The 56,020-nt window shown below is 64.6% G+C and carries 53 protein-coding genes and 1 pseudogene (2 of these 54 running past the window's edge); 22 read left to right on the top strand and 32 right to left on the bottom strand.

The annotated features are described in order from the left end of the window. Both DCG74_RS20705 and DCG74_RS20700 read right to left on the bottom strand, forming a co-directional pair. Window positions 1–607, bottom strand: partial view of a UPF0280 family protein gene (locus tag DCG74_RS20705; protein WP_172786247.1) — the 5' portion only. It extends 290 nt beyond the left edge of the window; the window shows 607 of its 897 coding nt (coding positions 1–607); its start codon is at window positions 605–607; its stop codon lies off the left edge, out of view. Beyond that, a complete protein-coding gene (locus DCG74_RS20700; protein WP_172786500.1) occupies window positions 604–2,061 on the bottom strand; it encodes a 6-hydroxynicotinate reductase in 1,458 nt (485 codons plus the stop codon). Before DCG74_RS20700 ends, DCG74_RS20705 begins: the two co-directional genes overlap by 4 nt. A gap of 277 nt (window positions 2,062–2,338) precedes the next feature. On the opposite strand from DCG74_RS20700, the gene DCG74_RS20695 reads away from it, so the two are divergent. Together DCG74_RS20695 and DCG74_RS20690 are read left to right on the top strand one after the other, a co-directional pair. Next, window positions 2,339–2,821, top strand: a complete 483-nt coding sequence (locus tag DCG74_RS20695; RefSeq protein ID WP_172786246.1) for a (2Fe-2S)-binding protein — start codon at window positions 2,339–2,341, stop codon at window positions 2,819–2,821. Beyond that, complete coding sequence (locus tag DCG74_RS20690) at window positions 2,821–6,348, top strand: molybdopterin cofactor-binding domain-containing protein (RefSeq protein WP_172786245.1); 3,528 nt, start codon at window positions 2,821–2,823, stop codon at window positions 6,346–6,348. Before DCG74_RS20695 ends, DCG74_RS20690 begins: the two co-directional genes overlap by 1 nt. Here DCG74_RS20690 and DCG74_RS20685 read toward each other — a convergent pair. Then, entirely contained in the window at window positions 6,345–7,313 is a 969-nt protein-coding gene (locus DCG74_RS20685; RefSeq protein ID WP_172786244.1) for a catechol 2,3-dioxygenase, read from the bottom strand. The two genes, DCG74_RS20690 and DCG74_RS20685, sit on opposite strands and share 4 nt — an antisense overlap. Before the next feature lie 369 nt (window positions 7,314–7,682). Continuing rightward, window positions 7,683–7,907 carry a hypothetical protein gene (locus tag DCG74_RS20680; RefSeq protein ID WP_246708868.1) on the bottom strand — a complete coding sequence of 75 codons (225 nt, stop codon included), beginning with the start codon at window positions 7,905–7,907 and terminating at the stop codon, window positions 7,683–7,685. Between DCG74_RS20680 and DCG74_RS20675 the strand changes: the two genes are divergently transcribed. The 3 genes from DCG74_RS20675 (at window position 7,900) to DCG74_RS20665 (ending at window position 10,795) form a co-directional block, all read left to right on the top strand. Beyond that, window positions 7,900–9,492 carry an ATP-binding protein gene (locus DCG74_RS20675; RefSeq protein WP_246708867.1) on the top strand — a complete coding sequence of 531 codons (1,593 nt, stop codon included), beginning with the start codon at window positions 7,900–7,902 and terminating at the stop codon, window positions 9,490–9,492. The genes DCG74_RS20680 and DCG74_RS20675 overlap by 8 nt on opposite strands. A 216-nt stretch (window positions 9,493–9,708) precedes the next feature. Beyond that, window positions 9,709–10,290 (top strand): peroxidase-related enzyme, encoded by a 582-nt coding sequence (locus DCG74_RS20670; protein WP_172786242.1) that lies wholly within the window; start codon window positions 9,709–9,711, stop codon window positions 10,288–10,290. A 10-nt stretch (window positions 10,291–10,300) separates the two neighbouring features. After that, the gene (locus DCG74_RS20665; protein WP_172786241.1) at window positions 10,301–10,795 is read left to right on the top strand and encodes an MgtC/SapB family protein; all 495 of its coding nucleotides are present in this window, start codon (window positions 10,301–10,303) and stop codon (window positions 10,793–10,795) included. A gap of 23 nt (window positions 10,796–10,818) precedes the next feature. On the opposite strand, the gene DCG74_RS20660 is transcribed toward DCG74_RS20665, so the two are convergent. The 6 genes from DCG74_RS20660 to DCG74_RS20635 form a co-directional block, all read right to left on the bottom strand. Next, window positions 10,819–11,043 (bottom strand): hypothetical protein, encoded by a 225-nt coding sequence (locus tag DCG74_RS20660; RefSeq protein ID WP_172786238.1) that lies wholly within the window; start codon window positions 11,041–11,043, stop codon window positions 10,819–10,821. Window positions 11,044–11,047: 4 nt separating this feature from the next. Next, window positions 11,048–12,190: a PepSY domain-containing protein gene (locus DCG74_RS20655; RefSeq protein WP_172786240.1), complete on the bottom strand. Its 1,143-nt coding sequence runs from the start codon at window positions 12,188–12,190 to the stop codon at window positions 11,048–11,050. A gap of 8 nt (window positions 12,191–12,198) precedes the next feature. Then, window positions 12,199–14,190, bottom strand: coding sequence for a TonB-dependent siderophore receptor (locus DCG74_RS20650; protein ID WP_373569490.1), 1,992 nt, complete (start codon window positions 14,188–14,190; stop codon window positions 12,199–12,201). A gap of 524 nt (window positions 14,191–14,714) precedes the next feature. Then, window positions 14,715–17,267 carry an HAD-IC family P-type ATPase gene (locus tag DCG74_RS20645; protein ID WP_172788115.1) on the bottom strand — a complete coding sequence of 851 codons (2,553 nt, stop codon included), beginning with the start codon at window positions 17,265–17,267 and terminating at the stop codon, window positions 14,715–14,717. Further along, a complete protein-coding gene (locus tag DCG74_RS20640; RefSeq protein WP_172788114.1) occupies window positions 17,264–17,431 on the bottom strand; it encodes a hypothetical protein in 168 nt (55 codons plus the stop codon). Before DCG74_RS20640 ends, DCG74_RS20645 begins: the two co-directional genes overlap by 4 nt. Before the next feature lie 215 nt (window positions 17,432–17,646). Beyond that, a complete protein-coding gene (locus DCG74_RS20635) occupies window positions 17,647–17,790 on the bottom strand; it encodes a hypothetical protein (RefSeq protein ID WP_172788113.1) in 144 nt (47 codons plus the stop codon). Window positions 17,791–18,053: 263 nt separating this feature from the next. Here DCG74_RS20635 and DCG74_RS20630 point away from each other — a divergent pair, with 263 nt between their 5' ends. Further along, window positions 18,054–18,209 carry a hypothetical protein gene (locus DCG74_RS20630; RefSeq protein WP_165637160.1) on the top strand — a complete coding sequence of 52 codons (156 nt, stop codon included), beginning with the start codon at window positions 18,054–18,056 and terminating at the stop codon, window positions 18,207–18,209. A gap of 10 nt (window positions 18,210–18,219) precedes the next feature. Here the strand turns inward: DCG74_RS20630 and DCG74_RS20625 are convergent, their stop codons facing one another. Next, window positions 18,220–18,849 (bottom strand): ParB-like protein, encoded by a 630-nt coding sequence (locus DCG74_RS20625; protein ID WP_172788112.1) that lies wholly within the window; start codon window positions 18,847–18,849, stop codon window positions 18,220–18,222. Between the two features lie 318 nt (window positions 18,850–19,167). Between DCG74_RS20625 and DCG74_RS20620 the strand changes: the two genes are divergently transcribed. The 6 genes from DCG74_RS20620 to DCG74_RS20595 all read left to right on the top strand — a co-directional run bounded on the left by DCG74_RS20620 (window position 19,168) and on the right by DCG74_RS20595 (window position 23,951). Continuing rightward, window positions 19,168–19,509, top strand: a complete 342-nt coding sequence (locus DCG74_RS20620; protein WP_172788111.1) for a hypothetical protein — start codon at window positions 19,168–19,170, stop codon at window positions 19,507–19,509. 234 nt (window positions 19,510–19,743) lie between these two features. Then, window positions 19,744–20,031, top strand: coding sequence for an acyl carrier protein (locus DCG74_RS20615; RefSeq protein ID WP_007592476.1), 288 nt, complete (start codon window positions 19,744–19,746; stop codon window positions 20,029–20,031). 10 nt (window positions 20,032–20,041) lie between these two features. Then, the gene (locus DCG74_RS20610) at window positions 20,042–20,512 is read left to right on the top strand and encodes a 3-hydroxyacyl-ACP dehydratase FabZ family protein (protein WP_172788110.1); all 471 of its coding nucleotides are present in this window, start codon (window positions 20,042–20,044) and stop codon (window positions 20,510–20,512) included. Continuing rightward, a complete protein-coding gene (locus DCG74_RS20605; protein ID WP_172788109.1) occupies window positions 20,509–21,711 on the top strand; it encodes a beta-ketoacyl-ACP synthase in 1,203 nt (400 codons plus the stop codon). Before DCG74_RS20610 ends, DCG74_RS20605 begins: the two co-directional genes overlap by 4 nt. 21 nt (window positions 21,712–21,732) lie before the next feature. After that, window positions 21,733–23,010, top strand: coding sequence for a beta-ketoacyl-ACP synthase (locus DCG74_RS20600; protein ID WP_172788108.1), 1,278 nt, complete (start codon window positions 21,733–21,735; stop codon window positions 23,008–23,010). Between the two features lie 8 nt (window positions 23,011–23,018). Then, on the top strand, window positions 23,019–23,951 hold the full coding sequence (locus DCG74_RS20595) for a lipid A biosynthesis lauroyl acyltransferase (protein ID WP_172788107.1): 933 nt from the start codon (window positions 23,019–23,021) through the stop codon (window positions 23,949–23,951). A 9-nt stretch (window positions 23,952–23,960) separates the two neighbouring features. Here the strand turns inward: DCG74_RS20595 and DCG74_RS20590 are convergent, their stop codons facing one another. The 9 genes from DCG74_RS20590 to DCG74_RS20550 all read right to left on the bottom strand — a co-directional run bounded on the left by DCG74_RS20590 (window position 23,961) and on the right by DCG74_RS20550 (window position 33,310). Beyond that, window positions 23,961–24,359 carry a DUF5615 family PIN-like protein gene (locus DCG74_RS20590; RefSeq protein WP_172788123.1) on the bottom strand — a complete coding sequence of 133 codons (399 nt, stop codon included), beginning with the start codon at window positions 24,357–24,359 and terminating at the stop codon, window positions 23,961–23,963. After that, entirely contained in the window at window positions 24,319–24,549 is a 231-nt protein-coding gene (locus tag DCG74_RS20585) for a DUF433 domain-containing protein (protein ID WP_172788106.1), read from the bottom strand. Before DCG74_RS20585 ends, DCG74_RS20590 begins: the two co-directional genes overlap by 41 nt. Before the next feature lie 80 nt (window positions 24,550–24,629). After that, window positions 24,630–25,736 carry a polyamine ABC transporter substrate-binding protein gene (locus DCG74_RS20580; RefSeq protein WP_172788105.1) on the bottom strand — a complete coding sequence of 369 codons (1,107 nt, stop codon included), beginning with the start codon at window positions 25,734–25,736 and terminating at the stop codon, window positions 24,630–24,632. A 6-nt stretch (window positions 25,737–25,742) separates the two neighbouring features. After that, complete coding sequence (locus DCG74_RS20575; protein ID WP_172788104.1) at window positions 25,743–26,924, bottom strand: aminotransferase; 1,182 nt, start codon at window positions 26,922–26,924, stop codon at window positions 25,743–25,745. Between the two features lie 7 nt (window positions 26,925–26,931). Beyond that, on the bottom strand, window positions 26,932–27,258 hold the full coding sequence (locus DCG74_RS20570) for a rhodanese-like domain-containing protein (protein ID WP_172788103.1): 327 nt from the start codon (window positions 27,256–27,258) through the stop codon (window positions 26,932–26,934). Between the two features lie 285 nt (window positions 27,259–27,543). Further along, window positions 27,544–29,472, bottom strand: a complete 1,929-nt coding sequence (locus tag DCG74_RS20565) for a potassium transporter Kup (protein ID WP_172788102.1) — start codon at window positions 29,470–29,472, stop codon at window positions 27,544–27,546. Window positions 29,473–29,612: 140 nt separating this feature from the next. After that, window positions 29,613–31,511: a potassium transporter Kup gene (locus DCG74_RS20560; protein WP_172788101.1), complete on the bottom strand. Its 1,899-nt coding sequence runs from the start codon at window positions 31,509–31,511 to the stop codon at window positions 29,613–29,615. A 172-nt stretch (window positions 31,512–31,683) separates the two neighbouring features. After that, window positions 31,684–32,514 carry a flagellar motor protein MotB gene (locus DCG74_RS20555; protein WP_172788100.1) on the bottom strand — a complete coding sequence of 277 codons (831 nt, stop codon included), beginning with the start codon at window positions 32,512–32,514 and terminating at the stop codon, window positions 31,684–31,686. 22 nt (window positions 32,515–32,536) lie between these two features. Next, window positions 32,537–33,310: a motility protein A gene (locus DCG74_RS20550; RefSeq protein ID WP_172788099.1), complete on the bottom strand. Its 774-nt coding sequence runs from the start codon at window positions 33,308–33,310 to the stop codon at window positions 32,537–32,539. A 292-nt stretch (window positions 33,311–33,602) separates the two neighbouring features. On the opposite strand from DCG74_RS20550, the gene DCG74_RS20545 reads away from it, so the two are divergent. After that, window positions 33,603–33,896 (top strand): hypothetical protein, encoded by a 294-nt coding sequence (locus tag DCG74_RS20545; RefSeq protein ID WP_172788098.1) that lies wholly within the window; start codon window positions 33,603–33,605, stop codon window positions 33,894–33,896. A 16-nt stretch (window positions 33,897–33,912) separates the two neighbouring features. On the opposite strand, the gene DCG74_RS20540 is transcribed toward DCG74_RS20545, so the two are convergent. From DCG74_RS20540 to DCG74_RS20525, 4 genes are all read right to left on the bottom strand, one after another. Then, entirely contained in the window at window positions 33,913–34,632 is a 720-nt protein-coding gene (locus tag DCG74_RS20540; RefSeq protein WP_172788097.1) for an RraA family protein, read from the bottom strand. Window positions 34,633–34,845: 213 nt separating this feature from the next. Continuing rightward, window positions 34,846–35,724, bottom strand: a complete 879-nt coding sequence (locus tag DCG74_RS20535) for a phosphatidylcholine/phosphatidylserine synthase (RefSeq protein ID WP_172788096.1) — start codon at window positions 35,722–35,724, stop codon at window positions 34,846–34,848. Between the two features lie 86 nt (window positions 35,725–35,810). Further along, window positions 35,811–36,533 (bottom strand): phosphatidylserine decarboxylase, encoded by a 723-nt coding sequence (locus tag DCG74_RS20530; RefSeq protein WP_257187591.1) that lies wholly within the window; start codon window positions 36,531–36,533, stop codon window positions 35,811–35,813. A 54-nt stretch (window positions 36,534–36,587) separates the two neighbouring features. Further along, complete coding sequence (locus DCG74_RS20525; protein WP_172788094.1) at window positions 36,588–38,546, bottom strand: ABC transporter ATP-binding protein/permease; 1,959 nt, start codon at window positions 38,544–38,546, stop codon at window positions 36,588–36,590. A 201-nt stretch (window positions 38,547–38,747) separates the two neighbouring features. On the opposite strand from DCG74_RS20525, the gene DCG74_RS20520 reads away from it, so the two are divergent. Further along, a complete protein-coding gene (locus DCG74_RS20520; RefSeq protein WP_172788093.1) occupies window positions 38,748–39,353 on the top strand; it encodes a TIGR00730 family Rossman fold protein in 606 nt (201 codons plus the stop codon). Window positions 39,354–39,356: 3 nt separating this feature from the next. On the opposite strand, the gene DCG74_RS20515 is transcribed toward DCG74_RS20520, so the two are convergent. From DCG74_RS20515 to cysS, 4 genes and pseudogenes are all read right to left on the bottom strand, one after another. Further along, window positions 39,357–39,734 carry a VOC family protein gene (locus tag DCG74_RS20515; protein WP_172788092.1) on the bottom strand — a complete coding sequence of 126 codons (378 nt, stop codon included), beginning with the start codon at window positions 39,732–39,734 and terminating at the stop codon, window positions 39,357–39,359. A 161-nt stretch (window positions 39,735–39,895) separates the two neighbouring features. Next, entirely contained in the window at window positions 39,896–41,494 is a 1,599-nt protein-coding gene (gene cimA, locus DCG74_RS20510) for a citramalate synthase (protein WP_172788091.1), read from the bottom strand. Further along, the gene (locus tag DCG74_RS20505) at window positions 41,491–41,982 is read right to left on the bottom strand and encodes a GNAT family N-acetyltransferase (RefSeq protein ID WP_172788090.1); all 492 of its coding nucleotides are present in this window, start codon (window positions 41,980–41,982) and stop codon (window positions 41,491–41,493) included. Before DCG74_RS20505 ends, cimA begins: the two co-directional genes overlap by 4 nt. 565 nt (window positions 41,983–42,547) lie before the next feature. Then, window positions 42,548–43,729 (bottom strand): annotated as a pseudogene (gene cysS, locus DCG74_RS20500) (cysteine--tRNA ligase); the annotation flags it as partial. 290 nt (window positions 43,730–44,019) lie between these two features. Between cysS and DCG74_RS20495 the strand changes: the two are divergent. Both DCG74_RS20495 and DCG74_RS20490 read left to right on the top strand, forming a co-directional pair. Next, window positions 44,020–44,313 (top strand): hypothetical protein, encoded by a 294-nt coding sequence (locus DCG74_RS20495; RefSeq protein ID WP_172788088.1) that lies wholly within the window; start codon window positions 44,020–44,022, stop codon window positions 44,311–44,313. Window positions 44,314–44,467: 154 nt separating this feature from the next. Further along, on the top strand, window positions 44,468–45,643 hold the full coding sequence (locus DCG74_RS20490) for a DUF2865 domain-containing protein (protein WP_172788087.1): 1,176 nt from the start codon (window positions 44,468–44,470) through the stop codon (window positions 45,641–45,643). 52 nt (window positions 45,644–45,695) lie between these two features. On the opposite strand, the gene DCG74_RS20485 is transcribed toward DCG74_RS20490, so the two are convergent. After that, on the bottom strand, window positions 45,696–46,601 hold the full coding sequence (locus tag DCG74_RS20485; protein ID WP_172788086.1) for a DUF2189 domain-containing protein: 906 nt from the start codon (window positions 46,599–46,601) through the stop codon (window positions 45,696–45,698). 522 nt (window positions 46,602–47,123) lie between these two features. Between DCG74_RS20485 and DCG74_RS20480 the strand changes: the two genes are divergently transcribed. From DCG74_RS20480 to DCG74_RS20460, 5 genes are all read left to right on the top strand, one after another. Continuing rightward, a complete protein-coding gene (locus DCG74_RS20480; RefSeq protein ID WP_172788085.1) occupies window positions 47,124–47,957 on the top strand; it encodes a cytochrome c oxidase subunit II in 834 nt (277 codons plus the stop codon). Between the two features lie 76 nt (window positions 47,958–48,033). Next, complete coding sequence (locus DCG74_RS20475) at window positions 48,034–49,812, top strand: cbb3-type cytochrome c oxidase subunit I (protein WP_172788084.1); 1,779 nt, start codon at window positions 48,034–48,036, stop codon at window positions 49,810–49,812. Beyond that, window positions 49,809–50,513 carry a cytochrome c oxidase subunit 3 gene (locus DCG74_RS20470; RefSeq protein WP_172788083.1) on the top strand — a complete coding sequence of 235 codons (705 nt, stop codon included), beginning with the start codon at window positions 49,809–49,811 and terminating at the stop codon, window positions 50,511–50,513. Before DCG74_RS20475 ends, DCG74_RS20470 begins: the two co-directional genes overlap by 4 nt. A 14-nt stretch (window positions 50,514–50,527) precedes the next feature. Then, a complete protein-coding gene (locus DCG74_RS20465) occupies window positions 50,528–51,250 on the top strand; it encodes a heme-copper oxidase subunit III family protein (RefSeq protein ID WP_172788082.1) in 723 nt (240 codons plus the stop codon). A gap of 9 nt (window positions 51,251–51,259) precedes the next feature. Next, window positions 51,260–51,652: a cytochrome C oxidase subunit IV family protein gene (locus DCG74_RS20460; protein WP_172788081.1), complete on the top strand. Its 393-nt coding sequence runs from the start codon at window positions 51,260–51,262 to the stop codon at window positions 51,650–51,652. Between the two features lie 25 nt (window positions 51,653–51,677). Here DCG74_RS20460 and DCG74_RS20455 read toward each other — a convergent pair whose 3' ends face one another. From DCG74_RS20455 to DCG74_RS20445, 3 genes are read right to left on the bottom strand one after another with little or no spacing between them, the layout of a single operon-like run. After that, window positions 51,678–53,435 carry an NAD+ synthase gene (locus DCG74_RS20455; RefSeq protein ID WP_172788080.1) on the bottom strand — a complete coding sequence of 586 codons (1,758 nt, stop codon included), beginning with the start codon at window positions 53,433–53,435 and terminating at the stop codon, window positions 51,678–51,680. Window positions 53,436–53,457: 22 nt separating this feature from the next. Then, window positions 53,458–53,811, bottom strand: a complete 354-nt coding sequence (locus DCG74_RS20450; protein ID WP_027571653.1) for a diacylglycerol kinase — start codon at window positions 53,809–53,811, stop codon at window positions 53,458–53,460. Between the two features lie 4 nt (window positions 53,812–53,815). Further along, window positions 53,816–55,204 (bottom strand): class II 3-deoxy-7-phosphoheptulonate synthase, encoded by a 1,389-nt coding sequence (locus tag DCG74_RS20445; protein ID WP_172788079.1) that lies wholly within the window; start codon window positions 55,202–55,204, stop codon window positions 53,816–53,818. Between the two features lie 180 nt (window positions 55,205–55,384). Here DCG74_RS20445 and DCG74_RS20440 point away from each other — a divergent pair, with 180 nt between their 5' ends. Then, on the top strand, window positions 55,385–56,020 hold the 5' portion of the coding sequence (locus DCG74_RS20440; protein WP_172788078.1) for an alpha/beta fold hydrolase. 261 nt of this gene lie beyond the right edge of the window; 636 of the gene's 897 nt are visible here — the first part of the coding sequence; its start codon is at window positions 55,385–55,387; the stop codon falls past the right edge of the window.

Raw genomic sequence — 56,020 nt, 5'->3', positions numbered from 1 at the left:
CATTGGCGATCACGGTCGCGGCCGCATCGGCTTGCGAAGCGGTCTCCGCCAGCACTGTCACGGCGTCGGCGATCCCGAGCGAAAAGCTGCGGCCGTGCCGGCCGCTGGTCGCAACGCCCCGCACCGGATCGTCCGCATCGATCCGCATCGTCCGCATGACGCCGTCGCGGTCGGGGCGATCCATCAGCCCGACCGAAAATTGCTCGCCCTTGCCGAGATGCAGCGCGATGTCGCCGCCATTGTTGACGTAAGCCCGATCGAGCGTCGCAGCGCGCAGCATCGCAGCCAGAATTTCCTCCGCGACGCTACCGGCCACGGCCGCCATCGGCGTGATGAAGCAATCGGCGGCATAGGGCACCACCGCGGCATGCATGCGGCGCGCGACGACGCCCTTTAGCGACGTCCGCCTCCCGGCGGCGGACCGCAATTCGGGCAGCTCCGCGCAAAGCTCGTCGAGCAATCCGGTAAACCGCAGCGCCGCAGCCTCATAGGCCGCTCGCACCGCATCCGCACGTCCCCTCGCCTCGACGATCAGATCGATCGGTCCATCCTGCAAATGCAGCCGCCGGCCATCAGACAGCAATGCGATTTGCGGGCGCCTGGTCATGTGCGGGGCCCTGGAATCGGGTTCTGCCAGGGCAACTGGCGGACATCGTCGCCGTTCTGCACCTCGGAGAGCGGTTTCACATAATCCATGTGCCCGCCGAGCGCGGCATAGTCGGACAGCTTCATCGTGAACTCGATCGGCGCGACCAGGGCCGGTGTCGGCACGTAGCCGAACGCGCCTGACGGCATCTGCGTCACATCGACCATGTAGGTGATGCCGCCGCCGGGCCAGACATAGACCGGCGCACCGCCGCTGGTGACACGCGTCAGCGCGTCCTTGACCGAGCGCGTCAGCCGCACCGGGTTGTCGGTGACGCCGGCGCGCAGCGAGCCGCCCGCGCCTGCCATGAACAGCACCGTGCACAGCGCGGGCTCGCAGTTTTCCTGGATCCGCTCGACCGAGAACTTCAAGTCGGCCGGCATCTCGGTCTCGACCGGCTTCAGGGCCTCGTCGAGTACGTAATAGGACGAATGCTCGCCGGTGGTGGAGACCATCAGCATGGTCAAACCGGGCTTTGCTTCCTTGGCATCGAACGGGCCCAGGATCGACAAGGGATCGGAGATGTTGGTGCCGCCCCAGCCCGTGCCGGGATCGGCCACCTGGAAATAGCGGCCGGGCGTCGAGCGGCGGCCCTTCATCTTGATGCCGGTGTCGGCGATGTCGAGCAGCTTGCCGGCCTGGTGCTCCGAGAGCACGCCGGTGATGTGGTCGTCGACCACGACGACCTCGTCCACCTTGCCGTGCCATTGCTTGGCGAACATGCCGATCGTCGCCGAGCCGCAGCCGACGCGCATGCGCTCTTCCTTCACGCCGTTGACGATCGGCGGCTGGCCGGCCTGCACCACCACGGTGGCGCCGCCGTCGATGGTCAGCTCCACCGCCTTGCAATTGGCGAGGTCCATCAGCGTGTCGCAGGTGACCCGGCCCTCCTTCTTGGAGCCGCCGGTGAGATGATGCACGCCGCCGAGCGACAGCATCTGCGAGCCGTATTCGCTGGTGGTGACATGGCCGACCGCCTCGCCCTGCGCGCGCACGGTTGCAGTCTCCGGGCCGAGATAGCGGTCGGTGTCGATCTTCACCTTGATGCCGCAATAGGAGAAGATGCCCTCCGTGACGACGGTCACCATGTCGACGCCGTCGACCTCTGCCGAAACGATGAACGGCGCCGGCTTGTAGTCGGGATAGGTCGTGCCTGCGCCGATCGCCGTCACGAAAGTCGAGGGCTCATGGACGATCTTGCCGTCCCAGTCCTCGGTGCGGCTGAACGGGACGAGCTTGCCGCCGTGCGAGACGGTGCGCTCCAGGATGACGTGCGGATCGACGCGGACGAGCTTGCCGTCGTGATTGGCATAGCGATCGCAGGCCCCCGCCGCGCCCGGCTTGATGTAGCACATCACCGGACAAGCATCGCAGCGGATCTTGTCGATGACGGCGCTCGTCGTTTCTGTCACCATGTCGGAGCCGGCGGACATCGCAGTTATCATTCGTATACGAACGATGTTGCGCGCGGTGCCCCGGGGCTGTCAAGCGGCGGTGCAGCGCAAAAGATGCCGCTGCCGCATAAAACCTCATTTGCCTATCCGCTCTGTCCACAAAGAAGGCAATCGCGCTGCAGTGCGGCATGCACGGCTTGCACGTTTGTGTACAAACGGTATCGTCGCGACGTCGAATTTTCGCGATCGCATGATTTTGGGTTTGTCTCTTGGCTTTGTCTTGGGCTTGGGAACGAGGATGACGCAGACACCGATCCGCCTCACCGTGAACGGCAGGATCCACGAGGTCACGGCAGCGCGGGACACGCCGCTGCTCTATGTGCTGCGCAATGAGCTCGCGCTGAACGGCCCGAAATACGGCTGCGGCTTGGGGGAATGCGGCACCTGTACTGTCCTGATCGACGGACTGGCGGCACGCTCCTGCGTGATTCCGGTGACCGGCTGCGCCGGCCGCGACATCGTGACGCTCGAAGGCCTCGGCACAAGCGACAAGCCCGACGTCGTGCAGCAGGCCTTCATCGACGAGCAGGCCGCACAATGCGGCTATTGTCTCAACGGCATGATCATGACCACCAAGGCGCTGCTCGCGATTAATCCGCGGCCGACCGAGCAGGAGGCGCTGGCGGCGCTGCGCTACAATCTTTGCCGCTGCGGCACGCATGTCGAGATCCTCCGCGCGGTGATGCGCGCCTCTAGCCAGCTCACCGAGGCCGCAGATTGATGGCCTCCTATGTTTCGAACGGAGCTGAGCGCGCAGGTTCGCTCATCGTCGCCCGCAGCGTGGACGAGGTCACATCCGAGACCTTCGTCCGCATCACCGCGGACGGTTCGGTCACGGCCTATAACGGCCATGTCGATCTCGGCACCGGCATCCGCACTGCGCTGGGCCAGATCGTCGCCGAAGAGCTCGACGTGTCCTTTGCGCGCGTCGTCGTCGTGCTCGGCGACACGGCCGTGGTACCGAACCAGGGCGCGACGATCGCGAGCGAGACCATCCAGATCACCGCCGTTCCCCTGCGCAAGGCCGCAGCGCAGGCGAGGCACTTCTTGATCGCACGCGCGGCCGAACGGCTGGAACTGCCGGCCGCCGATCTCGAGATCGAGGACGGCCTCGTGCGCGGACATGACAACCGCAGCGTCAGCTATGGCGAGCTGATCGCCGGCGAAGAGATCCGGCTCGAGCTCGAAGACGACGTCGCCGTGAAATCTGTCGGCGATTACGCCATCGTCGGCCACTCCGTCCCGCGTGTCGACGTGCCAGCCAAGGCCACGGGCGAATTGACCTTCGTCCATGACATCCGCGTACCGGGCATGCTGCATGGCCGCGTGGTGCGCCCGCCCTATGCCGGTGTCGATGCCGGCCCGTTCGTCGGCACCAGCCTGCTCGCGGTCGACGAATCCTCGGTGCGCGACATTCCCGGCATCGTCGCCGTCGTCCACATCGGCGATTTCGTCGGTGTCGTTGCCGAGCGCGAGGAGAATGCGATTCGCGCCGCCGAACAGCTCAAGCTGAGCTGGAAGCCGACGCCCTCCCTCACCGATCTTGCCGATGTCGAGACCGCGCTGCGCGCCAATCCGTCGACGCCGCGCACGCTGATCGACAAGGGCGAGGTCGACAAGGCAATTGCGGGCGCGGCCAAGCCGATGCAGCGCACTTACGTCTGGCCGTATCAGATGCACGCCTCGATCGGCCCGTCGTGCGCGGTTGCCGATTTCCAGGACGGCAATATCCGCGTCTGGTCGGGCACGCAGAACCCGCACGTGCTGCGCAGCGATCTGGCGCTGCTGATCGAGCGCCCCGAGAGCGAGATCGAGGTGATCCGGCTGGAGGCCGCCGGCTGCTACGGCCGCAACTGCGCCGACGATGTCACCGCCGATGCGCTGCTGCTGTCGCGCGCCGTCGGCCGTCCCGTCCGCGTCCAGCTGACGCGCGAGCAGGAGCATGCCTGGGAGCCCAAGGGGACTGCCCAGCTAATCGACGTCAATGGTGGCCTCAACGCTGACGGCGGCATTGCCGGGTACGACCTTGCTACGCGCTATCCCTCGAATGCCGCGCCGACGCTGGCGCTGCTGCTGACCGGCCGCCTTTCGCCCGAACCTGCGGTGCTCCAGATGGGCGACCGCACCGCGATCCCGCCCTACGATTACGAGCACATGCGCGTCGTCGCCCACGACACGCCGCCGATCGTGCGTGCCTCCTGGTTTCGCGGCGTCTCGGCCCTGCCGAACACTTTTGCGCATGAATCCTATATCGACGAGGCCGCAACCGAAGCCGGCGTCGATCCCATCGAATATCGCCTGCGCTATCTGAAGGACCCGCGCGCGGTCGATCTGGTCAATGCGGTCGCCGAGCGCGCGGGCTGGATGCCGCGGCCGGTCCGCGAGGACAAGGACGGTGAGGTCGTGCATGGCCGCGGCTTTGCGTATGCGCTCTACGTCCACAGCAAGTTTCCGGGCTATGGCGCGGCGTGGTCGGCGTGGGTTGCCGACGTCGCGGTGAACAAGACGACCGGCGACGTCAGCGTGACACGCGTCGTCGCGGGGCAGGACTCCGGGTTGATGATCAACCCGGACGGCGTGCGCCACCAAATCCAGGGCAACGTCATCCAATCCACCAGCCGCGCGCTGATGGAAGAGGTGTCGTTCGAGCGCGGTGCGGTGGCCGCGCGTGAATGGGGCGCGTATCCGATCATCCCCTTCCCCGACGTTCCCAAGATCGACGTGCTGATGCTGCCGCGGCAGGATCAGCCGCCGCTCGGCGTCGGCGAGTCCGCCTCGGTGCCGAGCGCAGCCGCGATCGCGAACGCCATCTTCGATGCCACCGGCGTGCGCTTTCGCGAGCCGCCGTTCACGCCTGAGCGAATCCTCAAGGGATTGCACGGCGAAGCACCGGCGACGCCGCAGTCCCTGCCCCCGCCCGCAGCCTCGCCTCCGTCTCGTATCTGGGAAAATCCGTTCGCCAGGCGCGCCGGCATCTTCGCAACGATTGCAGCCGTCTGCACCGCCGCGATCGGCATCGGCGCGGCGCTTCTTCCCGGCCGCGCGATTGCACCCATCGCGCGCCCCGATCCGTCGGTCTATTCAGCGGCAACGATCGCGCGCGGAGAGCAGCTTGCCGCGCTCGGCAATTGCGCGGAATGCCACACCGAGATCGGCGGCGCAGCAAATGCCGGCGGTCGCGCCTTGGAAACACCGTTCGGCACGATCTACGCGACCAACATCACGCCCGACGTCGAGACCGGGATCGGTGCCTGGTCCTACCCCGCATTCGAGCGCGCCATGCGCGATGGCCTGCATCGCGACGGACGCCAGCTCTATCCCGCCTTCCCCTACACGCATTTTGCAAAGACCAGCGATTCCGATCTGCAGGCGCTCTACGCTTACCTGATGGCGCAACCTGCGGTGCGCGCGACGACGCCGGCCAACACGCTGGCCTTCCCGTTCAATCTCCGCCCGCTGCTGGCGGGCTGGAATGCGCTGTTCCACCGAACGCCCGACTTCAAGCCCGACCCCTCAAAGTCCGAGGCTTGGAATCGCGGTGCTTATCTGGTCGAGGGCCTCGGCCATTGCAGCGCCTGCCATTCGCCGCGCAACGCGCTCGGCGCCGAGCAACGCAACGCCTATCTCGCCGGCGGCTTCGCCGAGGGCTGGGAAGCGCCGGCGCTGACCTCGCTCTCGCACGCGCCGATCCCGTGGAGCGAGAATGAGCTGTACGCCTATTTGCGCACCGGCCATTCGCGTTACCACGGCGTCGCCGCCGGCCCGATGGCACCGATCGTCCGGGACCTCAAGGCGCTGCCCGACCAGGACATCCGTGCGATGGCGGTCTATCTCAACTCGTTCAATGACACCGCGGTCGACCACCAGGCGCAGGATGCGCTGGCCGCCAAGCTCGAAAATGCAACGCAAGTGACCGTCGCCTCCTCCGCCGGCGCGCGCCTCTATCAAGGCGCCTGCGCCGTCTGCCACGAGGTCGGCGGCCTGCCGCTGTTCGGCACTAGGCCTTCGCTCGCGCTCAACAGCAACCTGCACAGCGCCACGTCGGACAATCTCATACAGGTCATCCTGCACGGCATCGCGGAGCCCGTCTCGAGCGATCTCGGCTACATGCCCGCGTTCAGGAACAGCATGAGCGACACCCAGATCGAGGAGCTCGTCAGCTTCCTGCGCCGGCAGTTCGCGCCGGACAAGCCGGCCTGGACTGGCGTGCGCGAGACGGTTGCAAGGGTGCGCGCCTTCGCCAATTAGGCGTGCTTCGTCACCTCCACCGGCGGCGTGCCGTGGGTGTGAAAGGACTCGATCGTCTTCAATCCCCAGGCCTGGCCCTTCTTGCGCTCCTCCTCGGTCCACACGATCGGCTTCCAGTCGGGCGCCAGGATAAGGCGCGCGCCGGCATTGGCGACTTCGACGCGGTTGCCGCCGGGCTCGTAGACATAGAGGAAGAAGGTCTGCTGGATCGCGTGCTTGTGCGGCCCGGTCTCGATGTGAATGCCGTTCTCGAGAAAAATGTCGGCGGCGCGCAGAATCTCCTCGCGACTGTCGAGGGCGTAGGTGACGTGGTGGAAGCGGCCCGGCACGCCCGAATGATCGAGCGAATAGGCGAAATCGTAGCTCTTGTTTGACATCGTCAGCCACATCGCGGCCTCACGGCCGTTGTTGAGCACGATCTGCTCGGTGAGGCGGCAGCCGAGATAGGTCTCGAAGAACTCGCGGTTGGCCTTGATGTCGACGGCAAGGCAGTTGAGATGGTCGAGGCGGCGGACATTGACGCCGCGAGCGGGAAAGCGCTGTGCCTGGTTCTTCAGCGCAGGCTTGAGTTCGGGCGGCGCCTGATACCATTCGGTCTCGTAATAGAGCTCGACGATATGGCCATCGGGATCGCGGCAGCGGAACGTCGGCCCCTGCCCCATGTCGCCGTCGCTCCAGCCGATGTCGAAGCCGGATCCCTTCAGCGCGGCGACGCGCCGCTCCAGCGCCTGCTGGCTGCGCGCACGCAGCGCCATGTGGCCCATGCCCGAGGTCTTCGCCGCCGTGAGCTTGAGCGAATAGCGCTCGTAATCGTCCCAGCCGCGCAAATAGACCGACTCACCCTTCTGTCCGCTGACCGTCATGCCCATCACATCGACGAAGAATTTCAGGCTCTCGTCCGGCTTCGGCGTCAGCAGCTCCATGTGGCCGAGATGGGCGAGATCGAGGATCGGTTCGGGCTGCATGGTTTCCTCCTGGAGCATGGCTGCGATCCGCCTGTCCGGGCGGCGCGATCGAGACGCGCACGGCACAACGGGCGGGCGGGCCTAAGTGTGCGGTGCCGACAGTAACGCCTCATTTGTACTAATGTACAAATCATTAGGTCCCGTCAACAAAGCAACCGGCATCCCTGCTGCGCACGGCGCCTAGCCGACCGATGTCGGTTGGCCGGACGAAAGGGCCTGCTCGAATGGTAAATTCTTCCTTAAGGACCATCTCGGCCCCAAGGTCCGGAAATGCAGTATTTTCCCGGCGATTCCGCCCATGAGCAGGCATCGGCGACAAGTCTCCGGACCGAATTACCACGGATTTAACGGAGCGGGCGCGCCCGCCGTTTAACCGTTTGTGCAGCGACGGCCGGGCATAGTCCGGGCAAATCCCTTGCTCTTGCCAGGTTCATTCATCGTGACATCCTTTGGACGCGTGATTTCGGTTCGCGGATCGCTCGCCCGGGTCGGGCTTCTGGCGGAAAGCCGGATGCCGATCTCGGAGGTGCGGGCCACCGTCGGACGCTTCGTCAGCATCCGTTGCAGCAGTTCGGTCATCGTTGCGATGATCACGGAGGTCTCCTGCGAGAACCTGTCGGGCTCGGACAATTACATCGCGATCGCCTCGGTCGACCTGCTCGGCGAGATCCTCAATGCCGCGGACAAGGCCAAATTCCAGCGCGGCGTCACCAATTATCCGACCATCGGCGATGCCGTCGACCTGATCACCAGCCAGGAGCTGCGCACGATCTACGCGCCGACCGGCTCGGACCAGATCAATGTCGGCTTCCTCCAGCAGGACCGCTCGGTCATCGCCTATGTCGACGTCGAGGAAATGCTGTCCAAGCATTTTGCGGTGCTCGGATCGACCGGCGTCGGTAAATCGACCGGCGTCTCGTTGCTGCTCAACGAGATCCTGAAGGCGCGGCCGAACCTGCGCATTTTCCTGCTCGACGTGCACAACGAATATGGCCGCTGCTTCGGCGACCGCGCGCTGGTGCTCAACCCGCGGAACCTGAAGCTGCCGTTCTGGCTTTTCAACTTCGAAGAAATCGTCGACGTGCTGTTCGGCGGCCGCGCCGGCGTGCCGGAAGAGCTCGACATCCTGGCCGAAGTGATCCCGCTCGCCAAGGGCGTCTATACCCAGTACCAGAACGCCGACCGCATCGGCCTGAAGCGCATCGATCCCAAGCAGATCGGCTACACCGTCGATACGCCGGTGCCTTATCGCCTGGTCGACCTGCTGTCGCTGATCGACGAGCGCATGGGCAAGCTCGAGAACCGCTCCTCGCGCATCATCTATCACAAGCTGATCTCGCGCATCGAGGCCGTGCGCAACGACCCTCGTTACGCCTTCATGTTCGACAACGCCAATGTCGGCGGCGACACCATGGCCGAGGTGATCAGCCATCTGTTCCGCCTGCCCGCCAACGGCAAGCCGATGACGGTGATGCAGCTCGCCGGCTTCCCGGCCGAGGTGATCGATTCCGTCGTGTCCGTGCTCTGCCGCATGGCCTTCGACTTCGGGCTGTGGAGCGACGGCGTCTCGCCGCTGCTGTTCGTCTGCGAGGAGGCGCACCGCTATGCCTCCGCCGACCGCAACATCGGCTTCGGCCCGACCCGCAAGGCGGTGTCGCGCATCGCCAAGGAAGGCCGCAAATACGGCGTCTATCTCGGCCTCATCACCCAGCGCCCCGCCGAGCTCGACGCCACCATCATCTCCCAGTGCAACACGCTGTTCACGATGCGCCTCGCCAACGACCGCGACCAGGCGCTGCTGCGCGCCGCGGTGTCGGACGCCGCCGCGAACCTGCTCTCCTTCGTGCCGTCGCTCGGCACCCGCGAGGTGCTGGCGTTCGGCGAAGGCGTCGCGCTGCCGACCCGCTTGCGCTTCAAGGAGGTGCCGCCGCACCAATTGCCGCGCGGCGAGGCCACCATCTCCAGCGTACCGTCCGTCACCTCCGGTCACGACATGCATTTCGTCAGTGCGGTGCTGGAACGCTGGCGCGGCGCCACCTCACAGCGCGACGTGCCGAACGACCCCGTGTTCTCCGCACCACCGGCGAAGACGATGTCCAGCGTCGAAGCCCCGATGCTGCAGCCGTCGATGGGCCTCGACCCGGACCGCTTCTCGCTGCTGAAGAAGCCGCTGCGATAGCGCATCTCGCCTGTCCCGGACGCGCCGCGGCGTGCAACGCTGCTGCGCTGAGCCGGGACCCCGCCGCGATCACCGCCGTCAAGCACCTGGGCCCCGGCTCAGCAGCGCACCACCGAAGAGGCGCTGCGCCGCGTCCGGGGCATGAGACCTTGCGACGCCTCTGGAGCGTCTCGCCTGCATCGACTATGGTTCCCGCCCCAAGCCGGATCCATGCCCATGACAAAGACCGCCACGCAACGCTTTCCCGCACCCGCCCTCGACACCCTGCCCGACGACATCCGCACGCGCCTGCTCGCCGTGCAGGAGAAGAGCGGCTTCGTGCCGAACGTGTTCCTGACGCTGGCCTACCGCCCCGACGAGTTCCGCGCCTTCTTCGCCTATCACGACGCGCTGATGGAAAAGGACGGCGGCCTCACCAAGGCCGAGCGCGAGATGATCGTGGTGGCGACGTCGGCGGCGAACCAGTGCCAATATTGCGTGATCGCCCATGGCGCGATCCTGCGCATCCGCGCCAAGAACCCGCTGATCGCCGACCAGGTCGCGATCAACTACCGCAAGGCCGACATCACGCCGCGGCAGAAGGCGATGCTCGATTTCGCCATGAAGGTCTCGGCCGACGCGCAGCGGATTTCCGAGGATGACTTCGCCGCGCTGGCGCCGCACGGCTTCAGCGACGACGACATCTGGGACATCGCCGCGATCTCCGCCTTCTTCGCGCTGTCGAACCGGCTGGCGAATTTCACGGGCATGCGGCCGAACGAGGAGTTCTATCTAATGGGCCGCCTGCCGAAGACATGAGCGAGGCGCCATGACCGAGCTCGATTGGCCAGAAATCCTGCTGCGCCTCGGCTCAGCCACGCTCGCCGGCGGCGCGATCGGCCTCAACCGCGACCTGCACGGCAAGCCGATCGGGCTGAAGACGCTCGGCATCGTCGGGCTCTCGACCGCGAGCGTGGTTCTGCTCGCATTGCAGCTCGCCGAACCCGCCAAGGTCGTCGACGCCGCCAGCCGCGTCATCCAGGGCATCCTCACCGGCATCGGCTTTCTCGGCGCCGGCGTCATCGTGCACCAAAGCACGGGGTTTCGCGTTCGGGGCCTCACCAGCGCCGCATGCACTTTCCTTGCGGCCTGCCTCGGCATCGTCTGCGGCGCCGGACAGTGGAAAATCGTTGTCGTTGCCCTGGCGCTGGCCTTCGCCCTGCTGACGATCGGCCACCGCCTCGAGCGCCGGCTGCATCGCATGCTTGGCGGCAAGGACGAGGCGCATGAGGTCGAAGGCGCCCCGGAAGAGCAGCACCGATAGCCGTCGGTTCGGCGGATTCTCCGTCAGCGCCGGCGGCCTGCGCGGTGCCAGTAGAACGCCGCAAGCCCAACCGGCAGCGAAAGAGCCAGCCACGAAAGGCCGTCCCAGATCCCATCTCCGACGAGCGCCAGACCGAGCCCCACGGCGCAGACCAAGCCGACCAGGAGCGGCGCCCGGAACACGTCCCACACGCTTCTGTAGTGCCGGGCCAGGTTCGGAACGTCCGCCTTGGACACGGAACGACGCATGGGATCAGACACCGACTGCCGCGGTCCGCTCTGTGCGCAGCGGCTTGCGGACCGACGGCTTTCGCCTTGCCGCCCAGAGATAGATTCCGCTGACGAGAACGATGATCGTCATGATGTCGAGAACCGCCCAGACGATCTTCAACGGAAGCCCGCCGTAATCGCCGAAATGCAGCGGACGCGAGACCTGAAGCGTCTTCAGATACCACGGCACCTCGGGCGCCACGATCGTCTTGCCGTCATTGGCATCGACCAGCATCGGCTGAAGCATGCGCGCCGTGAAGGGCGTCGCTCCCTTGGTCCAGACCACGAGGTGCTGCGGGCTGCCGAAACGCGCCGCGGTCGGCATCGTCACCGAGGTGACGAGGCGATCCGGAAATCTGGTGCGGACAAGCTCGACGGCGGCTTGAACCGAAGGGATCGGAGCCTCGGGCTTGCCCAGATGAGGCGCCAGCAAGACGGGGATGAGCTGCGCCCGCCACAGGTCGAACAACGGCGTCGCCAGCGTGTTGATCATGCCGGTGAGACCGACCACCAACGTCCACGTCAACGTGACGATGCCGAGGAGATTATGGGTGTCGAGCCATTTGAGCCGGGGCGACGACCGCCGACGGATCGTCCCGAAATCCAGCCGCCGCATGAACGGCCAATAGACAACGATGCCGGAGATGATCGACACGGCGAACACGAGTCCCATCGCCCCGAGAAACAGCTCGCCGGGGAGCCCTGTGAACATGTCCTTGTGTATCCGCAGCACGATATCCATGACGTCCTGATGCGGGGCTTCTTCGCCGAGCATTTCGGCCGTTCGCGCATCGAACGTCAGGCGATGGAAGTTGCCCGGCGCCGGGACAGCGGTCGGAGAAACGGCCACAGTCACGAGTGGCTCGGTCTGCTTGAGATTGAGCAGCAGGACATACTGACCGGGAAAACGCGCTTGCGCCGCCGCGATCATCCGGTCGAGCGACAGACGCGGCGTTCCTTCCGGCATGGCGGGCGCCGAGATCTCGTCCTCGAGCAGATCGTCGATCTCGTCGTGAAAGACCAACGGAAGTCCCGTCACGCACAGCATCAGCAGGAACAGCATGCACACGAGCGAGGTCCAGGTGTGAATGCGGGACCAGAGCCGGATCGTGCGGGCCTGAACCATGGCGATCCTTACCAGCGATAGCTGACCGTGCCCGTGATGGTGCGCGGGCTGGTGTATTGGCAACCGCCATTCGTGGTGCACGCAACGGTGACGCGATCGGCGATGTTCTTTACGTTCAGCGCGAGGTTGACACCCTTGGGCTGGCGATAATGCAGGCCCGCATCGAACACGACGTAGCCCTCGTTGAAGATGGTGTTGGTGGTGTCGGCGAAGGTCGGCCCGTTGTAGCGGACGCCGCCGCCCAACCCCCAGCCGTCCCATGTCCCGCCCTGGACCGTGTAGTCGAGATAGGCCGATGCCATCTGGCGGGCCACCAGTGTCGGCACCTTGCCGAGATCGGCGGCGGTGGTGGTTTGCGTCACCTTCACATCCTGGTTGGTGTAGGTGGCCACGAGGTTCAGTCCGGGCATGATCTGCGCCAGCGTCTCGAACTCGATGCCGCGCGAATTCACCTCGCCGAGCTGGACCGAGAAGCCGAGATGCGATGGATCGCTCGTGAGCGAGTTTTGCCGCGTCAAATCATAGAGCGCCAACGTCATCAGCAGGGTCCGCGACGGCTGGTACTTCACGCCGAGCTCGTGCTGCTGCGCCGTCGTCGGCTTGAACGGATTTCCCGCAAAATCCGTGCCCGGCGTCGGCAGGAACGATTCCGAATAGCTGTAATACGGCGCAACTCCGGAATCGAACACGTACGAGACCGCTCCGCGCTTGGTGAAGGCCGTGTCCTTGGTGTCGGTCGTCTTGTTGGTCGCCAAGGCGTAGGTGTTCTGTTCGGAGACATCGTAGCGGCCGCCCAATGTAAAGATCCAGTTCTGGATCTTCATCTGGTCCTGCACATAGACGCCGACCTGATCGATTGTCTGGTTCGCCGAGGGGGTGACGAGCGCAGTCGGAGCCGCGATGGCTTGGTCGTAGACCGGATTGATCTTGCTGAGCGGCGGCGCATTTCCGGAATAGGTCCGGTCCGTCATGTTGAACGTCAGATAGTCGACGCCGGAGACCACCGTGTGCTGAAGCGGCCCCGTGCCGAACTTGCTGATCAGGTGGTTGTCGGTCGACAGGGTATCGACTTGCTCCTGGATGCGCATCGCGCGACGCGGAAAGACCGTGGCCGTATCGAGCGGCGTTCCGATGAACGTCAGATAGCGATAATCGAGCTCGGTGTGGCCGTAGCGAGCCTTCGATTCGAAGATCAGATCGTTGTTGAAGCGGTGCTCGAACTGATAGCCGATGCGCTCCTGCTCCTGGTCGAACCTATTGTAGCTGGGGTCACCGAGGAACAGCGGCAGTGCGGTGATGCCGGTGACCTTACCGCCGCTCAGATGCGCCATCGACAGCGGAAAGGCGTTGCCGGTCAGATCGTGCGTGTAGTCGGCGAGGATGGTCAGCGTGGTATCGTTGGTCGGCTTCCAGGTCACGGCGGGCGCGATATAGGTCCGGTTGTCCTTCACGAAATTCGAGAAATTGGCGATCTGCGCATCGGAATCCCGGAACACACCGGTCAACCGATAGAGCAGCGTCCCATCGTTGGTCGCGGGCCCGCCGAAATCGAAGGCCCCCTGAAACCGATCGTAATTGCCGAACTGGCCGACGATCTCGCCAAAGGCCTTGTCGGGCGGGCGCTTGCTGATGACGTCGACAAGACCGCCCGGCGCCCCCTGCCCGTACATGACGGAGCTCGGACCCTTGATGACGTCGATGCGCTCGAAACCGTAGGGCTCGTTGCGGAACAGCGACAAGAAGGCGGGGTCGCCGACCTCGCGAAGCCCGTCGCGATAGGCGCCGTAGCCGTTGTTGTCGAAGCCGCGGATGTAGACGTTGTCGAAGCGCGGATCCTTGCCGCCGGGCTGGATGGCGAGACCTGCGACATACTGCAATCCTTCGACCAGTGTCGTGACCGAGCGCGTATCGAGCTGGTCGCGGCTGACGACGGAAACGGATTGCGGTGTCTCCAGGATCGGTACGTCGGACTTCATCGCAGCCGAGCTGACGACGGGCACGAACCCCCTCACCGGATCAGTACCGCGTTCCGCTGCAGCGGCAGCCGGCTGGGAAGCTGCTTGGACTGCCTGTCCTGCCGCACGCGATCGCGTCTGGCGCGCGCTCGCAGATCGCGAGTTGCGCGGTGTGGTGACCTGGCGCTTGCTCGGGCGGCTTTGCTCGACCACGACGGGAGGAAGAACCGATGCTCCGCTCGCGCTCTGAGCCTGCGCGTTTTGGCCGAAGGCGATGGCGGAAGGAAGCGCGACAAGACCGCACAACATCGACACGCGCCCGCGCTTCGTTGCGCGTGCGTCAAACACCAATTCCAGCATTCCCAGTCCCCGAACTTTCGGGAACGACCATGCAGAGACTCCGAGCGCACAATCAAAGTGTTTCGGACGTTCGCGTCGTAGAATCTATGTAGACTGGATCCGTTCTAATGAAATGACGTCGGCATCTCGCACGCGTCTTCCGCGGCCTGCATGATTTCCGGACGTCGACTCGTCGCGCTCGGCGCATGGCCGGGCTGCCGCGTCACGATCTAGAATCGTAACCGCCGGCCCCAAAACGGCTTCAGCAGTTCGAGCGCCGTGAGCACCAATAGTCCAGCGCCGAGCGTGATCATCAAATCGTCAAGATGCAGCGGACCGAAGCGAAAGAGACCGGAGGCCGGCGGCCAGAACAGGGCTGCGGCGAGGACAAGCGCAATCGCGAGGAATATCCAGAGCAATACCGCGTTTGGACGGAAGAAGGCAGACAAGAAGGATGCGCTGAAGGATCGATTGACCAGCACCAGCGCGAGGACGCAGACGACGAGCGCAATGAATGCGAGGGTGCGAGCCTCATCGGGCGGAAGCCCGGAACGAAGCGCTGCGACGAAGATCACCGCGATCAAGGCGAAGGCCACCGCGCCCTGCAGGACGCTCCAGGCGATCAGGGGCCACGAGAACAGCTCCGCATCGGCACGCCGCGGCGGACGCTTCATGACGTCGCGCTCCTCGCGCTCGGCTTCGAACACCAGCGAGCAGACGGGATCGATGATCAGCTCCAGAAAGGCGATGTGAACCGGGCCGAGCACCAGCGGCAGCCCAAACACCAGGGGAAGCAGCGCAAGACCCGCGATCGGCACGTGAACCGCGAAGATGAAGGCCATGGCCTTGCGCAGATTGTCGTAGATCCGGCGTCCGAGGCGGATGGATGCGACGATGGAGCTGAAATCGTCGTCGAGCAGGACGATCGAGGATGCCTCGCGGGCGACGTCGGTGCCGCGGCCACCCATCGCGATCCCGATATGGGCGGCCTTCAGCGACGGCGCGTCGTTGACGCCGTCGCCCGTCATCGCAACGATCTCGCCGCCGCGCTTCAGCGCCTGCACGATCCGCAGCTTCTGCTCCGGCAGAACCCGCGCGAAGACGTTCACCTTCCTGACGAGTGCCTCGAGCTCGGTGTCGTCAGCGAGCATGATCTGCTCCCCGGTCACGACCTCATTGACGTCGAGCCCGGCTTGCCCGGCAATCGCCAGAGCGGTCGCCGGATAGTCGCCCGTGATCATGACGACGCGGATGCCGGCCGAACGGCATTCGCGAACCGCCTCCGGAACGTGAGGCCGCAACGGATCCGCGAGTCCGACCAGGCCAACGAGGCGAAATACGAAAGCCTCCTGGGATGCCGGCAGGGAAGTGTCATCACACGCGGCAACCGCCATCCCCAGCACGCGAAGCCCGTCCTTCGCCATGGCCCCGACGGCAGCTTGCACGGCCTCCCGATCGGCCTCGTTCAGCCTGCACAGCCGCGCAATCGCTTCCGGCGCGCCCTTGGCGCATGCGATGAGATCCGCCGCTGCGGATGTCCGCCAAACCTGGGTCATGGCGAGCAGCTCGGGGCGCAGACCATAGGTACGCACCAGCGTCCGCCCGCCATCCATCGCGTCTCCGTCCCGCAGGACATCACGCGCAAACGCGTGCAGCGCCTTCTCCATCGGATCGAACGGCTCCGGAGAGCTTGCCAGCGCCCCGCAGCGCGCCAGCTCGGCGAATTCGGGCCCGACCTGATCCGGACCGGACGCCTCCGCACGCAGACGCGCGCCGTCGCGCAGCCGCAGCTCGGCGACCGACATCTGGTTCTGCGTCAGCGTCCCGGTCTTGTCGGTGCACAGGACTGTCGCCGAGCCGAGGACCTCGATGGCGGCGGCTCGCCGCGTCAGGACGCGGGCCTGCGAAATCCGCCACGCGCCCATGGCCATGAACACCGTGAGCACGACGCCAAATTCTTCCGGAAGCATCGACATGCCGATGGCGACGCCTGCGAGCAGCGCCTGCAGCCAGTCGCCGCGCGAGACGCCGTAGAGCACAATCGCGGCCAGGCTGATGATGGCGCCGCCGAGAAAGCAGAGCCGCACCAGCCTTGCGGTCTGTTGCTGAAGCCGCGGCGGCTCGGCCTGCAGGCCGCGAAGCGACAGCCCGATCTTCCCGATCTCGCTGCGCGGCCCGGTGGCCTCGACCAGCGCCAGCCCCTCGCCGCGCACGACGAGCGAACCGGAATACACGAATGGCTGATCCTCGCCGCCGGGCCGGTGACCGGCCTCGGTGACCTTGTCGGCCGTCTTCTTGCGGACGGGCATCGACTCGCCGGTCAGCAGGGACTCGTCGATCTGCAGGTCCCGCGCCTCGACGAGCGCGGCGTCGGCGGGGACGCGATCGCCTTCACCGAGGACGAGAAGGTCGCCCAGCACGACCTCGCGGCCGGCAATTCGCCGGCGCACCCCGTCGCGCACCACCAGCGCCCGCGGGCTGGTCAGGTCACGCAAGGCTTCCAGCACGCGCTCGGTCCGGGTCTCCTGCACCACCGTGATCACGATGGACATCGCCCCGAACGCCAGCAGGATCAGCGCCTCCTTGAGATCGCCGAGCACGAGATAGATGAGCCCGCCGCAAAGCAGCAGCAGGAGCATCGGCTCGCGCAGCACTTCCACCACGATGCGCAGGGGACTGCGTCGTTCCGGCCGAGGCAATTCGTTGGGGCCGTCTGCCGCGAGCTTCGCCCGGGCCTCGGTTTCGCTCAGGCCGGCCGAACTGCGGCGTTCCGTCTCGCTCACGGTTTCCGCCGCAGGCTCCAGAGGCTGCCGGCACCGACGATTGCGGTCGCGAGCAGGACGGCGACGAAGGTCTGGATGATGGTGAAATTCAGCGCATCACGCGCGACGAACAGCGCCGTGATCGCGCCGGCGAGGACAAAGAGGATGCGAAAGATGACGCTCATGGCCGTGCCTCCAAAATCTGCATGACTTGGAGCCCGGGCCCTCGGCATCGGGGCACAACGCTGTCTCTGCAAACATGCAGGCAGACCTTAGCCGGTCAGGGCGAGGCACCTTTGCGACAGGTCAAGCCTGGCCCGGCCATCATCTGCCGGCAGGTGCGACGTGATGTCCACCTGGCAGCGCGCAGCCGCGCTCACGGCTGCGCGGCGCTATGCCGCTAGCGCTTCGCCATCAACTCGAGCGCCGGAGCAAAGCGCTCCGCGAACGTCAACGTCTTGGCGTGGTGGACCGCGGCAAAGGATGCAGAGATTCCCGCCGAAGCGACCGCGAGCACGGCAACTACGAAAGCCAGACGGCGCATGTTCGCCTCCTGTGTGAGCTCGACTACTCCATAGAAATGGGACGGCTCTGTTTCAGGACGGTTTCGTGGGCGCGGAAATTGATTTCGCTCAAGCGGCTGTGATGAGATCCGGCTTATCTGGGGGCATTCCGTAACCAACTAACAAGGGTCGACGTGTTTTGGAGCGCCGGCCGTGTTGGGAATTTCGTATCCGCGACCGCGATTCCGGGCACTGCGGCGACAAGCAACATTCGCTGGAATGGGAGTCATCGAGGACTACGCAAATGAAGATCGTGATCCAGAAGCTCAATGGCCTGTGGCACCTCATCGTCGGATCGTCCCAGATCCGAACGCCGTTCCTGGACACCCAGGACCGCGCGCTGGTGGTCACTTACGCCCGCCGCGCCTACCCCGGCGCCAGGATCTTCCAGCGCGACTGACGAGATACCGTTAATCGTCGTCCAGCGGGCCGCACCAGCCGGGCAGATAGATCGCATTCTTGCTTCTGGCGGCGGCCATCGCCTTCTCGAGCGCCTTGTCGAAATCGGCCTCCACCGCCTTGCGTGAGACCTGCCGGCGCAGGAAATCGGCCCACAGGAATTCGGAGAATGGCGTCGTGTCCTTGGCGAAGCCGCCCATGCGGCGCAATTCGCCGGCAAGGCTGCGGAACGGATCGTCCTTCAAGTCGGCGACCGATTTCGGCAGGTCGCGGAACGACCGCCGCTCGCCCTTGGCGTCGTAAGGATAGACCCAGCGCTTGTTGTCCATGACGCCCCAGAAGGCCTCGCGCTCCACCATCCTGAGGTCGCCCACGATGGTCACCAGCACCTCCTTGACGCCTTCATCGTGCAGCGCGCGGCCGAGGTGATGATGGTCGATCACGTAGTAACGTGCATCGGGGCCGTAAACGACGGGGATCATGTGCTTGCCGAGCAGATCCGCCTGCTTCTTCTTGTCATGCTCGCGCCAGCGCTTCCGCTTCTCCTTGACCTCGCGCATGCCGACCGTCATCTGCGTCGGCCGGAGCGACAGGATCGGAACCGGATGCACTCTCGGCTCGCGCGCGTTGGTCGTGGTCATGATCGAAGCCCCTCGGATGGATGCAACTAGCGGTTCGGGTTCCCGCGACTATGCCATGGGCCCCAGGGCGGCAAAATCCGTTCGAAGCACGCGCAGATCACAAGTCGATACCGATCGGGCGAAGGACGGTGTCGCTGTGCCCGCATTGCAGCGCAACGCGCGGATCACGGGCGCGACGGCCGGTTTCCAGATCGCTGCACACCGGCCCGTGCACAAATGGTACGAACGCACGAATACACGCGGGCATTGAGAAGTTTTTCTGCAACGCGTGCCTCACCTATGCTATCTAAATTGCTGCTTCGGAGTGATCCCCGCCCCATGAACAACCAGCGGCCCATAAGCTCTGATGAGGAGCACCGGGTGCTCCAGTTCAGGCCGCGCACCCCGCCTTCCCCAAGGGTCCAGCGCGGCGATGCCAGCGTGCAGCCGCTGCGCGCCACGCCCGAACGGCTGGACCTGTCGCGCTACGAGCAGCCGCGCGCCGAGCCCGATAATTTCCGCCAGCGCATGCTTGCCAATATCGCGGCGCTCGCCTTCACCATCGCGCTGACCGCGATCGGGATCTGGCTCGCGGTCAGCATCGCCGACCTGCGCCGGACTCAGGATTGCGTGCTGATGGGCCGCCGCGACTGCGTCAAGATCACGACACCGCACATTTAGGACCGGCCCGGCGCGGACCTCGCGGCGGAAGGGTCCCAGCCGGCATCCCCAGCCCCGTCCGTTGCTGTCCCCCGGAGCCTGCCCGGCTCCATTGAACTCAGGGCGGCGCTCCGATATACGGGCTTTCGACCCGGCCAGAGGGGGATTTGAGGGCGTCATCAGGGGCGCGATGCCCAGCCACCGTGCCACTCTGGACAATCTGACAAATACCTGCAATATATCAAAGGCTTAGTGATGTCCTCCACATTCGATCAGGTCGCCACGATCATCGCTGAAACCTGCGACATCCCGCGCGACACGATCACGCCGGATAGTCATGCCATCGATGACCTCGGCATCGACAGCCTCGATTTCCTCGATATCGCTTTTGCGATCGACAAGCAGTTCGGCATCAAGCTGCCGCTGGAGAAGTGGACTCAGGAGGTCAACGACGGCAAGGCGACCACCGAGCAATATTTCGTGCTGAAGAACCTGTGCGCCCGCATCGACGAACTGGTTGCGGCCAAGGGCGCGAGCGCCTAAGGGCGCAGTCATGCAACTCGAATACTTCCACATGATCGATCGCATCGTCGACCTCAAGGTCGACGAGAAGACGATCGTCGTCGAAGCGCAGGTCCCGCAGGAAAGCACCATTTTCGAGGGGCACTTCCCCGGTTATCCCTTGATGCCCGGCGTGCTCCTGATCGAATCGATGGCGCAGGCCTCGGGCTGGCTTCAACTCGGCGTTTTCAGGTTCGAACGCATGCCGATCCTGGCCGCCGTGAAGGAGGCCAAGGTCCGCGGCTCGGTCTTCCCGGGCGACCTTATGAGCATCGAGGCGAGCCTCACCCATGAAGGCTCCGGCTATGCCATGACCGAGGCCAAGATCCGGGTCGGCGGCAAGCTGCGCGCCAATTCCGCGCTCACCTTCACGTTGATCCCCTTCCCCAATGCGGATATGCGCGGATACATGGCGAAGGTCGCCGAGCGCGTCGGGTTTCCGCAACAGGTCCTATCGCAATGACTAACACCGCTTCGAGGCCCGGCCAGACCGAGGTCTGGATCACCGGCATTGGGCTCGCCACCTCGCTCGGCGAGGGCCTCGACGCCAACTGGGCCGCGCTTTCTGAGAAGCGCATCAATGTCGACGAGAAGGTCTTTGCGCCCTACATCGTGCATCCCTTGATGCCGGTATCCTTCGACAGCCAGATTCCGAAGAAGGGCGACCAGCGCCAGATGGAAGCCTGGCAGCGCATCGGCACCTATGCCGCCGGTCTTGCGCTGGATTCCGCCGGCATCAAAGGCAACAAGGACATCCTGTCGAAGATCGACATGGTCGTCGCCGCCGGCGGCGGAGAGCGCGACATCAACGTCGATAGCGGCATTCTCACCGCCGAGGCCAAGGGCGCCAACGCGCCGGGCTTCCTCAACGAGCGGCTGATGAGCGATCTCAGGCCGACGCTGTTCCTGGCCCAGCTCTCCAACCTGCTCGCCGGCAACATCGCCATCGTGCACGGCTTAGGAGGCACCTCGCGCACCTTCATGGGCGAAGAGGTCGCCGGCGCGGATGCCGCCCGCATCGCGCTCGCGCGCATCGCCTCGGGCGAAAGCGACATCGCGCTGGTCGGCGGCTCGCACAATGGCGAACGCAAGGACTTGCTCGTCCTCTACGAATTCGGCGACTTCAACCTGAAGGACAAGTTCGCGCCCGTGTGGGCGCGCAAGGACCATCCCGGCTTCGCGCTGGGCTCGGCCGGCGCCTTCCTGGTGCTGGAATCGAAGGCCCATGCGGAAGCGCGCGGCGCCAAGCCGTTCGCAAAGCTGTCGAGCGTCGTCGCAGACCTCGCCAAACGCAAACAGCCCGGCGACATGACCGCGACACTCGAGAAGCTGTGGGCCAAGCTGCCCAGGCGCGAGGGCAAGGGCGCGATCATCACCGGGGCGACCGGCGCGGAGCCCGCGACCTCGGACGAGCGCGACTTCCTGAAGAGCCATGCCGACTTTCCGGTGCGCTCGACCGGCACGGTGTTCGGCCATGCCATGGAAACGCAATTTCCGCTCGGCATCGCCCTCGCCGCACTGTCGATCTCGCGCGGCGCGCTGTTCCCACCGAATGATTCCACGGGGACCGAGATTGAAATGCAGGGCGCGCCCACCCAGATCGTGGTGGTGGGAGCCGGACACTGGCGCGGCGAAGGCATGGCGCTGGTCGAGGCGGTTTAACCAGCTCAAGCGGGGATCGACATGACTGCACCACGCGACAAACTCGGGCGTCCCGTCGTCGTCGTCACCGGCATGGGCATCATGACCTCGCTCGGTGCCGGCAAATCCGACAATTGGGCGAAGCTCGTCGCCGGCGAATCCGGCATCCGCACCATCACGCGTTTTCCGGTCGACGGCCTCAAGACCACGATGGCCGGCACCGTCGATTTCGTCAGCGCCGATCCGTTCTCCTCCACCGCCCTGTCCGAGCGGATGGCCGAGCTGGTGACGCAGGAAGCGCTGGAGCAGGCCGGCGTCGGCGCCAAGGCCGATTTCCCGGGTCCGCTTTTCCTCGCGGTTGCACCGGTCGAGGTCGAATGGCCGCAGCGTCGCGAGCTCGGTCGCGCCGTCGGCCAGCAAGACATCAGCTACGACGATCTGCTCCGCATCTCCGGCGGCGGCAAGTTCAGCGCCTATCATCATCGCTTCATGTTCGGCTCGGTTGCCGCCCATCTCGCCGAGACCTTCGGCACCAAGGGCTCGCCGATCTCGCTGTCGACGGCCTGCGCCTCCGGAGCCACCTCGATCCAGCTCGGGGTCGAGGCGATCCGCCGCGGCGAGACCGACGCGGCGCTGTGCGTCGCGACCGACGGCACCGTGAACCCGGAAGCGCTGGTGCGCTTCTCGCTGCTGTCGGCGCTGTCGACCCAGAACGACCCGCCGCAGGCGGCCTCCCGTCCCTTCTCCAAGAACCGCGACGGCTTCGTCATGGCTGAAGGTGCCGGCGCGCTCGTGCTTGAAAGCTATGAGGCCGCCACCGCGCGCGGCGCAAAGATTCTCGGCGTGATTGCCGGCTGCGGCGAGCTCACGGATTCGTTCCATCGCACCCGCTCCTCGCCCGACGGCAAGCCGATCATCGGCTGCATGAACAAGACGCTGGCCGACGCCGGCATGACGCCGGACCAGATCGACCACATCAACGCGCACGGCACCGCGACGCCCGAGAACGACAAGATGGAGTTCAACACGACGTCGGCGGTGTTCGGCGAGCTCGCGCAGAAGATTCCGGTCACCTCCAACAAGTCGATGGTCGGCCACACCATCTCGGCCGCCGGCGCGGTCGAGGCGATCTTCTCGCTGCTCACGCTCGAGCATCAGCGCATTCCGCCGACGATCAACTACGACAATCCGGATCCCACGATCCTGTTCAACGTCGTCGGCAACAAGGCGCGCGATGCCCGCGTCACTGCGGTGATGTCGAACTCGTTCGGCTTCGGCGGCCAGAACGCTTCGCTGATCCTGACCCGCGAACCGGCCTGACCGGACGCATGAGGCTGCTTCCTGCGAGCACGAAGGCCCGCGCGCGGGAGGCTGCCAAGTCGCTCGGCGGCAGCCTGATCGGCGCCGCGACCGTCGCGATGCTGCGCACCACGCGCTATTTCGATCCCGCCAAGACCTCGGACTTTTTCGCGCGTGCCGTGAAGCTGATCGGACCGCGCCTGCGCGAGCACCGCATCGGCCGCTCCAACCTCGCCGCCGCCTTCCCCGAGAAGTCACCGGAAGAGATCGAACGGATCCTGATGGGCGTCTGGGACAATCTCGGCCGCGTCGGCGCCGAGTTCGCCCATATCGACCAAGTCTGGAATTACGAGCGCGATGCCCCGGAGAAGAGTCGAATCGAGATTTCCCCGCGCAGCATCGAGCTGTTCGACCAGATCCGCGACGACGGCAAGCCGGCGCTGATCTTCGCCGCGCATCTTGCGAACTGGGAATTGCCGGCGCTCGCCGCGGTCGCGCATGGACTGGACACCGCAATCCTCTATCGCCGCCCGAACATCGCCTCGGCCGATCGCATCATCCAGGAGATGCGCCAGGTCAACATGGGCACGCTGATCCCGGCCGGCCGCGAGGCGCCGCTGCGGCTCGCGCAGGCGCTGAAGGACGGCAAGCACGTCGCCATGCTGATCGACCAGTATCTCACCGCTGGCGTCGAGGTCACGTTCTTCGGCCGCAAGACCCGCGCCAATCCGATGCTGGCGCGCCTCTTGCGCCAGGTCGAATGCCCGATCCACGGCGTGCGCATCATCCGCCTGCCCGACGGCCGCTTCCGCGGCGAGCTCACCGAAGAGATCCAGCCGGTGCGCGATGCCGATGGCAGGATCGACGTCCAGGGCACGACGCAGGCGATCACGAGCGTCGTGGAAAGCTGGGTGCGAGAGCATCCGGAGCAGTGGCTCTGGCTGCATAGAAGGTGGCGGTAGGCGCTGGCGCTATTTGCTCAGCGGCCGCATTCGGACTCGGCCAGGCTCGATCACGGAAAAATGGCCCGCCCAATCGTCACGGGCCAAGATCAGGTCGGCGAGCACCTTGCCAATCCGCCCGGGTGCCGGCGGTGGGATGCGCAACAATACGATACCGCATGCGGTCGGGAGCGACGACGCTTTAGCCAACTCCCCAAAGTCCTTATCAAAGGTGATTAAGATCCGTTGTTCGTGCGACGCCTGCGCCAATACTTCGCGATCGCTGCTACCAGGCGCCGAAGCTCTGATCCAGATGACGTCGTGACCTGATGCACGAACTGCATCGACGGCGGAGCCAGGAAAATTCTCGTCCGCGAGAAAACGCGTCTCAAGCTGCGGTCGGGTGAACCCGTTCGCCGCTAAGGGAATCGCGTGCGTAAGCCAGACACGCGAGAATGTCCTCGCGCGAAAGGCCTGGATAGTTGGCTAAAATGTCGGCTTCGCTCCAACCGTCTGCCATCAATCCGATGATGAACTCGACCGCAATGCGGGTCCCACTAATCACGGGCTTGCCAGCAAGGACATCAGGTGCGAGCGAAATGCGAGAATGATCGGTCATTGCTCAAGGCCTGGTTCGTTCAATCTGAAGCAGATAGTACACCAATTCCCGCCGCACGGCGAATTTGGAACCCATCTGCCCTACCTCCCCGTCTTCACCTTGGTCCAGAGCCGATTGATGATCCGCTGGGTCGCCGGCTCGCGCGCCGTGATGACGAACAGTTTTGCGAGCGTCGCCTCGTCCGGATAGATGTTCTTGTCGTTCAGGATCTTCGGGTCGACCAGCTTCTGGCTGGCGAGGTTGCCGTTGGCGTAGGACAAAAAGTCCGAGTTCTTGGCGGCGACGTCGGGGCGGTAGAGATAGTTGATCAGCTCGTAGGCCTCTTTGACGTTCTTCGCATCCGCAGGGATCGCGAGATTGTCGAAGAACATCTGCGCGCCCTCCTTCGGAATGGTGTAGCCGATCTCGACGCCGCTCTTGGCCTCCGCCGCGCGGGCACGGGCCTGCATGATGTCGCCGGACCAGCCGACCACGAAACAGATCTCGCCGGTGGCGAGCGCGCTCAAATATTCGGACGAGTGAAACTTCCGCACCGACGGGCGGACTTTTGCCACGGCGTCGGCAGCTTTCTCGAGGTCGGCCTGCTTGGTCGAGTTCGGATCGAGCCCGAGCCAGCTCAGCCCCGCCGGGAAGATGTCGTCGGCGGAGTCCAGCATGTGCACGCCGCAGTCTTTGAATTTTGCCAGGTTCTCCGGCTTGAAGACGATGTCCCAGCTGTCGATCTTCGCGTCCGCCCCGAAGATCTGCTTCACCTTGGCGACGTTGTAGCCGATGCCCGTCGTGCCCCACATGTAGTTGGCGGCGTAGACGTTGCCGGGATCGTAGGTGGCGAGGCGCTGCGTCACCACCGGCCAGGCATTGGCCAGATTCGGGAGCTTCGACTTGTCGAGCTTCTGGAAGATGTTGGCCTTGATCTGGCGCTGCAGGAAATAGGCGGTGGGCACCACGACGTCATAGCCGGACTTGCCGGCCATCAGTCGCGTCTCCAGCGTCTCGTTGGCGTCGAAGGTGTCGTAGACCACCTTGATGCCGGTCTCCTTGGTGAAGGCCTCCAGGACGTCAGGCGCCATGTAGTTGGACCAGTTGTAGAAGTTGACGACCCGCTCCTCGGCCCCCGCGGGAGCGGAGAGCAACGTCAGTGCCGCGGCGATCGCGAAACCAATCCCGGAGCGGCCGACGTTCGTCATCTCGATCTACCTCTTGCGTCCACGCACCGCGTCCGACAGCCGCTCCAGCGCGGTGTCCAGCGTCTTGTCCTTCTTGGCAAAGCAGAAGCGCACCACCGAGGTCACCGGGTCCTGCTCGTAGAACGCCGAGACCGGAATGGCGGCCACCTTGTAGTCCTTCACGATGCGCCAGCAGAACTCGGTGTCGCTTTCGTTGAGCCCGAGCGGCGACAGGTCGACGGTGAGGAAGTAGGTACCTTGCGACTTCAGCACGGGGAAGCCGAGGCTCTCCAGGCCCTTGGTCAGGCGGTCCCTGCTCCGCGTCAAATCCTTGCGCATCGACAGGAAGTAGTCGTCGGACTTGCCGAGGCCGTAGGCCACCGCGGCCTGCAGGTTCGGCGCGGTGGTGAAGGTCAGGAACTGGTGCACCTTGGCGGCGACGCGCAAGAGCTGTGGCGCGGCGCAGACGAAGCCGATCTTCCAGCCCGTCAGCGAGAAAATCTTGCCGGCCGAGCCGACCTTGATGGTGCGCTCGCGCATGCCGGGGATGGTGATCAGCGGGATGTGCTTGTGCTCGTCGAAGGTGACGTGCTCCCAGACCTCGTCGCAGATCGCGATGACGTCGAACTCCTGGCAGTAGCGCGCCAAGAGCTCGAGGTCCTCGCGCGGATAGACCACCGCCGAAGGATTCAAGGGATTGTTGAACAGCACCGCCTTGGTCTTTGAATTGAACACGCTTTTCAGCATGTCCTCATTCAGCCGCCAGTGCGGCGGCTCCAGCCGAACCAGGCGCGGAATGCCGCCGGCCTGGCGGATGATCGGCAGATAGGAATCATAGACCGGCTGGAAGCAGACCACCTCGTCGCCGGGCCTGACCACCGCGAGGATCGCCGAGGTCAGCGCCTCGGTGCCGCCTGATGTGACCATCACCTCGCTCATCGGGTCGAGCTTGAGGCCGTGCCAGTGGCCGTAATGGGTCGCGATCGCCTGGCGCAGCTCCGGCAGGCCCATCATCGACGGGTACTGGTTGTAGCCGTTCAGCGAGGCGTCGGCCGCGGCGCGGCGGATATCCTCGGGGCCGGGATCGTCAGGAAATCCCTGGCCGAGATTGATGGCATTGTTGTCGCGCGCGGCCTGCGACATCGCCTCGAAGATGGTGACGGGAAGGTCGGCGAAGACCTTGTTCAGCGAAGAGCTCTTGGTCGTCATTGCGCGGTTAGCCACCGACCTTGCTGGGAAGCCCCGCCGCCTTCCAGCCCAGCATGCCGCCGGCCAGATGCTTGTCGTAAGGCAGGCCCGCCGCCTGTGCCGCCAGCGAGGCCGTCACCGAACGCTTGCCTGAGCGGCAGGCGAACACGACCTCCTTGCCTTGGGGATCGGGGATCGCCTTGGGATCAAAGGTCGAGAGCGGAACCACGACGCCGTAAGGATAGGCCTCGGCCTCGACCTCGTTCCGCTCACGGACGTCGACCAGCAGATAGCGCCCTTCCGCGACACCCTTGGCGACCTCGTCCGGGGTCAGATCCTGCACTTGATTTGCCACATCATCCTCCAACGTCGCGGGCCGCGTGCCGGGGCGATCCCGGCCGGCGGCAACCTCGCCTCTCGGGAGACGAAAATCAAGCGCCACAAAGGCTTGAGCCGCGCGGCGCAAGTTAAAGCTAAATCGCAGCGACTTGAAGTCCGGCTTTCGGGGCTCACACTCGATGTCATCCCCCGCGACGGGGGATCCAGTACGCCGCGGCGGATGCGGCGAGAGCGAACTCTTCAACGCCGGCCTCTGGAATACTGGATCGCCCGGTCAAGCCGGGCGATGACAGCGGTGGAGTCAGATCGTCACCTGGGTTCCGACCTCGACCACGCGGCCGGAAGGGATCTGGAAATAGTCGGTGGCATCGTTGGCGGAGCGGCTGAGCGAGATGAACAGCCGGTCCTGCCAGCGCGGCATGCCGGAATGGGCGGCCGGCTTGAGCGCCCTGCGCGACAGGAAGAACGAGGTCGACATGATGTCGAACTGCCAGCCGAGCTTGCGGGCGATCGCCAGCGCCTTCGGCACGTTCGGGGATTCCATGAAGCCGAACTTCAGCGTCACCTTGGAGAAGGTCGGTGAGATCTGCTCCAGCTTCACCCGCTCCGCCGGATCGATCCGCGGGGTCTGCGCGGTCTCGATGGTGAGAATGACATTCTTCTCATGCAGCACCTTGTAGTGTTTCAGACTATGCATCAGCGCGGTCGGCGCGCTGAGCGGATCCGAGGTCAGGAACACCGCGGTGCCAGGCACGCGCTGCGGCGGCCGCTTCTCCAGCATCGCCACGAGATCGGCGAGCGGGAACTCGAGCTTGCGCGATTTCTCGAACAAGAGCCGGCTGCCGCGCCGCCACGTGTACATCAGGATGATCATGACGGCACCGAGGGCCAGCGGCACCCAGCCGCCCTCGAACACCTTCAACAGGTTCGCGGTCAGGAAGGTCAGGTCGAGAAACAGGAACGGCGCAATCAGCGCGCCGGCGGCGAGCCCTGACCAGCGCCAGCCCTTCCAGACCACGACGAAGCCCATCATCGCCGTGACCACCATGGTCCCGGTGACGGAGATGCCGTAGGCGGACGCGAGCGCGCTGGACGAGCGGAACAGCAGCACCAGCAGCACCACCGCGACCAGCAGCAGCTGGTTGATGCGCGGAATGAAGATCTGGCCGGAATGGGCTTCCGACGTATGGCGAATTTCGAACCGCGGCAGCAGCCCGAGCTGGATCGCCTGGCGCGTCAGCGAATAGGCGCCGGTGATGACGGCCTGGCTCGCGATGACGGTCGCCATGGTCGCCAGCACGACCATGCAGCCGCGGAAGAAGCCTTGTGGGAACAGCTGGAAGAACGGGCTCACGATCGCGCCGGGATCGCCGAGCACCAGCGCACCCTGCCCCAGATAGTTCAGTGCCAGCGAGGGCAGCACGATGAACAGCCAGGCGGTCTGGATCGGCCGCTTGCCGAAATGGCCGAGATCGGCATAGAGCGCCTCGGCGCCGGTCACGGCCAGGAACACCGCGCCCAGCGTCACGAAGCCGATGATGCCATGGTGCAGCATGAAGTTCACGGCGTAGAGCGGGTTCAGCGCGTACAGCACCTGCGGCTGCTGGATGATCGGATGGATCGCTGCAGCCGCAAGGACCGCGAACCAGACGCACATGATCGGGCCGAAAAAGGCGGCAACGCGCGCCGTGCCGCGGGACTGCACGGCGAATAGGCAGACCAGGATCACCACCGTCAGCGGAACGATGTAGGGCTCGAACCTCAGCGTGACGTCCTTCATGCCCTCGATCGCCGACAGCACCGAGAGCGCCGGCGTGATCACGGCATCGCCGTAGAACAAGGCTCCGGAAATGACGCCGAGCAGCACGATGGTCGCCCCGCCGGTGCCAACCGCCCGCTGGGCCAGCGCCATCAGCGCCAGCGTGCCGCCCTCGCCATTATTGTCGGCGCGCAGCAGGATCACGACGTATTTGAGCGTCACCACCACGATGAGGGCCCACAGGATCAGGGACACCACGCCGAGCACGGCTGCCGGCGTCGGCAACCCCTCCGCGCCCGAGGCGGCCATCACGGCCTCGCGGAACGCGTAGAGCGGGCTGGTGCCGATATCGCCGTAGACAACGCCGATACTGCCGAGCGTCAGCGCGCCGAAACGGGCGGTGGTGTGGGCATCGCCATGCCCATTAGCCGCCACCGTTTCCGGGGCGGGAACTGCTATGTCGCTTGTCATGGGAGAGCCCAGTGGCCTCTAGAATGCTTCACTGCACAATGGCGGAAGAGCGCGCGGCTTATAGTCCTGCGCCACCGGCATAGCCTAGCCCGATTCTGGGCCATAGCCATGCAGATATGCATGGCTGCACCAGTTGCATTCTAGATGGTGACCTGAGTTCCGACTTCTACCACCCGGCCGGTGGGAATCTGGAAGTAGTCGGTGGCATCGTTGGCCGACCGACTCAGCGCGATGAACAGATGATCCTGCCAGAGCGGCATGCCCGACTGCGCCGAGGCCTTCAGCGATCGTCGCGACACGAAGAACGACGTCGACATGATGTCGAACTGCCAGCCTTGCTTGCGCGCGATCGCGAGCGCCTTGGGCACGTTCGGCTGCTCCATGAAGCCGAAGCGCAGGCGGACCTTGGAGAACTTGTCGCTGATTTTCTCCATCCTGAACCGCTCCGACAGATCGACCCGGGGCGTCTGCGCGGTCTCGATGGTCAGGATCACGTTGTGCTCGTGCAGCACCTTGTTGTGCTTGAGATTGTGCAGGAGCGCGGTCGGCACGAACGAGGGATCGCTGGTCAGGAACACCGCGGTACCCTTGACGATGTGCGGCGGCCGCTTCTCCAGGCTGCGGATCAGATCGTCCAGCGGCACCTCGATCCGCCGCGTCTTCTGGACCAGGATTCCGGAGCCCTTGCGCCAGGTCCAGATCGTCCCCGCCATGACGATGCCGAACAGCAGCGGCACCCAGGCGCCTTCGAGCAGCTTGAGCAGATTGGCGCTGAAGAAGCTCAAATCGACGACGACGAAGGGGATGATCACCGCCGCAGCCGCCGCCGCACGCCAGTTCCACAGCTTCCAGATCACGACGAAGCCCATGATGCCGTCGGCCACCATGGTGGTTGAAACCGCAATGCCGTAGGCCGAGGCCAGATTGCTGGGGGTATGGAACAGCAGCACCAGCAGCATCACGCCGATCAGCAGCAGCCGGTTCACGCGCGGCAGATAGATCTGGCCGGCATGGGATTCGGAGGTGTAGCGCACCTCGAAACGCGGCAGGAGGCCGAGCTGCACGGCCTGATAGACCAGCGAATAGGCGCCCGTGATTACCGCCTGGCTCGCGATCACGGTGGCGGCCGTCGCGAGCCCGACCAGCGGCAGCACCAGCTTATCGGGCACCATGCGATAGAAGGAATGCTGGATCGCGCTGGGATCGGACAGCACCAGCGCACCCTGCCCGAAATAGTTGATCAGGAGCGCGGGCAGCACGAAGAACATCCAGGCCGACTGGATCGGCTTGCGGCCGAAATGGCCGAGATCGGCGTAAAGCGCCTCGCCCCCCGTCACCGCCAGGAACACGGCACCGAGGGTCACGAGGCCGATCGTGCCGTGCGACAGCACGAACTGCACCGCGTAATAAGGATTGATGGCCGCCAGCACCGAGGGGTCGTCGGCGATATGGACCGCCCCCATGACCGCGATGACGGTGAACCAGATCACCATCACCGGCCCGAAGGCCGAGGCGACCAGCGCGGTCCCCTTGCTCTGGACCGCAAACAGCAGCACCAGAATGAGGACGGTGACCGGCACAACATAGTGCTCGAGTGCGGGGGTTGCGAGCTTCAGACCTTCCACCGCCGAGAGCACCGAGATCGCCGGCGTGATCATGGAATCGCCGATGAACATCGAGGCGCCGATCACGCCGAGCGCAAGCAGAACCCAGCTTCGCCGCCCGAGCGCGCGCTGGCCGAGTGCCATCAGCGACAGCGTGCCGCCCTCCCCGTTATTGTCGGCGCGCAGCAGCAAGAGGACGTATTTGGCGGTGACGACGATCAGAAGCGCCCACAGAATCAACGATAGGACGCCCAGTACGATGATGCGCGAGACCGGCTCGCCATGGGCCGCGGCCTTGACCGCCTCGTGGAATGCGTAGAGCGGCGAAGTGCCGATATCGCCGAAGACGACGCCGATGCTCCCGAGCGTAAGGGACCAAAAGCCCGACTTGACCGGCCCTTCATGGGTCTCAGTCGATGTGATGCTCGCCGTCATGAGGATGGAAAACGCTTCGTCCCTGATTTTGATCCGGCGCCTTTTGACGCTTCCGCCGCGCCTGTCAATCGCCCATCACCTTAGCAGGCGCAGGGACAGAAGCTGTGACGCGGCTGCAACGTTCATCGCCAGCGCGACGACATGCCTCAGGTAAGATGGTAGCGCAAGGGGGTTACGGCTTCAGATTCGGCGGCAGCGGCGGATCTTCGCGCATCAGGGTAATGGTCACCCGCCGGTTCGCGGCGAGCGAGGGATCGTCCGGAAACAGCGGCTGGGTATCGGCCTTGCCGGAGACGGCGAAGATGTGCGACGGCGGCAGGCCCTGGCGTTCGAGGATCTGACGCACCGCATTGGCACGGTCGGCCGACAGATCGAAGGCGCCGTAGTCGCTGCGGGTCGGCACGAACCCCGCCGCGGTGTGGCCGGCGATGGAAACGCGCAGCGGCGTCGCCTTGAGCGGGACCGCGAGTTTCTCGATCAGGCGGCGGGTGCGGTCGTAGGGCACCTTGGAGCCGTCGGCGAACATCGAGCGGCCGTCCTGGTCGACGATCTCCAGGTTGAGGCCCTGCTTGGTCTCCTCGAACATGATGTGCTTGGACATCTCGGTCAGCTCCGGCATGTCCTGCAGCGCCTGGCGCAGCGAGGCTGCCGCGAGCGCGAAATTGCGATCAACCTTGATCTTCGCGCCGGACGTCTTGTCGCGGTCTTCCTGGTCCGGCGTCGGCGTATTGGAGGCGTCCTCGGGCTGGATGTGATCGACGTTCTTCAGCCGCGGACGGGTCGGCAGGCCGTCGGACTCGACGATACCGGCGTAGCGCGCCTCGCTCTGCACGCCGAAGGCGTCGCGCATCGAGCCGGCGACGATCTTCAGCTTGTTGGCGTCCTGCGTCGAGAACGCGACGAGCATCACGAAGAAGCTCATCATCAGGCCCATCAGATCGGCGAAGGTCACGAACCAGCCGTGACCGCCTCCATGCGCATTGCCGCGTTTCTTCTTGGCCATGTCTCAAATCCCGGCGGGCGGCTTACGCCGGCACCGGCTCGCCATCGGCGTGACGATGCTTCTCCGGCAGATAGGCCAGCAGCATTTCGCGCACGAGCGTCGGGCTCTTGGAGTCGCGGATCATCAGGATGCCGTCGATGATCAGAGTGCGGTTGGTCTCCTCGTCCAGCAGCTTGCCGTGCAGCTTGTCGGCGATCGGCAGGCAGAACAGGTTCGCGACCAGCGCGCCGTAAAGGGTGGCGAGCAGCGCGGTCGCCATGAACGGGCCGAGCTTGGAAGGATCGGTCATGTTGGCGAACATCTGCACCATGCCGATCAAGGTGCCGATCATGCCGAACGCCGGAGCGCAATCGCCGATGGCGCGGTAGATCTTGCTGCCCTCGTCGAGATGCATGAGGAAGTTGTCGCGGTCGCGCTCGAGATTGTCGCGGATGAAGTCGAGGTCGTAGCCGTCGGCGACGTAGCGGATGCCCTTGGCGAGGAAGGGCTCGTCGGTCTCGACCTTTTCCAGTCCGACCGGGCCCTGCTTGCGAGCGATCTCGGCGATGCGGGCGAGCTCGTCGACGAGGTCGTGGGCCGACAGCCGGCTCATGGTGAAGGCGAACTTGGCGCCGAGCGGAAGGCCGTGCAGGAGCGCCGAAAGCGGAAACCGGATCATGGTGGCGGAGATCGAGCCGCCGAAGATGATGATCATCGCATGTTCGGAGATGAACATGTGAAGATCGCCGCCCATGAAGATCATCGCCACGATGACGATGGTGCCCGCAATGAGCCCGACGCTCGTCATGATATCCATGGGAAACTCCGACGCGTACGCAACAACGGCCGTCCTGGCCGCTGGCGCGGCCCAACCCCGAACCGCATCGGAAACCCTAGAGCGCCGCCCTTAAAGCCGCGTAAAGGTTAAGTCTGGACCGCGTGCCGCCCACCGCCGCAATTGCCGTCCAGCGATGGGAATTTCAACATTTCGCTAACCATAAGGAGCCGCGCCACGACGTCACATCGGCTGCGGCCCTCCGCCACATCGTGGTCGGGGATCAGCTGGTGTTTGCTGGCGTTGCGACATGGCCGATCGTGGAGCCATCGCAATGTTGACGCTGTTCAGTCTTCTCACGGCGCTGCCCGCGGCGCTGGCGTTCCACCTGCTCGAGCCGGAGCTCGTGCTTCCGGCGTTCAGCGTGCTGCTCTTCGTCGAGGCCGCCTTCGCCGTGATCGCAGCACGGTTGATGCACAGCCCCGACAGCGCAGATGACCTAACAATGTGGGATTTTGCCGGCGGCTTCACCCTGATCGGATGCGCCGCCGCCGTGCTCGGCGAGCCCGATCAGGCCGCCTTGTTTTTGACCGAGCAAGGCGATCTACGGCCGGATTCGCGGCCGTAGATCGCCCCATTGGCCGTCAATGGATCTCCGCCGAGCGCTTCAGCGCCGCCTTCAGCTTCTCGAGCGAGAAATCCGGACTGCGGGCGATCTCCAGGATCGGCGTCTCGCGGCGGCCGCAGAGCTCGGCGGCCTCCGGCAGCTTTGCGGCAATGTCGAGCGGGATCACGATGGCGCCATGGCGGTCGGCGTGGATGAGATCGTCCGACTTCACGGTCATGCCGGCGACGCGCACCTCGCCGCCGAAGCTTTCCGCGTGCACCCAGGCGTGCGACGGGCCGATCGAGCCAGCCAGCGCCTGGAAGCCGGGCGCCCATTGCGGGATGTCGCGGATCGAGCCGTCGGTGATCACGCCGAGGCAGCCGAGCGCCTTGTGGACGTTGCTCTGCACCTCGCCCCAGAACGCGCCATAGCCGACGTCGGGTCCGTCGATGTCCTGGATCACCGAGATGCGCGGGCCATGGCCGGTGCCGACATATTCGTAATATTCGATGCGGCGCCTGGACTGCTCCTCGGCCGGAAGCGATGATTTCAGCACCGAGCGGATCGCCACCGTGCGGGCATAGCCGACGATCGGCGGCAGGTCGGGGAACGGGCAGACCAGTTGCTTGGTGGTGTAGCCGATCAGCCGCCGCTCGGGCGCCACGATCTCCATGGCATTGCAGATCGTCGGCGTGTCGTAGCGGCCCAGCGCTTCGAGGACGGAAGCGGGCAGCGGCCCGGTCGCGGAATTGGTCACGGCGTTCTCTCCCAGATTGGCGGCGGTTGATTGCGCGATGCCGCCGGCACAAGGGGCGATATAGCCGAGATCGGGCCTCGACCCAACTCAGGCAGGCCTCATGGCAGATATCCGCGTGCGGCCGTTAGAGCATGATCCGGAAAAGTGTGTAGCGGTTTTCCGAAAAGATCATGCTCAAACAACAACCTAAAGCGCGAGGAATCCCATCGCGCTTTAGTGCAGCCGCCCGGGCCTGTCGTCCTGGGGCGGCTCCGACAAATTCGCCAGCGTCGGTGCCGACGGCGGTGACGGGACCTCGCCTCCCGCCGGCGCGGTGGCTTCCACCGCGCGCGCCTGGTCGCGATAGGATTTGTAGCCGAGCGGCAGCGCGAGAAGGTACAGCACCGTGCCGATCGACAGCACGTGCCAGGGATAGGCGATCAGGAGCGCGATGAAGACGATTACGGCGACGAAGGCCGGCAGCACCAGCTCCGGCGGCACGCGCATGCGCTTGGTCTTGCCGGAGAACACCGGCAGGCGCGACACCATCAGGAACGCGATCAGAAGCGTGTAGGCCGCGGTCACCGCCGCAGGCGTGCGGCCGAGATCGAGGAATGCGACATAGATCGGCAGCAGCACGGTGATCGCGCCGGCGGGCGCCGGCACGCCGGTGAAGAAATTGGCGGCGAAGGCCGGCTTGTTCGGATCGTCCATGGTGGCGTTGAAGCGGGCGAGCCGCAGGCCGCCGGAGATCGCGAACACCATGGCGGCGATCCAGCCGGCATTGCCGAGCTCGTGCAGCTGCCAGAAATACAGCATCAGGCCGGGCGCCACGCCGAAATTGACGAAGTCGGCGAGGCTGTCGAGCTCGGCGCCGAACTTGGACTGCCCCTTGATCATGCGCGCGATGCGGCCGTCGATGCCGTCGAGCGCGGCCGCGAACACGATGGCGTAGACGGCGAGCGACATCCGCCCTTCGATCGACAGGCGGATCGAGGTCAGGCCGGCGCAGATCGCCAGCAGCGTGATGACGTTGGGCACCAGCATCCGCACCGGAATGGGGCGGAACCGCCGGCGGCGGACGTCGGGATCCCTAGAGTCGTAAGGCGTCATGGCTCGTCCTTATCTCGAGGCGAGATATAGCAAGCCAAGCCGCCCTCCGCCATTGCGGCGGAAGGCCTGCAAGCACCGACTATTGGTTAATTGGCGCGGAACGCACGGCCCGGGTCGTCGCCGGCAAGGTCGGCCAGGATCGTCTCTCCGGCGATCGCGGTCTGCCCTTCCGAGACCAGCGCCTTGGTGCCCACGGGCAGGTAGACATCGAGGCGGGAGCCGAAGCGGATCAGGCCGAAGCGCTCGCCGGCGCCGATCGCCTGCCCCTCCCTGACGAAGCAGACGATGCGCTTGGCGACGAGGCCGGCGATCTGGACCACGCCGATCCGCGACGTCGGCGTCGTGATCACCAGCGAGTTGCGCTCGTTGTCCTCGCTCGCCTTGTCGAGCTCGGCGTTGATGAAGAGGCCGGGCCGATAGGCGATGCGGTCCACCCTGCCCGCCACCGGCGCCCGGTTCACATGGCAATTGAACACGCTCATGAAGATCGAGACGCGCGGCAGCGGCCGGTCGCCGAGCCCGAGCTCGGCCGGGGGCAGTGCCATGGTGATCATCGAGACGCGCCCGTCGGCCGGCGACACCACGAGACCCTCGCGCACCGGCGTCACACGGACGGGATCGCGGAAGAACAGCGCGCACCACACGGTCAGGACCGTGCCGATCCACCCCAGCGGCGACCACAGCCAGAACAGGATCAGGCTCGCCACCGCAAAGCCGCCGATGAAGGGATAGCCCTCCTTGTGGATCGGCGGGATCTGACGCTGGATCGAATCGAGAATGGACATCGCTATCTGCCGTTCGGGGTTGATGGCACGGGTCGTTGCGCGGGCTTGTTTAGGCCAGACTTGGGACCGGAGACAAGGTCACTCCGCCGCAGCGGGCGTCGTCAGGATGTCGTCGACCGGCGGCGGCTCCCGGTTGGGCGCGGCATTGGTGTCGGCCATCTTGGCCAGTTTCTCGCGGGCCGCCTCGGCCTCGCGCTGCCTGTTCCACATGCTGGCATAGAGCCCGCCCTGCGCGAGCAGGCTCGCGTGAGTGCCGCGCTCGGCGATGCGTCCCTGGTCCAGCACGATGATTTCGTCGGCGCCGACGATGGTGGAAAGCCGATGCGCGATCACCAGCGAGGTGCGGTTCTTGGCCACGCGGTCGAGCGCCCCCTGGATCTCGTGCTCCGTGTGGGTGTCGAGCGCCGAGGTCGCCTCGTCCAGCACCAGGATCGGCGGCGCCTTGAGCACCGTGCGTGCGATCGCCACGCGCTGCTTCTCGCCGCCCGACAATTTCAGGCCGCGCTCGCCGACCTGGGTCTCGTAGCCCTTCGGCGCCATGCGGATGAAGTGGTCGATCTGCGCCAGCCGTGCGGCCTCCTCGACTTCGGCATCGCCGGCGTCCCAGCGGCCATAGCGGATGTTGTAGCGGATGGTGTCGTTGAACAGCACGGTATCCTGCGGCACCATGCCGATCGATGCGCGCAAGCTGGCCTGCGTGACCTCGCGGATGTCCTGGCCGTCGATCAGGATCCGGCCGCCGGAAATGTCATAGAGGCGAAACAGCAGCCGCGAGATGGTCGACTTGCCGGCGCCGGAGGGGCCGACGATGGCAACGGTCTTGCCGGCCGGCACCTCGAAGCTGATGCCCCTCAGGATCGGGCGCGTCGGCTCATAGGCAAAGCGCACGTCCTCGAAGCGCACCGTGCCGGCGGAGATGACCAGCGGCTTCGCGCCATCTGCATCCTTGATCTCGGCCTCGCGGCCCAGCACGCCGAACATCTTCTCGATGTCGATGATCGCCTGCTTGATCTCGCGATAGACCATGCCCATGAAGTTCAGCGGCTGGTAGAGCTGGATCATCATGGCATTGACCAGCACGAAATCGCCGACCGTGTTGGTGCCGTTGCGCACGCCGATCGCGCACATCAGCATGGTTGCGGTCAGGCCAAGCGTGAAGATCACGGCTTGTCCGGTATTGAGCACGGCGAGAGACGTATAGGTGCGGACGCTCGCCTCCTCGTAGCGTTCGACCGATTTGTCGTAGCGCTGCGCCTCGCGCGATTCGGCGCCGAAATACTTCACCGTCTCGTAGTTGAGCAGCGAGTCGATCGCCTTGGTGTTCGCCTCGGTGTCGGAATCGTTCATCTTGCGGCGGATGCCGATCCGCCACTCGGTCGCGATATAGGTGTAGTACATGTAGAGCGTGACCGTGATCAGGGTCGCGACCACGTAACGCCAGTCGAACTGCCAGAGCAGCACCGCCAGCAGCAGCGAGACCTCGACGATGGTCGGGATCAGCTGCAGGATCACCATGCGCACGATGACCTCGATGCCCTCCCGGCCGCGCTCGAGCACGCGCGTCAGGCCGCCGGTCTTGCGCTCGAGGTGAAAGCGCAGCGACAGCTCGTGCATGTGGATGAAGGTGAGGGTCGCGAGCTTGCGCACCGCATGCATGGCGACGCGGGCGAAGATGCCGTCGCGCCATTGCGTCAGCACCGCCATCAGGATGCGCATCACCCCGTAGCTCGCGGTCAGCAGCAAGGGCGAGGCGATCACCCAGAGATGCCAATTGTCGGCCGCGACCGGCGCGGTGTTGGCGCCCGTCAGCGCATCCGTTGCCCATTTGAAGCTGAACGGCACCGCGAGCGTGATCAGCTTGGCGGCGAGCAGCAGCACCAGCGACCAGACCACCCGCATCTTCAGGTCGAAACGGTCGCCCGGCCAGATATAGGGCCACAGATGCGCCAGCGTACCCATCAGCGTGGCCCCGGCCTGCGGTCCTGCCGCGGCAGGATCAGGAACGTCGGCGCCGTCGAACGATTGAGGTTGGTCCATCAAGAAACCTGCAAGCCCGCCGGATGCGGGCGCAACGGCGATTAACGATTTTCGCCCGTCATATAGAGCCTTCCCGATGCCCGCGCACCCCGCCAGATGGCGAATCCTGGATCGTTTGTCGCGATTTACCGGTAGATTCCCGGAAGTACCGAATCACCGTTTGGGCTTGACGCCACTTCGCTGCAATGCATCATGGCACCAATGAGCACGATCAAAACCGTCTGTGTCTATTGCGGCTCCGGCCCTGGAACAAATCCCAACTTCATCGCAGCGGCGAAGGCGCTAGGCAGAGCGCTGGCGGAAAGCAAGATCCGCCTCGTTTATGGCGGCGGCTCGCTCGGCCTGATGGGGGCGGTCGCAACCTCCGTGCTCGATCACGGCGGCATGGTCACCGGCATCATCCCCGACTTCCTGCGGATGCGCGAGAACGCCCTGACGCGCGTGCAGGAGATGGTCGTCACGCCCGACATGCACGAGCGCAAGCGGCTGATGTTCGAGCGCTCCGACGCCTTCGTGGCCCTGCCCGGCGGGCTCGGCACGCTCGAGGAGCTGGTGGAGCAGCTGACCTGGCAGCAACTCGGCCGTCACGCCAAGCCCGTGCTGCTCGCCAACATCGATAATTTCTGGGAGCCGCTGCTCTCGCTGGTGTACCACATGCGCCAGACCGAGTTCATCCGCGCCGGCCTTTCGGTCGACATCCTCAAGGCGGACAAGGTCGAGGAGATCATCCCGCGGCTGCGCTCTGCAGCTGCGCAGATTCCCGACAGCCAGCGCGATCTCGCGCCGGAAGTGGCGCGTAAGTTGTAACGCCTACTCTGCCGGGAACGTCACCGCCTCGATCCGGTTGCCATCGGGATCGGTGACGAAGGCGGCGTAATAGCGCACTCGATCGTGCGGGCGGATGCCCGGCGCGCCGTCGGAGGCACCGCCAGCGGACAGCGCCGCTGCGTGAAACGCATCGACCTCCGCCGTGGTTTTCGCCCGCAGGCAGATATGCACGCCGCTCTCCGGCGCGACAGGCGGCATGCCCTCGCGCAGATTGATCCAGAACTCCGGATAGGCCTTGCCGAACCCGACCGTCCGCGGCCGCGTGACGAGGCGCGTGAGGCCGAGGGCAGCGAGCGTCGCCTCGTAGAATTTTGCGGCGCGATCGAGATCGCTGACGCCGACGGAGATGTGATCGATCATTGGTCGCGCTCCCCTCGCTCCTCGTCATTGCGAGCGACTTGTCCGCCATAGCTCGAAGAGCGACGGCGGAAGCGAAGCAATCCAGAATCTTTCCGCGGAGCCAGTCTGGATTGCTTCGTCGCTTCGCTCCTCGCAATGACGGTGTTTGTGGTCGCGCCCGTCTAAGCCGGCGCCCCCGACTTCACCAGCTTGTAGATCACCGAATCCATCAACGCCTGGAACGAGGCATCGATGATGTTCGGGGACACGCCGACCGTGGTCCAGCGATCGCCGTTCTCGTCCTCGCTCTCGATCAGCACGCGCGTGACCGCGCCGGTGCCGCCATTGAGGATACGCACGCGATAGTCGATCAGTGTCAGGCCCTCGATGAATTTCTGGTACTTGCCGAGGTCCTTGCGCAGCGCGACGTCGAGCGCGTTGACGGGACCGTTGCCTTCGGCGGCCGAGATCAGATGCTCGCCGGCGACGTCGACCTTGACCACCGCGAGCGCCACCGTGACGCGCTCGCCGAGCGCGTTGTAGCGCTGCTCGACGTTGACGTCGAACTGCTCGACCTCGAAATAATGCGGCACCTTGCCGAGCGTGCGGCGCGCCAGGAGCTCGAACGAGGCGTTGGCGGATTCGTAGGCATAGCCGGCCGCCTCGCGCTCTTTCAGTTCTTCGACGAGACGCGTCAGCTTCGGATCGCTCTTTTCATAAGAGATACCGGCGCGGTCGAGCTCGGCGATGACATTGGAGCGCCCGGCCTGGTCGGACACCAGCACCTTGCGGTGGTTGCCGACCAGCTCCGGCAAGACATGCTCGTAGGTCTGCGGATCCTTCAGCACGGCGGAGGCATGGATGCCGGTCTTGGTGACGAAGGCGCTCTCGCCGACATAAGCCGCATGCCGGTTCGGCACGCGGTTGAGCATGTCGTCGAGCGTGCGCGACACCTTGACGAGAGTCGCCAGCTTCTCCGTGGTGACGCCGATCTCGAAAGCCTCGGCAAACCCCGCTTTCAGCTTCAGCGTCGGGATCAGCGAGCAGAGATTGGCGTTGCCGCAGCGCTCGCCGAGGCCGTTCAGCGTGCCCTGGATCTGCCGCGCGCCGGCACGCACCGCCGCGAGCGAATTGGCCACCGCCTGCTCGGTGTCGTTATGGGCGTGGATGCCGACGTGATCGCCGGGGATGTGCCTGGTCACGTCTCTGACGATGGCTTCGACCTCATCGGGCATGGTGCCGCCATTGGTGTCGCACAGCACCACCCAGCGTGCCCCGGCCTCATAGGCGGCCTTGGCGCAGGCAAGCGCGAAGGCGGCGTCTTCCTTGTAGCCGTCGAAGAAATGCTCGCAATCGAGCATCACCTCGCGGCCGGCCGCCTTCGCCGCCGCGACGCTGTCGCGGATCGAGGCGAGGTTCTCTTCCTTCGTGGTCTCCAGCGCGACGCGCACCTGATAGGCCGACGACTTCGCCACGAAGCAGATTGCGTCCGCCTTCGCTTCCAAAAGGCCCGCGACGCCCGGATCGTTCGAGACCGAGCGGCCTGCCCGGCGCGTCATGCCGAAGGCGGTGAAGCGCGCATGATTGAGCTTGGGCTTGGTCGCGAAGAATTCGCTGTCGAGCGGGTTGGCGCCGGGATAGCCGCCCTCGACATAATCGATGCCGAGATCGTCGAGCATCGCCGCGATGACCTGCTTGTCGGCCAGCGTGAAGTCGACGCCGTTGGTCTGCGCCCCATCGCGCAGCGTGGTGTCGAACAGATAGAGACGCTCCTTGCTCATTGCCCCGCTCCGAGCGTCTTTTTCATGGTGGTGTTGGCGAGCCATTCGTCGTTCATCGTGACGCTGTTGCGCTGCTGGGCGGTGTAGCCGCGCTTGGCGAAGAAGCCCTCCGCGGTATCGCTGGCATCGACCGAGAGACTCTTGGCGCCGCGGCCGCCGGCGAGCTTCTCCAGCGCGTCGACCAGCGTGGTCGCGATGCCCTGCCCGGCCACGGCCGGATGCACATAGAGCATGCGGATATGATCGTTGCCGCGCAGTGAGGCGAAGCCGACGGGCGAGCCTTCCAGCGTCGCGATCAGCGTCAGGTCGGACGCGAGCCGCTTGCCGAACTCCTCGTCCTCGGCCGCCGCCATCCAGGCTTCCTGCTGCGCCTCGCTATAGTCGTCGCCGGTCAATTCCTCGATGCTGGCGGCGAAGATCGCGGCGAGGATCGGCACATCCGCCGGGAGGAAAGGCCTCAATGCGGGCTTTGGCAAAGTCTGTCCCATCGTCCTCACCACATCCCATAGAGCTTGAGCGCGATCGCCACCGCGCCGGCGAGCAGCGCGATCTTCAGCGCGATGTAATAGAGCCAGTGCCGCGGAAACGGCGTGTCGGGCCGCTTCATCGCGCGATCTCCCAAGTCGTCGTCGGGTTGCCCTCAGCGTCCTTGCCGTCCTTAAGAATAATGCCCATAGTGGCAAGTTCATTCCGTATGCGGTCAGACTCGGCAAAATCCTTACGCGCGCGCGCAAGGTTGCGCTCAGCAATTTGTTCCTCGATAAACTTCCCTCTTTCCTTAGCTTCTTCAGTTTTCGTAACTATCGTCACGTTTCCGTCGGAAGCTTCTTCGGCTCCCAGACCAACTGCCGAGAGATCTGCTAAAGCTTCCTGCCTCAGCTCTGGAAGGTTGTTTGCGATCGATATACGAAGTTTCCGCGCTGCTTCGTGTGGGACCGGAACGTGCCCCGTGTTTCGAGTGAAGACTCCGGGCAGATGCGCCCACAGCTTATTGTGACGAAGTAACCCCAAGAATTCGCAATTCATTAAGAACTGCTTTTTCTCTAAGCTGCCACCAGCGCGAGCAGATCGATAGCTAGAACGCAGAGCCGCAATAGCTTCCGCAGTGTTTAGATCGTCGAGCAACGCTTCAACAATCTCCTGAGAGGGGCGCGGTGGCTCCTTTCGCGCGGCACGAGAATATCCATCCTGCTCCGCGTCGGTTCCGACAAGGATGGACGCCCAGGCAGCCAATTCATCCTCAATCTCTCTGCTCTTTGCTGCCATCCAATCAATGGGCTGACGATAGTTGGACATCAGCATCTGAAAGCGCAGCACCTCACCCGGCCAATCTCTGAGCAGCTCGTGAATCGTGATGAAATTGCCGAGGCTCTTCGACATCTTCTCACTCTCGACCTGCAGGAAGCCGTTGTGCATCCAATAGTTCGCCATGCGCTCGCGGTGGAACGCGCAGCAGGTCTGCGCGACCTCGTTCTCGTGGTGTGGAAACACCAGATCGATGCCGCCGCCGTGGATGTCGAAGTGTTCGCCGAGATGCTTCCAGGCCATCGCCGAGCACTCGATGTGCCAGCCCGGACGCCCCTCCGCCTTGATGCCGGATGGCGACGGCCAGGACGGCTCGCCCGGCTTGGACGGCTTCCACAGCACGAAGTCGGTCGCATCCCGCTTGTAGGGCGCAACATCGACCCGCGCGCCCGCGATCATCTCGTCGAGCGAGCGCTTCGACAACGCGCCATAGCGTGGCAGCGCGGAATTGGCCGCATTCATCGCCTGCGGCGAGAACAGCACGTGGTCCTCGGCGACATAGGCAAAGCCTCCGGCGACCAGCCGCTCGATGATCTCGCGCATCTCGCCGATATGCTCGGTCGCGCGCGGCTCGACGCTCGGCCGCAGCGCGCCGAGCGCGTCGACGTCGGCGTGAAACTGCTTGCCGGTATGCTCGGTGACCTTGCGGATCGCCTCGTTCAGCGGCAGGCCGGGAAAATCGCGCGCGGCGCGGTCGTTGATCTTGTCGTCGACGTCGGTGATGTTGCGGACATATTTGACATGCGCCTCGCCATAGAGGTGGCGCAGCAGGCGAAACAGCACGTCGAACACGATCACCGGCCGGGCATTGCCGATGTGGGCGAAGTCGTAGACCGTCGGTCCGCAGACATACATGCGGACGTTGTTCGGATCGAGCGGCACGAAGGTGCGCTTTTCCCGGCTCAGCGTATCGTAAAGACGCAATTCCATGACAACCCATCCCTCTCGGCCGGGCGTCCAACGCTCTCAATGTGTTTGAGAAAAGACGGCTCCAGCCAGCGAATCGCTAGCTCGTAATCTCGCGGCAAATGGCGCAAATGGCGAGGAGACCGTTCATGCGGCCACATATGGGCCACCACGGGCCCCGGCGTCAAGGGCCGCGAAAATGCCGTTTTTGCCTCCGCAAAGGGCGCGGCCGGCCTTCAGGGTTCATGATCCCCTAACCATTTGAGCCCATTCTGGAACCTGCGGTTCCCTGATTTTTTGCCCCCGGTATTTTCATGCGATCCCTGCTCGCGCTCATTTTTGGCGCCTCTCTCCTTGCAGCACCTCAGGCGTGGGCCGAGAGCCGCGTCTTCATCATCGCCGATCAGTGCCTGGCCAAGAGCGACACCAAGGGCGACACATGCGGCGCCTCCGCCGCGCGGACCTATTGCCAGTCACGAGATTTTGCAAAGGCATCAAGCTATCGCCGGGTCGACCCCGACGAAATTACCGGCTCCGTCCCCAAAACCGGCACAAACTGCTCCCATGGCCATTGCGACGAATATGTCGCAATCACCTGCCAGCGCTGAATTCGCTCGGAGCTGGCGGACCTTAGGACCAGTCTTCGGCCCCTGAAACGACGTGACGATGCCGCAGGAAGCGGCTATTGGGAGGGCGCGCTTCGGCCCCCAACTCACTTGGGAAGTCACTTGGACGATCACGCTGGGCCGTGACCTCGCTAGAATGGCGGATATGCCTGAATTCCTCTCTCTCTTCCGTGCCCGTTCCCTCCTTGCCTGCACCGTGCTCCTCGGCACCGTCGTGCTCGCCAATGGCGCACTCGCGCAGGCCGGCCCGCCGCCCCAGCCGGGCCAGAACGGGCTCGGACCCAATCCGATGTGCGTGCGCCTGGAGGCCCAGCTCGCCGCGCTCGATCGCGGCGGCGGGGGTGATGCGGCGCGCGAGGAGCAGATCCGCCGCTATCAGGATTCCCAGGCCAAGCAGCAGGCCGAGCTCGACCGCGTCACCATGCAAGCCAAGCGCATGGGCTGCGATTCCTCCGGCTTCTTCTCGCTGTTCGGTGGCCAGCAGGCGCAATGCGGTCCGGTCAACACCCAGATCCAGCAGATGCGCGCCAATCTGGACCAGATCACCGGCAATCTCGAGCGGCTGCGCGGCGGTAGCGGCGCCAGCCCGGAGCGCGATAACCAGCGCCGCTCGGTGCTGATGGCGCTGGCGCAGAACAATTGCGGGCCGCAATATGCCAACGCCGCGCAATCGCAAGGCGGCGGCAATTTCCTGAGCAATCTGTTCGGCGGCAACAACCCGAACAATCCGCAAGCCATGCCGCCCTCCGATCTCGGCCCGCAATCCGGCACCTTCCGCACCGTCTGCGTGCGCACCTGCGACGGCGCCTATTTCCCGATCTCCTTTGCCACCGTGCCGGCGCGCTTCGGCGACGACGAGAAGACCTGCAAGGCGCTGTGTCCGGCCGCGGAAGCCGTGCTCTACACCCATCGCAATCCCGGCGAGGACATGAACGCGGCGGTCTCGATCGGCGGCCAGCCCTACACGGCGCTGCCGACCGCATTCAAATTCCGCAGCGAGTTCAACCCGTCCTGCTCCTGCAAGGCGGCAGGCCAGACCTGGGCGGATGCGCTGAAATCCGCCGACGACAAGACCAGCGTCGAGCAGCAGGGCGACATCATCGTCACCGAGGAAAGTGCCAGGAAGATGCAGCAGCAGCGGCTCAACAAGGGCGCGCCGCAGCCTGCCAATGCCAAGAAGGGCGCGCCCCCTCCGACGACGGCCACGGCACCGGCGGCACCGCCGGCGGACACCGGCACGCCCGCGGCGGGTTCAGAGAACAAGCCGATCCGCTCGGTCGGCCCGACCTTCCTGCCGCAGCAGCAGAAGTAGGCCGTCACTCTGTCATGCTCCGCGCAGGCGTCCCAGCGCAGCCGTTCCGCTGTTAAGGCTCGCCCTCGCGGCTCCACGGGAACAGATTGGCCGGAAAGTCTGCTGCGTAGCGCCTGCCCTTCGGGGGCGGCGGCGGTGCGTCCGGTGGGTTCGGATTGGGCTCGACCACCCGCCGATACAGGTGCCAGGTGGCATGACCGAGCACCGGCAGAACGACGGCGAGACCGACGAAGAGCGGCAGCGAGCCGATCACGAGCAGCGCCGCCACGATGAGGCCCCATCCGGCCATCGCAACCGGATTCGCCGCGACCGCTCGGAGCGACGTGCGGATCGCGTCGATCGCAGTCGCATGGCGGTCGAGCATCAACGGAAATGACACGACGCTGACGCACAATGCCACAACCGCAAACAGGAAGCCGACACCGCAACCGACGATGATGAGCGACCAGCCTTCCGGTGTCGTCAGCACGCGCGTTGCGAAGTCGGGAATGCTTGCGGCCGCAGCGTGGCCGAAGATCGCGACATAGATTGCGTTCGCGACACCGATCCAGGCCCCGAACAGCACCAGCAGAAGCACGCCGAGTTCTATCATGGCGCCGAACGACGGTGCGCGCAGCACCTTGATCGCATCCCATGCTTCGACCTCCTCGCCGCGCTCGCGACGACGGCTGAGTTCGTAGAGACCGATCGCGGCAAAAGGACCGATCAAGGCAAAGCCGGCGGCCAGCGGAAACAGCAGCGGCAGCACCGAATAGCCGAGCACCATCCTGAACAGGACGAGACCGAGAACGGGATAAATCAGGCACACGACGATCGCGTGACTCGGCATCGCCTGGAAATCGTCCCAGCCCAGGCGCAGGGCCTCGGTCAAGTCGGACAAGCTGATCTTGCGAATGGGATAGGAGGCCGCTTCGCCGAATGCGTGCCGCCTGATGTCGTGGGAGTACAGAGTGGCCATGTACGGAGCCTCCCGTGCTGAAAATCGCGGTTTTCGACAACACGCGCTCTTCAGCCACGCGTGTCCGCCTGACGAGCAGGAAACGCGATGGGTCGGGTACGGCAACCCAGGTTCAGCAACCGAGCCTGGCCGGACGGAACCCGTCGCGACCTGCCTGGCAAGCTTAGCGCGCGCGGAGCACGGCTGCACTCACGGTTGGGTGAATTGCGCACCAGAACGGATTTGTGCGTTGCATCACCCAAACCCAAACATGCGCACCTGATGGTTGGTTTGCCAGCACGGCAATCACACCAATTCGGACACCCACATTGCTCTATTGACGCCGGATTGGGCTGGTATCATTTTAGACGCAGACGCCCTTAGAGTTGATGGTCGCGAGCGTTCTCTTGATTTCGCGATCAGTGGAATGGGCGAGGCAAGAGGCCGGCGATGGCATATGCCAAGAAAGGCCAGCCATCGCGACAGACATGAGCTCCGCCCTGGATTCGTATCCGTAGCCTTCGATGGCAAGGATGGATCAGGATGGCTGTCGCACTGATACTGCTTCTGGTCGCGATCGGCTCGGTGCTGTTTCACATCTACAGCCCGTGGTGGTGGACGCCGATCGCCACGAACTGGGCCTATATCGACCACACCATCAACATCACATTCTGGATCACGGGCTTTGTTTTCGTCGCCGTGATCGCCTTCATGGCTTACTGCGTCTTCCGCTTTCACCACAGAGAGGGAAGACGGGCCGACTATAATCCGGAAAACAAAAGGCTCGAATGGTGGCTGAGCGTCGGGACTGGCGTCGGCGTCGCGGCCATGCTGGCGCCTGGCCTCGTGGTCTGGCACCAGTTCGTGACGGTGCCTGCGGATGCCACCGAGATCGAGGTCATGGGCCAGCAATGGCAGTGGAGCTTCCGCCTTCCGGGCAAGGATGGGAAGTTGGGCACATCGGATGTCCGCAACATCGCTTCCGACAATCCGATGGGCCTCAATCGTGACGACCGGCACGCGCAGGACGATGTCGTGATCGAGAACGGCGACCTGCACCTTCAAGTCGGAAAGCCGGTCAAGGTCCTCCTCCGCTCGGTTGATGTCCTGCACGATTTCTACGTGCCCGAATTCCGGGCCAAGATGGACATGGTTCCAGGCATGGTGACCTATTTCTGGATAACGCCGATCCGCACCGGAACGTTCGATGTTCTCTGTGCGGAGCTTTGTGGCGCTGCTCATTATCAGATGCGGGCCAAGGTCATCGTCGACGAAGAGGGTGAATATCACGCTTGGCTGGAGCAACAAAAAACGTTCGCAGAGTTATCGCCGGCGCAAGCCGTCGTGAAGGCGACGTACCAATCCGGCGGCAAGTAGCAAGCTGCCGCCGCAGATAGATCGGGCGCAAGAGGCCAATGCCTCACCCCCGATGGAAACGACCGAGGAGGTTTCTATGGTCGATATTCCATATGAAGGAATCCGCGGCATCCCGCCTGCCGAAGTACCTGAGGTCGAGCTCTATCATCCGCGGAGCTGGTGGACACGATACGTCTTCTCGCAGGACGCCAAGGTGATCGCCATTCAGTATTCGCTGACGGCCACGGCCATCGGGCTGGTGGCCCTGGTGCTGTCGTGGCTGATGCGGCTGCAACTGGGATTCCCCGGCACCTTCTCTTTCATCGATGCCAATCAGTACCTGCAATTCATCACCATGCACGGCATGATCATGGTGATTTACCTGCTCACCGCATTGTTTCTGGGCGGCTTCGGCAACTACCTGATCCCGCTGATGGTCGGCGCCCGGGACATGGTCTTCCCTTATGTGAACATGCTGAGCTACTGGGTCTACCTGCTCGCGGTCCTGGTGCTTGCCTCGACATTCTTCGTGCCCGGCGGCCCCACCGGCGCCGGTTGGACGCTGTATCCGCCGCAAGCAATCCTCTCCGGAACGCCCGGGCAGGATTGGGGCATCATTCTCATGATGGCGTCCCTGATCCTGTTCATCATCGGCTTCACCATGGGCGGGCTGAATTATGTGGTCACGGTGTTGCAGGCGCGCACGCGCGGCATGACTTTGATGCGCCTGCCCCTGACGGTGTGGGGCATTTTCACCGCGACCGTCATGGCGCTCTTGGCATTCCCTGCACTGTTCGTTGCCTCGGTCATGCTGCTGCTCGACCGTCTCCTGGGAACCAGCTTCTTCATGCCCTCCCTCGTCGAGATGGGTACGCTTTCGAAATACGGCGGCGGCAGCCCGCTGCTCTTCCAGCACCTGTTCTGGTTCTTCGGCCATCCCGAAGTCTATATCGTCGCCCTGCCCGCCTTCGGCATCGTCTCGGATCTGATCAGCACGCATGCGCGCAAGAACATCTTTGGTTATCGCATGATGGTCTGGGCGATCGTAGCCATCGGCGCGCTCAGCTTCATCGTCTGGGCACACCACATGTATGTGAGCGGCATGTTCCCGCAATTCGGGTACTTCTTCGCCACCACGACGCTCATCATCGCAATCCCCACCGCGATCAAGGTCTACAACTGGGTGCTGACCCTGTGGCGCGGCGACATTCATCTCACGGTGCCGATGCTGTTCGCCCTCGGCTTCATCATCACCTTCGTGAACGGCGGGCTCACCGGCCTCTTCCTCGGCAACGTCGTCGTGGACGTGCCCCTCTCGGATACCATGTTCGTGGTCGCCCATTTCCACATGGTGATGGGCGTGGCGCCGATCATGGTCGTGCTCGGCGCGATCTATCATTGGTACCCAAAGGTCACGGGGCGGATGCTGAACGAGGCCATGGGCAAGTTTCACTTCTGGGTCACCTTCCTCGGCGCCTACCTGATCTTCTTCCCCATGCACTATCTAGGACTGCTCGGGGTCCCGCGCCGGTATTTCGAACTCGGAGATACGACGTTCATCCCGTCCTCGGCCCATTCACTCAACGCCTTCATCTCGGTGGTGGCCTTGACCGTCGGCTTCAGCCAGATGGTGTTCCTGTTCAACCTCGTCTGGAGCTTGTTCAAAGGTGAGGCCTCAGGCGGCAACCCGTGGCGGGCGACGACGCTGGAGTGGCAGACGCCGGAGACGCCCCCAGGGCACGGCAACTGGGGCAAGGAGCTCCCGGTCGTGTACCGCTGGGCCTATGACTACAGTGTGCCCGGCGCCGCGGAGGATTTCATTCCGCAGAACCAGCCGCCGCGCGCGACGCAGCTCGCTCAAGGAGCTGCTTCGTGAGCGCCGTCATCCTGTTCCTGGCTGTGCTTGCGGTGATCGCCGGATGGTGGCTGTCGCAGCAGCGCCTGACGGCCAAGCCCTGGCTGGAGGAAGGCGCGGCCGGCGACTTCCCCGGCGGCGATGCCATGACCTGGCCGGCAGCGAAGGTCGGTCTTGGCGTGTTTCTCGCGGTCGCGAGCGCATTGTTCGTCCTCTTCATCAGCGCCTACTCGATGCGCATGAGCGTGGTGGACTGGCGGCCGCTGCCTGTACCGCGGCTGCTGTGGGTCAACACGGGCGTCCTTGTCCTGAGCAGTGTCGCGCTGCAATGGTCGTACGCGGCCGCGCGCCGCCACGATACTGAGACCGTCATGATCGGTCTGCTCGCCGGCGGAGCATCTGCCGTGATCTTCCTCGCCGGGCAGCTCCTGGCCTGGCAACGGCTCGGGGCTGCGGGATATTTCGTGGCGTCCAACCCGGCGAATTCCTTCTTCTACGTGTTGACCGCAGTGCATGGGCTGCATCTGACGGGCGGTCTGGTGGCCCTGGGCCGTACCTCAGCCAAGGTGTGGCGCGGCGCCGAGATCGCCGACATGCGCTTGAGCGTCGAGCTGTGCGCCATTTACTGGCACTTCCTGCTGTTGGTCTGGCTTGTCCTGCTCGGTCTTCTCACCGGCTGGACCGACGATTTCGTCAACATCTGCCGCCAATTGCTGAGCTAGGGAGGCGAGACCAGATGGCTGAGACCGTGCTGACAAATCCGGGGCAATCGCCTGCGCGGCTTGAAGGCTGGCGCGGCATCGCCGCCGACTGGGCGTCCGATCAGCGCGCCTTCAAGAATGTGTCCTGGGGCAAGGCCATGATGTGGATCTTCCTCCTCAGCGACACCTTCATCTTCAGTTGCTTCCTGCTCTCCTACATGACGGCGCGGATGTCGACGACCGTACCCTGGCCCAATCCCAGCGAGGTCTTCGCTCTCAACATCGCCGGACAGCACATTCCGCTGATCCTGATCGCCATCATGACGTTTGTCCTGATCAGCAGCAGCGGCACGATGGCGATGGCCGTCAATTTCGGCTACCGCCGCGACCGCGTGAGAACCGCAATCCTGATGCTGATCACTGCAGCCTTCGGTGCAACCTTCGTCGGAATGCAGGCCTTCGAATGGACCAAGCTGATCATGGAGGGCGTCCGGCCCTGGGGTAATCCATGGGGTGCGCCGCAGTTTGGTGCGAGCTTCTTCATGATCACCGGCTTCCACGGCACCCACGTGACGATCGGTGTGATCTTCCTGATCGCCATTGCGCGAAAGGTCTTTCGCGGCGACTTCGACGTCGAGAGGCGCGGCTTCTTCACGAGCCGCAAGGGGTATTACGAGATCGTCGAGATCACGGGCCTGTACTGGCACTTCGTCGATCTCGTGTGGGTGTTCATCTTCGCATTCTTCTATCTTTGGTGAGGTCGGCGCATGACAAACGCGGCGGTACACATGGAAGGACAGCTCCACGCTCCGGCGCATGGCGCAGTCGCAACGGGAGCCGTTCACGCCAAGGGGCAACAGCACCCGATCAAGCTCTACCTCGTGGTCTGGGGCTGGTTGTTCGTCCTCAGCACGTGCTCCTACCTCGTCGACTACTTTGGCCTGCATGGCTATCTCAGGTGGTCGCTGATCCTGCTGTTCATGATGTTGAAGGCCGGCCTGATCGTCGCCGTCTTCATGCACATGGCCTGGGAGCGGCTGGCCTTGACCTATGCCATCCTGCTGCCGCCGGTCGCGGTATTGGTTTTTGTGTCGATCATGGTGCTCGAATCCGAATACACGCACTTCCTGAGGGTGCTGTTTTTCGCAACCCCGTCGTAGCGCCTGCCGGTGCTCAAGCTGGAGTTCAGCCCTCGAACGCGTCGATTGACGCCGTGCTGCCACGTGACACCAGCGCCTCATCCGCGGCGGGCAACGGCTCGCCTTTGTCACGAAAGCGGTTGGTGATGGGATAGCGGCGATCGCGGCCGAAATTCCGTCGCGTCACCTTCACGCCGGGCGCGGCCTGACGGCGCTTGTATTCGGCGACGTTGAGCAGATGGTCGATGCGGGTGACGATCTCGCGGTCGAAGCCGGCGGCGATGATCTGATCCAGCGGCTCTTCGCGCTCGACCAGGCGCTCCAGGATGGCATCGAGCACGTCATAGGGCGGCAGCGAGTCCTGATCGGTCTGGTTCTCGCGCAACTCCGCCGTCGGCGGGCGCGTGATGATGTCGGGCGGGATCACTTCGCCCGCGGGGCCGAGCGCGCCATCGGGCTTCCAGCTGTTACGCAAGTTCGCCAGCCGAAACACCTGCGTCTTGTAGATGTCCTTGAGCGGGTTGAAGCCGCCGTTCATGTCGCCATAGAGCGTGGCGTAGCCGACCGACATCTCCGACTTGTTGCCGGTCGTCACCACCATCAGCCCGGTCTTGTTGGAGATCGCCATCAGAAGCGTGCCGCGGGTGCGGGCCTGGAGATTCTCTTCGGTGATATCGGGCGGCAGGTTCTTGAAGATGCCGGACAAGATCGTCTCGAACCCGGTCACGGCCTCCGCGATCGGCAGCACCTCGTAGCGGACGCCAAGATGGCCGGCGAGCTCGCCGGCATCCGCAATGGAGTGTGCGGCCGTGTAGCGGTAAGGCAGCATCACGCCATGCACCTGGTCGGCGCCGAGCGCGTCGACCGCGATCGCCGCGCAAAGCGCGGAATCGATGCCGCCGGAAATGCCGAGCAGCACGCCGGGAAAGCCGTTCTTGGCGACGTAATCGCGCAGGCCCAGTACGCAGGCCGCGTAGTCGGCCTTGTCGCCCTCGGGCTGTTCGGCGATCGGCCCGGTGCAGCGCCAGTCGTTGCCGTTTCTGCTGAAGCGCAGCGTGACGATGCTCTCTTCGAAGGCCGGCAGCTGCGCCGCGAGCGAGAGATCGCCATTGAGCGCGAAGGAAGCGCCGTCGAAGACGAGCTCGTCCTGGCCGCCGACCTGGTTGAGATAGACCAGCGGCAGCCCGCTCTCGGTCACGCGCGCCACCGCGACCGACAGGCGCACGTCGTTCTTGTCGCGGGCATAAGGCGAGCCGTTCGGCACCAGGATGATCTCGGCGCCGGTCTCGGCCAGCGTCTCGACCACGTTCTCGTAGTCCTCGGACTCCTCCAGCCAGATGTCCTCGCAGATCGGCACGCCGATGCGCACGCCGCGCACGGTGACGGGGCCGGCGGCAGGGCCGCGCGAAAACAGCCGCTTCTCGTCGAACACACCATAATTCGGCAGGTTGCACTTGAAGCGCAGGCTCGCGATGCGCCCGCCATCGAGCAGCGCGCAGGCATTGTACAGCCTGCCCTCCTCGACCCAGGGCGTGCCGACCAGCATCGCAGGCCCGCCATCGGCGGTCTCGCGCGCGAGGCTTTCGATCGCGGCGCGGCAGGCGGCCTGGAAGGCGGGCTTCTGCACCAGGTCTTCCGGCGGATAGCCGGCGATGAACAGTTCCGGAAACAGCACGAGATCGGCGCCGTCGGACTTGGCCTGCGTCCGCGCCGCGCGCGCCTTGGCCGCATTGCCGTCCACGTCGCCCATGGTCGGATTGAGCTGGGCGAGCGTGACCGCGAATGTGTCGAAACGTTCGGTCATGGCCGCCCCATCCGATCCCGAGTTACAGGAACCCCAATCGCTCGATGACGGCAATGATCCAGAACGCACCGGTCATCAAGAGCGCAACGCCGACTGCGGCCGAGCCCATGTCCTTGACGCGGCCGATCTGCTTGTCGTGATCCATGGTCAGCCGGTCGGCGAGCTTCTCGATCGCGGTATTGAGCAGCTCGACCGTCAGCACGAACGCGACAGAGCACACCAATTCGACCGCGCGCATCGCGGTCGCGCCGATGAACCAGGCCAGCGGCACCGACAACAGCAACGCAAAGATCTCCTCGCGGACGGCCTGCTCCGACCGGAACGCAAAGGCCAGACCGTTGCGGGAATTGATCGTGGCCTTCCAGATCCGCAGCAAGGTCTTACAGCCCCGCTGCGGCCGGAATCGGCTGGGTCTTGCCGGCGCGCTCCTGCTTGAGCAGTTCCGCCACCAGGAAAGCCATGTCGATGGATTGCTCGGCGTTGAGGCGGGGATCGCAGACCGTGTGGTAGCGGTCGTTGAGATCCTCGTCCGTGATCGCGCGGGCGCCGCCGAGACATTCGGTCACGTCCTGGCCGGTCATCTCCAGATGCACGCCGCCGGCATGGGTGCCCTCGGCGGCATGGATCGCGAAGAACGACTTCACTTCGGACAGGATGCGGTCGAACGGCCGCGTCTTGTAGCCGGACGTCGAGCTGATGGTGTTGCCGTGCATGGGATCGCACGACCAGACCACCACCCGGCCCTCGCGCTTCACGGCGCGGATCATGTTCGGCAGATGCTCGCCGATCTTGTCGGAGCCGAAGCGGCCGATCAGCGTCAGCCGGCCCGGCTCGTTGTCGGGATTGAGCACGTCGATCAGCTTCAACAGCTCGTCCGTCTTGAGCGAGGGGCCGCACTTCAGCCCGATCGGGTTCTTGATGCCGCGGAAATATTCGACATGGCCGTGATCGAGCTGGCGGGTGCGGTCGCCGATCCAGATCATGTGGCCCGAGGTGGCGTACCAGTCGCCGGTGGTGGAATCGACGCGGGTCATGGCCTGCTCGTAGCCGAGCAGCAGCGCCTCGTGGCTGGTGTAGAAATCGGTGGCCCGCAGCTCCGGATGGCTCTCGAGATCGAGGCCGCAGGCACGCATGAAGTTGAGCGCGTCCGAAATGCGGTCGGCCAGCTCCTTGTAGCGGCGGGACTGCGGTGAATCCTTGAGGAAACCGAGCATCCATTGATGCACGCTGCCGAGATTGGCGAAGCCGCCGGTGGCGAAGGCGCGAAGCAGGTTCAGCGTCGCCGCCGACTGGCGATAGGCCATCAGCTGGCGCTGCGGATCGGGAATGCGCGCTTCCTTGGTGAAGGCGATGTCGTTGACGATGTCGCCGCGATAGCTCGGCAGCTCGACGCCATTCACCTTCTCGGTCGGCGACGACCGCGGCTTTGCGAACTGGCCGGCGATGCGGCCGACCTTCACCACCGGGACGGCGCCGGCATAGGTCAGCACCACCGCCATCTGCAGCAGCACACGGAAGAAGTCGCGGATGTTGTTGGCGCCATGCTCGGCGAAGCTCTCGGCGCAGTCGCCGCCCTGGAGCAGGAAGGCCTCCCCGGCCGCGACGCGGCCCAAGGCCTTCTTCAGGTTGCGCGCCTCGCCTGCGAAGACCAGCGGCGGAAAGGTCGCAAGCTGCGCCTCGACGTCGGCCAAAGCCCTGGCGTCGGGATAGTCGGGCACCTGTAGCACCGGCTTGCTGCGCCAGGACTCGGGCGTCCACCGCTCGGACATCGCAATCTCTCCGTGAAGCAAAAACCACAACCTGATCTAGGGGTTGCGAGGGCCGCCTTATACACAGGCCGGCCACGCCCCGCCAGTTGTAAATCCATTTCGCAGCGCAAACCCTTGCGGCCAAAGCCGAATTCGCATTTGCTTGGGCCGGCTGAGGAATCCGACGGGACACCGACCGCCATGGACGCGGCACTGGACGACGTTTTCATCGACGAGATCAGCTTCCCGGCAACCGACGGCTATGCCCTGGCCGGCACCCTGTTCCTGCCGCGCGGCGCCAAGCGCCATGCCGTCCTGATCAATTCGGCGACCGCCGTTCCGCGAAAGATCTATCGAGGCTTTGCCTCCTACCTCGCCCATCGCGGCTGCGCGGTGCTGACCTACGATTATCGCGGCATCGGCGATTCCCGCCTGCCGGCGATGGTCGGCTACAACCAGCCGAAATCGCTGGTCGGCTTCAAGGCCTCGATGTCCGACTGGGCCGCGCTCGACGTCACCGCCGCGGTCAGCTGGATGCGCGAGCGCTATCATGCCCTGCCGCTCGCTTATATTGGCCATTCCTTCGGCGGCCAGGCGCTCGGGCTGATCGCCAACAACACCGAGATCTCGCGCGCCGCCTTGGTGGCCTCGCAGGCCGCGACGTGGCGGCTGATGACCTCGCCGGAAAAGTACCGCGTCTACGCCTTCATGAATTTTGTCGGCGTGCCGCTGGTCCATGCACTCGGTTACGCACCGGGCTGGGCCGGTGTCGGCGAGGACCTGCCCAAGGGCGTCTTCCTGCAATGGACCGAATGGGTCTCGAGCCCCCGCTATCTC

This window comes from Bradyrhizobium sp. WBAH42 (genome assembly GCF_024585265.1).
Lineage (GTDB): Bacteria > Pseudomonadota > Alphaproteobacteria > Rhizobiales > Xanthobacteraceae > Bradyrhizobium.
The sequence above is the reverse complement of the archived record's forward strand: the minus strand, read 5'-3'. Positions and strand labels throughout refer to the sequence as shown.

Excerpts from the sequence above, each read along its gene's own strand:
- DCG74_RS20700 (WP_172786500.1), bottom strand. The coding sequence starts at position 2,061 with ATGGTGACAGAAACGACGAGCGCCGTCATCGACAAGATCCGCTGCGAT.
- DCG74_RS20695 (WP_172786246.1), top strand. The coding sequence starts at position 2,339 with ATGACGCAGACACCGATCCGCCTCACCGTGAACGGCAGGATCCACGAG.
- DCG74_RS20690 (WP_172786245.1), top strand. The coding sequence starts at position 2,821 with ATGGCCTCCTATGTTTCGAACGGAGCTGAGCGCGCAGGTTCGCTCATC.
- DCG74_RS20685 (WP_172786244.1), bottom strand. The coding sequence starts at position 7,313 with ATGCAGCCCGAACCGATCCTCGATCTCGCCCATCTCGGCCACATGGAG.
- DCG74_RS20675 (WP_246708867.1), top strand. The coding sequence starts at position 7,900 with ATGATCACGGAGGTCTCCTGCGAGAACCTGTCGGGCTCGGACAATTAC.
- DCG74_RS20670 (WP_172786242.1), top strand. The coding sequence starts at position 9,709 with ATGACAAAGACCGCCACGCAACGCTTTCCCGCACCCGCCCTCGACACC.
- DCG74_RS20665 (WP_172786241.1), top strand. The coding sequence starts at position 10,301 with ATGACCGAGCTCGATTGGCCAGAAATCCTGCTGCGCCTCGGCTCAGCC.
- DCG74_RS20660 (WP_172786238.1), bottom strand. The coding sequence starts at position 11,043 with ATGCGTCGTTCCGTGTCCAAGGCGGACGTTCCGAACCTGGCCCGGCAC.
- DCG74_RS20655 (WP_172786240.1), bottom strand. The coding sequence starts at position 12,190 with ATGGTTCAGGCCCGCACGATCCGGCTCTGGTCCCGCATTCACACCTGG.
- DCG74_RS20640 (WP_172788114.1), bottom strand. The coding sequence starts at position 17,431 with ATGAGCGTCATCTTTCGCATCCTCTTTGTCCTCGCCGGCGCGATCACG.
- DCG74_RS20635 (WP_172788113.1), bottom strand. The coding sequence starts at position 17,790 with ATGCGCCGTCTGGCTTTCGTAGTTGCCGTGCTCGCGGTCGCTTCGGCG.
- DCG74_RS20630 (WP_165637160.1), top strand. The coding sequence starts at position 18,054 with ATGAAGATCGTGATCCAGAAGCTCAATGGCCTGTGGCACCTCATCGTC.
- DCG74_RS20625 (WP_172788112.1), bottom strand. The coding sequence starts at position 18,849 with ATGACCACGACCAACGCGCGCGAGCCGAGAGTGCATCCGGTTCCGATC.
- DCG74_RS20620 (WP_172788111.1), top strand. The coding sequence starts at position 19,168 with ATGAACAACCAGCGGCCCATAAGCTCTGATGAGGAGCACCGGGTGCTC.
- DCG74_RS20615 (WP_007592476.1), top strand. The coding sequence starts at position 19,744 with ATGTCCTCCACATTCGATCAGGTCGCCACGATCATCGCTGAAACCTGC.
- DCG74_RS20610 (WP_172788110.1), top strand. The coding sequence starts at position 20,042 with ATGCAACTCGAATACTTCCACATGATCGATCGCATCGTCGACCTCAAG.
- DCG74_RS20605 (WP_172788109.1), top strand. The coding sequence starts at position 20,509 with ATGACTAACACCGCTTCGAGGCCCGGCCAGACCGAGGTCTGGATCACC.
- DCG74_RS20600 (WP_172788108.1), top strand. The coding sequence starts at position 21,733 with ATGACTGCACCACGCGACAAACTCGGGCGTCCCGTCGTCGTCGTCACC.
- DCG74_RS20595 (WP_172788107.1), top strand. The coding sequence starts at position 23,019 with ATGAGGCTGCTTCCTGCGAGCACGAAGGCCCGCGCGCGGGAGGCTGCC.
- DCG74_RS20585 (WP_172788106.1), bottom strand. The coding sequence starts at position 24,549 with ATGACCGATCATTCTCGCATTTCGCTCGCACCTGATGTCCTTGCTGGC.
- DCG74_RS20580 (WP_172788105.1), bottom strand. The coding sequence starts at position 25,736 with ATGACGAACGTCGGCCGCTCCGGGATTGGTTTCGCGATCGCCGCGGCA.
- DCG74_RS20575 (WP_172788104.1), bottom strand. The coding sequence starts at position 26,924 with ATGACGACCAAGAGCTCTTCGCTGAACAAGGTCTTCGCCGACCTTCCC.
- DCG74_RS20565 (WP_172788102.1), bottom strand. The coding sequence starts at position 29,472 with ATGACAAGCGACATAGCAGTTCCCGCCCCGGAAACGGTGGCGGCTAAT.
- DCG74_RS20560 (WP_172788101.1), bottom strand. The coding sequence starts at position 31,511 with ATGACGGCGAGCATCACATCGACTGAGACCCATGAAGGGCCGGTCAAG.
- DCG74_RS20555 (WP_172788100.1), bottom strand. The coding sequence starts at position 32,514 with ATGGCCAAGAAGAAACGCGGCAATGCGCATGGAGGCGGTCACGGCTGG.
- DCG74_RS20550 (WP_172788099.1), bottom strand. The coding sequence starts at position 33,310 with ATGGATATCATGACGAGCGTCGGGCTCATTGCGGGCACCATCGTCATC.
- DCG74_RS20545 (WP_172788098.1), top strand. The coding sequence starts at position 33,603 with ATGTTGACGCTGTTCAGTCTTCTCACGGCGCTGCCCGCGGCGCTGGCG.
- DCG74_RS20535 (WP_172788096.1), bottom strand. The coding sequence starts at position 35,724 with ATGACGCCTTACGACTCTAGGGATCCCGACGTCCGCCGCCGGCGGTTC.
- DCG74_RS20525 (WP_172788094.1), bottom strand. The coding sequence starts at position 38,546 with ATGGACCAACCTCAATCGTTCGACGGCGCCGACGTTCCTGATCCTGCC.
- DCG74_RS20520 (WP_172788093.1), top strand. The coding sequence starts at position 38,748 with ATGAGCACGATCAAAACCGTCTGTGTCTATTGCGGCTCCGGCCCTGGA.
- DCG74_RS20515 (WP_172788092.1), bottom strand. The coding sequence starts at position 39,734 with ATGATCGATCACATCTCCGTCGGCGTCAGCGATCTCGATCGCGCCGCA.
- cimA (WP_172788091.1), bottom strand. The coding sequence starts at position 41,494 with ATGAGCAAGGAGCGTCTCTATCTGTTCGACACCACGCTGCGCGATGGG.
- DCG74_RS20505 (WP_172788090.1), bottom strand. The coding sequence starts at position 41,982 with ATGGGACAGACTTTGCCAAAGCCCGCATTGAGGCCTTTCCTCCCGGCG.
- DCG74_RS20495 (WP_172788088.1), top strand. The coding sequence starts at position 44,020 with ATGCGATCCCTGCTCGCGCTCATTTTTGGCGCCTCTCTCCTTGCAGCA.
- DCG74_RS20490 (WP_172788087.1), top strand. The coding sequence starts at position 44,468 with ATGGCGGATATGCCTGAATTCCTCTCTCTCTTCCGTGCCCGTTCCCTC.
- DCG74_RS20485 (WP_172788086.1), bottom strand. The coding sequence starts at position 46,601 with ATGGCCACTCTGTACTCCCACGACATCAGGCGGCACGCATTCGGCGAA.
- DCG74_RS20480 (WP_172788085.1), top strand. The coding sequence starts at position 47,124 with ATGGCTGTCGCACTGATACTGCTTCTGGTCGCGATCGGCTCGGTGCTG.
- DCG74_RS20475 (WP_172788084.1), top strand. The coding sequence starts at position 48,034 with ATGGTCGATATTCCATATGAAGGAATCCGCGGCATCCCGCCTGCCGAA.
- DCG74_RS20465 (WP_172788082.1), top strand. The coding sequence starts at position 50,528 with ATGGCTGAGACCGTGCTGACAAATCCGGGGCAATCGCCTGCGCGGCTT.
- DCG74_RS20460 (WP_172788081.1), top strand. The coding sequence starts at position 51,260 with ATGACAAACGCGGCGGTACACATGGAAGGACAGCTCCACGCTCCGGCG.
- DCG74_RS20455 (WP_172788080.1), bottom strand. The coding sequence starts at position 53,435 with ATGACCGAACGTTTCGACACATTCGCGGTCACGCTCGCCCAGCTCAAT.
- DCG74_RS20445 (WP_172788079.1), bottom strand. The coding sequence starts at position 55,204 with ATGTCCGAGCGGTGGACGCCCGAGTCCTGGCGCAGCAAGCCGGTGCTA.